The organism is Gilliamella sp. B2785 (assembly GCF_026537005.1).
Lineage (GTDB): Bacteria > Pseudomonadota > Gammaproteobacteria > Enterobacterales > Orbaceae > Gilliamella > Gilliamella apicola_E.
The window spans coordinates 173,014-230,684 of record NZ_JAFNNC010000003.1; the positions used below are offsets into that span (position 1 = coordinate 173,014).

A 57,671-nucleotide genomic window follows, 5' to 3' on the forward strand; every position below is an offset into this window, starting at 1 on the left:
AGAAGATGGCAAACAAAAACATCCAAATAGTTCAATGGCATTGGCTAAATTATCAAAACCTGAATTGCTTATTATTACCGGATTATTTCATGATATTGGCAAAGGACGGCATGGCGATCATTCGGAAATTGGCGCAAAATTAGTGGAATCTTTCTGTCAATTACATGAATTAGATGCGAAAGATACTGATTTGATTGTCTGGTTAGTTCGTTATCATTTATTGATGTCAGTAACAGCCCAAAACCGTGATCTGCAAGATCCGGAAGTTATTCGTGAATTTGTTCAACTGGTTAAAAGCAAACGACGATTACAGTATTTGCTTTGTTTAACGGTTGCCGATGTTTGTGCAACCAATGAAACCTTGTGGAATAGCTGGAAACAGAGCTTAATGCGTGAGCTTTATCTAACAGCCAAGCGCTCGCTTGATTCTGGCATTCATCAAATACCAGAACAACGCAGTATTGCACGCCAACATAAACAGCAAGCACTAGCTCAATTGCTTGCACAAAATTACGATGAACAATCCATTAAACATTTTTGGCAAAGCTATCGTGTTGACTACTTTTTGCGATATACCGCTGAACAGATTGCTTGGCATGTACAGCTTCTTTTGAACCATGAATTGAATCAAACACTCGTTTCAATTAATCCAAATCCTTATCATGGTGGTACGGAAATAATTATCTACTCATCAGATAGACCTTTCCTATTTGCAGCGGCATGTAATGCTTTAAGTATGCTAAATTTAAGTATTCATGATGCTTTAATTATTACCAATAAAAATGGATTTGCGCTTGATACTTTTATTGTACTTGAACCTAATGGGCAAGTGGTGCCTGAAAATCGTCACCAAGATATCATTCAAACTTTAAATAAAGTTCTTCATCAATCAGTTTATAAAGGTGTGACGATTAAGCCGACTAAACAAAGATTACGATCATTTTCTGTTCCGACTCAAGTTAACTTTGTCTCTTCAATTAACGATACTTATATGGAATTAATCGCACTTGATAAACCGGGATTACTTGCTTGTGTTGGTGAAGTCTTTGCAAAGTTAGACTTATCGTTGAGTAGTGCTAAAATAGCGACAATTGGTGAGCATATTGAAGATCTGTTTATTCTAACAGATAAACACAATAAAGCCCTTGATGATAACACCTGTCAAAAACTACGCGAATCGATAGTATTGGCTATAGATTCAATAAACTAATTATCGAAAAGTTAACACAATGCAATTTTTTATTATTTTATTTCCTATTTTTTCTATTTTTATTGTAGGATTTATTGCCCAAAAAGTTCTGAAGTTTGATGTCGCCAATCTTTCCAAAATGTCGCTGTATGTGCTTTCACCTTTTTTGGCTTTTAAAACGTTTTACACACATACCTTAACCAGTGACTATTTTATCTATATTGCCTATATCTTTGGACTCTGCTTTTCTTTGGTATTTATTGTCAGCATGTGGTCAATTGCTATGCGCTATTCGGTAAAAGAGCGTTGTGCGTTGATTTTAAGTTCATGCTTTATGAACAATGGTAATTATGGCACCCCAGTATTACTGGTGTTTTTTGGATCGCTTGGATTCGATTTAGGTGTCATTATGATGGTGTTACAACAATTTGTTATGAGCACCGTTGGTATTTATTATGCGGCTAAAGGCAGTACACATAGTGATATTGTGAGTCAAAAAGATGTAATAAAAAAAGTGATTAGAATGCCAGTTGCCTATGGTGCTTTTGCCGGAATTATTTTCCAGCTTTGTCACATTCCACTTTCAAAATCTATTATGACTTCAATTGGAATGATCGGTGACTCATCTATTGTCATCATTATGATTATTCTCGGAATGCAGCTGGCTAAAATAAAAATTACCCAACTTGATTACCCAAAGCTCTCATTTGCTTTAACTGCAAGAATGGTTATATCACCAATAGTGGCTTTTGCGATGGTTTATTTTATGCCACTGTCACCCATGTATAAACAAATTCTTATCGTTTTAGCCGCAATGCCAAGTGCAGCCAATACGACCTTAATGTCAGTACAATTTGATACTCATCCTGAACTGGTATCTAGTGCAACTTTGGTGAGTACTTTGTTGAGTTTAATTACATTACCTATTGTTCTTTCAATAATTGGTGCGCCAATACCTATCTAAATAAAAATAATAGATGGATAAAATCAATCAATGCCAAGCCATTCTTGTTCAAATTGATTGACAAATTTAACCAATATTTCATGGCGCTGTTCGGCCATTTGTTTAGCGGTGTCAGTATTCATCATATCTTTAAGTAAAAATAATTTTTCATAGAAGTGATTAATTACGGTATTGGTCTGTTTATAATTTTTTTCATCAAGTTTGATTCGAGGCGGGACATTGGGATCATGCATGATATTGTGTTTATTACCACCATAATAAAAAGTGCGCCCAATGCCAATAGCGCCAATTGCATCAAGGCGATCCGCGTCTTGAACAATTTGCCCTTCGAGCGATAATGTGGCTTTTTGTGAAAGATTTTTTCGATAGGACATATTTTCAATAATATCGAAAATAGCATTAATTTCGGCTGATGTTAATTTCAAACTGCGTAAATACTCTTTTAATTCAATTATGGCACTATCAACATCTTCCGTAACTTTTTCATCAATAACATCATGTAAATAAGCACTCATCAACACAATAAAAGCATTTGCTTGTGGCTGGTGGTTAAGAATTTTTTGGGCTAATTTAACCACTCGCTCAATATGCGCCATATCATGACCAGAAAAATCATGGGAGAGCTTTTGCTTTACATACATTTTAACGTTATTAAGAGTGGTTTGGGGTGATATAGTCATTTTATTATGCTTATTAAAATTTAGTGTAAGATTTTATTAAAACCTGAATATTGTTTATATTACCGCAGTTAAAACTCAACCGCTATTTATCCTTTTAATTAATAATTTTTACAAAGAAATTAATTATAAAAAATGAATAAAATCAATTAAAAAAAATCATTAATCCTAAATTGGTATCATAATTAATGACTGTTTGGCCTCATTTACTAAAAAATGCCTAGTATTTAATGTTTTTTTTATATTTTTTTTAATTTCTTTCGATTGTTTTCACTAATTCCGAGAGGTAGAATGCGCTAATCAAAATTCATAATCAGTGCAACTAACTGGAGTTGATTAAGTGAAAATATCAACACGTAAAGTTTTGCCATGGCAACTTATAGAATGCTTCACTCGATATCGTCAATTCATCGCTCTACTATTTGGACTATCTATTTTTTGTATTGCACTGGTAGTGTGTTGGCATTTATTAAAAACCATCAATATTAACGATTTAAAGTCAGCTCTACACCAACTTCCTTACCATGCAATTTTACTTTCGTGTTTATCAGCAATAGCTAGTTATATTATGCTTATCTGCTATGAATGGTCAGCTGCACGTTATGCAGGTGTTGAACTAAAATTATCAACAATTGCGGTCGGCGGTATTTGTGCTTCGGCGATTGGTAATGCTGTCGGATTATCAGCATTATCAGGTGGCGCCATTCGTTGTCGGCTCTATTTCAAATATGGATTAACCACTATAGATGTAGCAAGGATGTCAATTTTTGTTACTCTTTCATTAGGCTTTACCTTACCTTTATTAGCATCAATCGCGGCACTAATTCATATTGAAAAGACCACAATAGCACTACATACTTCAGTAATCAGTATCGAGTTAATATGTAGTGCAGTATTTATCATTTATGCCAGTGTATTATTATTTTTACATGCTCATCGATTGTCTGAAAAACCTAATAAAGATACGCATTTATACCAATTTTTTCATTGGAAAATTCGTTTACCTAACTGGCGTTTAGCTAGTAGTCAATTTTTAATTACCTTACTAGATGCTATTTTAGCTGGTGCGATCCTCTATTTCTTATTACCAAATAAGCCAAATTTTATTGTTTTTATCATGATTTATATTCTTGCTTTAGTAGCAGGGGTGCTTAGTCATGTTCCGGGTGGTGTTGGTATATTTGAAGCAATTATATTAGCCGCTTTTTCATCTCAAATTGGTGCGGCATCATTAACTATTGCTTTAGTTATTTATCGATTAATATATATTATATTACCACTCATTCCCGCAGGAATTTTGCTGTTAATTAATGAAGGTAAAAACTTTCTTTCTGTTCCACAAGTAAAAGAAACCGATACTGGCATTGCTGCAACAATTATGGCCGCCTCGGTATTCTTTGCTGGAGTGGTGATGATGTTTTCAAGTGTCATCCCTGGATTCAATCATCATTTTGTCAACACCTTCATTCCTAACAAAATCGTCAATTTTGCCCATTTAACTGCCAGCTTAATTGGTGTTTTATGTTTATTACTAGCGATGGGATTACGTCGCCGACTTTATTCTGCTTGGGGATTGTCCGTTATATTGTTGATATTAGGTAGTATCTGCTCATTGCTAAGAGGTTTACATTGGATTGAAGCCTTTACTTTATTATCGATAGCAATATCATTGTTCTATTTTAGACACGCCTTTTATCGTAAAAGCCGACTAAGTATTTTGCCCTTTTCGTTAAAATCCTTTGTGATCACTTTTGGCTTACTTATCCTATTTGTTTGGCTAATCTTATTTATTTATCAAGATATTCCTTATAGTCACAATTTATGGTGGCAATTTGAATTAGATAGCCGTGTTCCTCGAGCCTTGCGTGCAGCATTAGGGAGTTTTATATTATTAAGTGGTGTGATGTTATTTTGGTCTTTCAAACCGGCATTACCCATCTTAACCATTCCCACTAAAGAAGAATTGAGCGAAGCCCATCAAATCATCCTCAACTCGAAGCAACCTGAAGGCGGATTAGTGATGAGTGGTGATAAATCATTACTTTTCAATCAATCAAAAACCGCTTTTATCATGTATGCAAGGCGAGGAAGAAGTATGGTTGCGCTTTATGATCCGATTGGTAATGATAGTGCGCGCGCAGATTTAATATGGGAATTTAGGGATCTTTGTGATCAACACCATTTACGCCCAGTTTTTTACCAAGTTAGAGCAAACAATTTACCATTCTATATGGATATAGGGCTTAGAGTGGTCAAACTTGGTGAAGAAGCGTTAGTTAATTTAAATGAATTTGATTTAACATCAAAAGGTTATAAAGATCTTCGATATACTTGGAATCGCGGGCAACGTGATGGACTTAGTTTAAAATTTTATCCACCAGGTACTGCACCGCTTGATGAGCTAAAAATAGTCTCGGATGCATGGTTAAAAAACAAACACTCAAAAGAAAAGAAATTTTCGTTAGGCGCTTTTTCCAAATCTTATTTAGATAATTTCACCATTGCAGTTATTGAATACCAAGGCAAAATTATTGCTTTTGTGAATTTACTTGAAACCAATCAAAACTACAGTGCAACCATTGATTTAATGCGAGTTTTACAAGATATTCCTAAATCCACTATGGAATTTTTGATGGTAGGATTGATTCTACATTATCAGGAAAAAGGCTATCAGTACTTTAGTTTAGGGATGGTCCCGCTTGCGGGTATGCAAAGGCGACGTGGTGCGCCAATGATCCAACGCTTAGGGGCGTTAGTTTTTCGACGTGGTGGACGTTTTTATAACTTCCAAGGTTTACGTCGCTTTAAAGAAAAATTTGCTACTCATTGGGAACCACGTTATATGGCGGTTCCCAATGGACTTGATCCTTTGGTCGCCTTGATTGACACCACTATGTTAATTTCTGGCGGTAAAACGAATTTAACTCACAATAAGAACAAATAAGATGAAAAATATCATACGTTATATTTTATTCTTTATGATTTTAGTATTCATTGCAGTTTGCATAGTCGTAGGTTGGTATTTTTATAAAAACCAACGAACCGCTTCTGTAAATACCATAGCCATTAATCAAAACTTTTCTATCTTATCGGCTACCCCAAAACAATCAGCTGAGGCTGCTGCTATAATTGTTGCCACTAAAGATAATCATTTTACGGCTGATCAATTATTAAGTTTATCTGAATCAACAGGTGCTAAATTAGTACAGTTTGAATTAGAACCGCAAGGAAGTTGTGCAAAGCAGCAAACTCGTTTTGAGCAAGCACAGAAAGTCTTAAATGAAGATAAGTTTGTTGTTGCTGGTATGCAAGAAGGTGCCGCCTTTGCTTATCGGTGGTTAACCCAACAAAATGATGATGCCAAAGCTTTATCGATTGAATTTACATTAGATCATAAAGATTGTGATGCACCTTTACCCGCTCAGGCAAACCATGGAGAATGGCAAGTAATTTGGAATAATCCACCAGATGAACAAGTTGCCATTTTTCCTCGACAACAAAAGCAGATTAAAGTAACCACCAAAATTGGCGAATATCAAGCATCACCAATTGAACTGTTAAGTTTACATTTACCATCTATTTTATTTGGTGAGCATGAATCATTACCAGTAATAGAATTACCCGCTAAAGGTAAACAATCGCATCCCAATAGTGTTACTTTTTATTATTCAGGTGATGGCGGTTGGCGAGATTTAGACAAGGTTTCGGCAGAGTATATGGCTTCTCATGGTTATTCTGTCGTTGGTGTTGATGCACTAAAACTATTTTGGCAACATCGTTCCGTTGAACGTAGTGCTAAAGATCTTACTCATTTAATGCAAGAATATCGGGATAAATGGGGCGTTAATAAATTTATTTTAGCTGGCTATTCATTTGGTGGTGATATCTTACCTGCACTATACAATCGATTATCCAAAAACGATCAAGAAAGTGTACAAGCTTTAATTATGATTGCCTTTTCAAAAGACGCTAATTTCGAAATAGAAGTAAGTGGCTGGCTTGGTCAATCTGGCGATGAAATGAAAACCGCGCCGGAAGTAAATCAGATTCCAGCAAATAAATTATTTTGCATCTATGGTGAAGAAGAAAAAGAAGATACCGGTTGTCTACAGCCAGAGATGAAAGGAGAGGCTTATAAATTACCTGGTGGTCACCATTTTGATGAAAACTATACGCATCTCGGTCAAATCATTATGGAAGCGATCGATAAACGCATAACACCTTAAAATAAGCAAAAAAGGGGCAATAGCCCCTTTTAGTGATTCACCTGATTTATAAGATCAATGCTTGCTGATTCTGATTTTTCCTTCTGATAACAATACCCCAATGAGGGTTGATAACGTACCGATAGCCGCGATCCAAGTAAAAGGCTCATTTAAAATAACGACTGCAGCAATAATGGTTAAAATTGGAACTAAATACAGATAGATACTAATTTTTACTGCACCAACTAATTTCACCGCATAATTCCAGGAAGCAAAACAGATAGCCGAAGCCCCTACGCCTAAGAATAGAATATTAAAAAGATTAGCCGTGTGCGTGAAGCGCTCCAGTCCCCATTTGAAATCAAACAGATACAACGCTGGTAACATCATCACTAAACCATAAAAAAAGAAGCGTCGTGTTAATAAAATCGTATTGTATCCATAATGACTGCATTTTTTAGTCAAAATTGAATAACATGCCCAAAACAAGCAGGCACCTACCGCAAGCAGATCACCCAACGGATTAAGTGACAGTACAAATTTACCATTTAAACTTATTAATCCAACGCCGAAGATTGCAAATAAACACCCGATATAAAATCGCTTAGCTGGCCGTTCAGTTTTTAAAAAGAAGATCGATAAAAGTGCGGTAAACACGGGCGATAATGTGGTAATCACCCCTACGTTTGAGGCAGTGGTATAAGTTAAGGCAATATTCTCACATAAAAAATAGCAGGTTACACCACAAAACCCGGCACACAAAAACATCAACTCTTGTTTTAAACCTTGCCAAGCAAAGATCCGTGGCGCTAAAATCCAAAGCGTTAAATAACCCAACCCAAACCGGTAAAATAAGATTTCAATAGGTTTAAAATCGATTAACAATACTTTAGTGGCAATGAAAGTGGTTCCCCATAGAAACACTGTCATCAAAGCAATCAGATGCCCTCTTGTCCTCAATGAAAATAACATTTAAGTTCTTACTCTCCATCTACTATTTATATGTTAATCATTTCCCTATCATTTGGTTGTCAGATTGGACATACAAAAAATAAAAATATAGAAAAAAGGCTTGGTCATGATAAAAATATCACTATTTTAATAGAAATTTAAGATCGGCTAGATTAACTTGCTGCTAATCTTTTTTCAATATGTTTCCATACATCAATTATTTATGCAGATTATTTGAATATTAGAAAAGCGTGCAATTGAATTAGTAAAAGCAGTAGATAAAAAAAATCCACTCAAAAATTGAGTGGAAGGCAAAAAATGAATTAACGTAATCTGATTATATAGACAGACTAAATCATAAAAAGTTCCAAATAATTTCAAAAAAATTTAAAGTTTTTATATAAATTATTGTATGCGATTGATTTATAAATATTTATTTGTTGAATTTTTTTATATATAAAATCACTTAAAATGAATTATCATAACCTTGATACAAGCTAATTGGTAAATTAGTTATGCTTTGATAGGGTTCACCATTAATCATTGCTAACAGTATCGATACTGCATTTTGGGCAATTTGTAGAATTGGTTGACGGATTGTAGTTAAAAACGGCATATGTTGTAGAGTTAATTCAGCACCATCAAATCCAACTACTTGTAATTGCGAAGGTAAAGATAATCCACAATCTCGCGCAGCATTAATTGTTGCAATCGCTGATGAATCATCAGCTAATACTCCATCAATAGTTTGGGACTGTAACCGTTTTTTAATTAACTGATATTTTTCTTCATAACTAATTGAAAAATCCATATCAAGTGTAATTGACTTAATACCTGCAACTTGAATGCTATCTTTGTAAGCTTGATACCGTTTATTAGCATCCATATCAACTTGTTTATCATTTGTAATCGAACCAATATAAAGAATTTTCTTACAACCATTTTTTATTAAATGTTGGCTAGCTAGAAGTCCTCCAGCATAGTTGTCACATGAAATAACAGGTATTTTTTCATTTATTTTTCGATCTATCGAGACGATATTCAGATCGGGTATTAGGTAATCAGCTAAATTTTCATTCATAGAGTTAACTATGACTCCTTCAACCTGATGACGCCTTAGCATCGATAAAAAATTTTTTTCCTCTTCTTGATTATGATGACTGTTGCAAATTAATATTTTATAACCTTGGCGAGATAATATTCTTTCTAAATAACTGATTAATTCCATTTGGAATGGATTAGTTAAACTTGGAAAAATCAAGCCTATTAAATTACTTTTATTATTTGATAATGAACGTGCTAATTCATTAGGATAGTATCCTAACGTTTCCATTGCTTCTTGCACACGTTGACGAGTTGTTGCACTAATATATCCACGATTATTTAATACCCGTGAAACAGTAGTAGCGGAAACACCCGCTAGTTTAGCAACATCATCTCTGCTTAATTTCATAATCATCCTTTAACTATCATTAATATTATAACGAGATAATTATAATGCTTTTTATAATGACGTAAATCATTCAGTTGATTTGTAATTTTAAGATCAAATTTTTTAGTGATATTCATCACAAAATCACTTCGGAATAAGTGATATCCCTCACAAATTTTACATTCTAATTGTGGACGCGGTTGACATATGAACGCGGTTGACATGAAATGAAATAAATTATTTCAAAAGTGAATGACAAAGAAATGTCATTTATTCACATATAAATAAAAGGAGTAAAAAATGCAAAAATTACATTATCAACCAAAAGGCTACTGGGTTGGCGATATTATGCCATTTGGAAAAGACGGGGTTTTTTATCTTTATGATCAACGCGACAATCGCAACCCTTGCCCTTTTGGTGAACCGTTTGGATGGTCACTTGCCACTACGACTGATTTTGTTAATTACCAAAATTTGGGAGATTCTATTAAAAAAGGTGGTGAACAAGATGTCGATCAGTTTATCTATGCTGGATGTGTCTTCGAAGCAGAAGGTAAAGGACATGCTTTTTATACAGGTTACAACCGTAATTGGGAGAAAGAGGGAAAAACATCACAAGTATTATTACATGCTTGGAGCGACGATTTTAAAACATGGCATAAATCCTCGCAACTTATAACACTAACACCACAACCTGGTTATGACATTAGTGATTGGCGAGATCCCTGGGTAATTTGGAATGATGAAAAGCAAGAATATTTATTGATTCTAGGCGCAAGATTAAAAGGACCAAAAACAGAACAATCGGGTCGAGTTGTTGCTTTTACATCAAAAGATTTAAAAAATTGGCAATTCCAAGGTGATTTTTGGGTAGCGGGTAAATATACCATGATTGAAATGCCTGACTTATTCAAAATTGGAAATTGGTGGTATTTGATTTATACCGAATATAGCGATCAAAGTAAAACTCGCTACGTCATGAGCCAATCTTTAGAAGGTCCATGGATCACCCCTGACGACGATGCTTTTGATGGGCGAGCTTACTATGCAGCAAGAACCGCTTTTGACGGTAAACGTCGTATTCTTTTTGGTTGGGTACCAACAAAAGAAGATAATGATGATTTAAAAAATTTCCAATGGGCAGGAACTTTTGTACCTCATGAAGTTTATCAAAAAGCTGATCATACACTTGGTGTAAAAGTAGTGGATAGTTTATGGAATGCTTTTATTCATCCAAAAAAAATTGATGATTTTTCAATTAATTCTCCTTACGCACGTCAAGAACAATTATTAATTGAAAATACAGGCAAAACATTCCGTTTTTCAACAACAGTTAAATTCAGTAAAGGTACTCGAGATTTTTCCATCCGTTTGATGAAAGATAAACATACTGGCGAATCATATGATTTTATTTTTTCGCTTGTTGATAACCGATTAACTTTCGATAAAACCCCTTGTTATCCTTGGTATCGTGTGATGAATAAAGGTTTAGAGCGCCCTATTCATCTTGAAGCGGATCGTGAATATGAGTTACAGATTATCGCTGATGATACGCTATTTACTTTATACATAGATGGTACTGCGCTAAATGTTCGTGGTTATGATCAATTAGGAAATAGCTTGGCAATCGCCGTCAGTGATGGAACTTTAAGCTGTAAAAATAATACTTTTTCAAATGAAGGATGTTTTCCAGAAAAATGGTAATCGTGCCTATCAGGTCATTTAACTATCAGGTTAGATGATCATCATGATCAAGGCTTTCATCAACTATTTATGATCAAAGCCTTAATTTAGATAGGCGATTATCTTCAGTAATTTAAATATGGAAAATTCATTGGAGATATCATAATGAATACAACAGTAATTGATAACAATGGTCATATGGCTGACCATGACATCTCATTTAAAGAAAAACTCGCTTATGGACTAGGTGATTTTGCAACAGGCTTTTCGGGTGTTACCGTTGGAACCTTTGCGCTTTACTATTATACCGATATTGTGGGAGTTTCAGCTACTTTACTAGGAGCTGTACTACTATTTTCACGTGTTTTTGATGCTGTGATTAATGTCGTTATGGGTTTTATTGTTGATAGAACAAAAAGCAAACATGGCAAAGCTAGAGCATGGATTTTATGGTCGACAATTCCATTTGGTTTATCTTTGATAATGGTATTTAGTGCACCAGAAAATTGGAGTGAATTTGCATTATTAATTTTTGCTGCCATTACGCTCAATATACATTGGATTATTTACACTTCAAGCAATATCCCTTATGGCACGCTAGCAGCATTAATGACCCAAAACTCTTACCAACGCAGTCGATTAAATACTTATCGTATGCTTTGCTATTTTGCAAGCATGTTAATCATTCCGTATATTACACTACCTTTAGTCGAATTTTTTGGTGGAGGTGAACGCGGTTGGCAGTTTACCATGATAATTTATGCCGCAATTTTAATTTTTACCTTTTTCTATACTTTTTTTAATACTAAAGAGCGGATTAAACCAATTAACCAATTTAAGTACAATGCACCATCACTTGGTGTTTCATTAAAAACTCTTTTAGCAAATAAGTATTGGGTCACAATGTTCTTCACCATGTTAGTAAGTTTTAGTATTTTAGGACTAATCAATGGTGTAGGTGTTTACTATGCAAAATATCTTTTGGCCGATAGCCAACTTATCGGTTTAATCAATATGGCTTTTGCACTACCGTTAGTTGTAGTATTAATGTGCTCAGCTTATATTTTAAAAATAATGAGCCGTTTAACATTTATAATTGTTGGTATGGCAACCATTATATTAGGTAGTATTATCATGGCAATTGCACCTCATGATACCTATATTGCAATAATTGGAACTATCTTACGAGGAGCAGGTTTTGCACCTATTATGGGAAATGCATATTCTATGCTAGCCAATACCATCGATTATGGCGAATGGAAATTTGGCATTAGAAATGATGGCCTAGTCTATAGTGGAGGAAGCTTTAGCGCGATATTAGGCAGTGGTATTGCTTCCGGAGGAATTGGTTGGATATTAGGAATGGCAGGATATATTGCGACAGATATTGCTAATCAACCTGAAAGTGTATTAACTACTTTACAAGTATTATTTATTTATGCACCCTTAGTATTAAGCGCAATCACCATTATATTATTACGGTTTTATACCTTAGAAAAAATTTATCCTGATATCATCAAAGAACTAGCTCAAAGAACACATAATGTCTATTAACCAGCTAAACGGAGGGATTGATAAATCTGTTATTATTCCCTCTACTTCATCGATTGGCTAAATATTTAAAAACAATCCTAAATCAAAATAATATACAGTTTTCACTATTTGATATTAACTATTCAATTCAGAGAAAACAAAAAAAGCATACCATTAATATCGCTATTTTAAAACCTGCAAGACCAATGGAAAGATAGATAAATCCAGAAATAGGTTAACTTGTATTACTACTTGAATTCACCTATAATGCCCTAATATTACTTATACCACAATTGGGGCTGATTCTGGATTCGACGGGATTTGCGAAACCCAAGGTGCATGCCGAGGTGCGGTAGGCCTCGTAAATAAACCGCAAAAAAATAGTCGCAAACGACGAAAACTACGCACTAGCAGCTTAATAACCTGCATAGAGCCTTCTCTCCCTAGCCTCCGCTCGTAGGACGGGGATAAAGAGGAGTCAAACCCAAACGAGATCGTGTGGAAGCCTTGCTTGGGGTGTAAGCATTAAACTTAATCAAGCTAGTCTATCGGTAGCGTGTTTGTCCGCAGCAGGTAGGCGAAATTCAAAGACAAACTACGCATGTAGTACCAAGGATGTAGAGATTTCGGACGCGGGTTCAACTCCCGCCAGCTCCACCAATTTAATTTTAATCAATATTAAATCCCTAAAATCATTTTATCACTTCATAAATGCTCTATTATCTGAGTAAAACTTTTAATCATATGACTAAATCTACATATGTTAATGTCAAACTTCACATATGCCTGCATTCAAATAAGTAAAACTAATTTAAATTATATAGATTGCTTACCGTAAGAAATATCTAAAGAAGAAAATAAGAAATGAATTTATATATTATGTGAATGATAGGGAAGTAGATGTCGCAAATACTTTATCGATTTCTGATAATACTTAAAGGGCTAAACTAACTTAATTATGGTGTTCAAAATGTCAGTAAAGCCCATTGACTTAATATCTATTAGAGCAGAAAAAGTTTTATTTAATCAACAATAACCCGTCCATGTAATGGCTGAATTGGGCGATTATTATCATGGTGCATGATCGAGTGGAATTTTTCGATTTGTTCTGCTGAAGCTTGGGATTGTTGCTGTAACACGATCCATCTTACCCCTTCTGTACATGGAGGTGTTGTTAACGATCCGCTAAAACGGTAATAATTCAATTCCTTTGGGAATAACGCCTTAATATCAACGGCGTTTGCTAAAATGGCGCTTTTTCCTGATTCTGTCGGCATTTGTTGCCATGCTTTTGCTAATTCTGAATTAGCCTCACCTTTATTAAACATTAATGCGATTACGGCCAATTCATTATCTTTGTTTTTATAAACAAAGTGTGCTGCCATTGGGAAATATTTGCCTTTAATGGTGTTTTCACTCGGTGTATGGAAATGAAATTGTTGTAATGTGAATATTTCATCGTCTATTTCTAATTGGTTATTTCCGGAAACATCGATCTCAATAGTATGGCCGTTGTTAATAATATTTTGCTGACCGGCTTCAAAAGTAAGTTTAAGCTTGCTATGTTCTGTTTTTAATACATGATCAATATTGATTGGCGATTGATTTTTACCATTTTCACAAGTTGAATATTCCGGTGAAAGTTTTCCCCAGTTTTCTGGTTTTTCCTGTCCTTCATACCCCCAATGTGGGTGATGTTCTGCTGCGGCGCAAGATAAGCTTGCTAGCATAAACATTGCGATAATTGCGTTACGTTTCATGTTTGCCTTCAATGAGAATTAAATTTCAGTGTATAAATTTTATACCTCATTTATAAAGATGTCTCAATAAAATATATTTTTTTGCCTCGAAATCTAAATAAAAAGCCTTGAACATACTTCTTGTATTATTCCCGCTAATTTTCAATAAATTAAGTGTGATTGATAGTGCAGATATTCTTATTTTATTTCATCAAAATGAGCAAGTCTTATCAAAATATCAAAATTATAGATGAAAATAATACTGGAAAAATGTATGGCTAAACCCAAAAGGTAAATAGTTTTAGCTTGATGCATGTATTTATGAAGTAAAGATTCAATTAAAAATGAAATACCGAGTTAATAATCACCCTAGCTCTTCTATTACGGATGAAACCACCGATCATTTTATTGTAATAGTGAGAATGAGGAATGATTCAGCTAGAAAATATTTATTATTTTATGATAATGCTATTGGAAATAAAAACGTAGGTACCTTCAATGAAAATAAATTGTATTTTATATGCAAAAAATATAAAGTTGAAGGTGTAGCTAATAAAAGAAATACTTATTTTTCACCAACCGGATATAAAAAAATATATAGTATCCCAAATAAGAAAATCTAAAAGAAAATGAAAATAATAGCTCTCTGTTTACTTGTTCCCTTTATCGCTAATTGCAGCAAAGGAAATGTGTCTAACGCCATTAAAAAAAATATAGAATCAGAAGAAGTAAACTTCATTCTTAGTAATTCCCTCACCCTAATAAATGGTGAAAAAATCTCATTATCAAATATATATGCTATACCTAACAATATAGATTCTATACAAGTGGATAATGTGCAATTTGAAGCAACATTATCTGATTATTGTGGGAAAGGAAACTATATATATGATGAAGAAAAAATGGATGGTTTTTTACCTAAAAAACTCAAATTTATCCTTTATTATCAATATAAAAAAAATAATACAGAACCCACTGCATTTAACTTTAAACAAGATAATGCAAATCTTTACTTAACCGTTACTAACCATGAAATAATTACAAAATATTGTAGTAAAACAAATATACGAACACGAAATAACGCATTTTTATTAAAGGTTTATTCAAACGGAGCTAGATATAATTTACTGGCGATTAATGATATAAAAAGTATCGATGAAATATGATACTTAATAAGATGGATAACGTGATGAAAAATAAAATAAGTTACTTTTTTATTATAGTATTACTATGTAGTTGTAGTAATAAACAATCAAATAACGAAAATTCGGAAGTTGGTTTCTTTAATGAAAAAAAGAATATAAATGAAACAGCTAATACAAAGTCACCCATTATTAAAGATAATTTCGGAAATACTTATATTTTAGATATTTTCAATGTTTTTTCACAGAAATTAATTTTGCAATCCGAAGTTTTTCTTATAGATTATCTAAATACCTATGATCAAGTATTTGAAATTTCTTTGATAAATAAATTGGATTATGTCATTGTCGAAATACAAAACAGAATTGGTGTTAGCGCCTATGAGCTATTTATTCGAGAAAGAAATAATAAGTTGGAAATTTTCAAACAAACTGGTTGGGATCGTATATCTTATAAATTTGAAATAGCAAAAGATGATTATGATAATACAAATGCAAATTTGATCTGCTTAAGTCAAGAGATAAAACCAATAAATGGCATCATAAAAATCCCTGATGATTTAAATTTTACCAATGAAAATACAAAAGACTGCTTTGCCTGCCCACAACAATATACTACTGAAGAGTGTTTACAAAAAAAACAGTCGGGTGAAAAATTTAATTGGAAAGAATAAGAGGAAAGAGATATCACATATTTCTAATCCATGTAATGAATTAAATGAGAAACACATCATCAAAACAACCACAAAAATGTTTACTGGATAATGTTGTTCTTATTCATTGCTATGCTTTTAAGTCTGAAAATATTTTACTTAAAAGCTGAACTAGCAAAAAATAATAGTCACGTTTTTCTTTTTGGCATAGTCTAATACTTTTTGGAAAACTCCTTTCATATTTTGAACTTGAAGGAAAATTTCTTCTGAAAGTTCTGCTCCGTTTAGTTTTGCGTTGGAATATTTTGCAGTATTATCAATATAATTTTTCACGGTTTTCTCCATTACTTTCCCTAACGGTGGAATTTTCGGTTTATTACTTCTTTATTGGGTAATAATCTAGTCCTTTTATATTATTATTTTTTAAAAGTTGATATAGCTTTTGCGATACAAAGACTTCTTTATAATTTGCATGACCGGAACCAAAATTTTCTTGAGATACAAAAAAATCAAAATTTCCAGGATGATTTTCAAAAGACGGAAAAAATCCTTTATTGTTTAAATGAAACCTAGTAATTTCCCACTCTGGGATATGTGTTTTCTCATCTATATTATTATCATTTATATTTAATTTAGATGAGGATATTCCTTGTGGTAACAATTGAACTACTGTAACTAGAGGTTTTTGATTACCATACCCAATTACACTTTTGCTTTGTATATTTAGTGGTTTAAATATATTTTCATAAATTGAAGGTGTAGTAAAAAATGTATCTTCAAGCCAATATATTGTTCCTATACCTTTTTTATTCCATTTAGGTTCGCTTAATAATGAGATACTTCCAATTTGCTTTCCTCTAATAATTCCAAAATTTTCACTTTTTTTGTTATTTCAAATACGTTATTTAAATAAGGAAAAACATTAAAAGGAAATTTTTCCAATTCATCATTTCCATCTAAGTCTTCTGGTTGAGGATATCCCAATATTTTACTAGATTTAATTGATAAATAATCGGCATTAATTCTTTCGTTTTCTGAAAATTCTGTTTTGGCAACAGTAACATAGTTTTTATAATTGCTTCCGAATATGGATTGAAGTTGCTCGTTCATTTCGTCATTTTCATAGAATGTAAAAGCATCACATCCCACATCGACATAAATATTTATATTTTTTAATTTACGAACTTCTTTTAAGGAAAAATTTTTAAAAAATCGATATTTTATTTTCATATTGATTAAATCCATGTATCAATTTCATCCTGTAATTTTTTGTCTAATACTGCCATAATTTTTATCTCTTTTTTATTTTAGCGGAGGTTTGTAGGTATATTTGTTACTACTTCTTGTATTCTAAATAAAACTCTTGATAAATTTTATCTTCTTGTCCAAAACAATGACCTTCTGATTTTGTAAAAGCAATAGAAAAAGATTCAAAAGCTTCATCATATTTTTTTTCCTCATATTCAATTTTACCTTTCATTAAAAAAAATTCACCTGGATGTTGTTTTTGGATATCATCTAGTTTTTTTAACGTCATTAACCATTTTTTAGCTTCTGAAAAATTAATATTATATTTTATGAAAAATGTAATCATTATTTTTGCTATTCTATAACTTTCTTCCCATTGACTTTTAGGTTCAGGTAATAGATCCCACTTTTCATATTGAAATTTGATAAATTCTGAATAGTGTTTCTTTTGTATGCTATCTCTTGCTTTTAAAACTAATGTATTAATTTTACTTTGTAGTTCTTCCGGTAATTCTATACTTGCCATATTTTATCTCTGTTTTTATTTTAGCGGAGGTTTATACGTTTCGTTTAGCTTTCCACCCCTGCTGCGGTTAATTTTATAATATTCTAATTCATAATTATTACTATCAAGCATCCATTCGCGTACTTCTTTGCTTTTGGGGCCAAATTTTCGTCCTTCTCTGTTCCACCAACTTACGGCATCTTCTATATGGGACATTTCCGCATCTTTTATATTTCTCCACTTATTAGAATGTTTATCCCAAAATTCTTTAATTCGCTGATTTCCTGCCTTTCTAATCCTTGCATAATCCTTTCAAATACCTCCCTGCCGATTTTGCTGTTTTTACCGGGTAAGCGAGTTTGCCGACAAAGTAGGTATGCCAATCTTCAACTTCAAAATTATAGACTTTTTTCTTAGTATAAAGAAAATTTTGTCCTTTTACACAATACCATTTTTTATTTTTGGTTTGTATGTGGTATTGTTTGGTAAGGTCGGCGGCGTCTTTCCAGCCTTCTTTGGTGTAAAAAGGGGGGACGGCGGTGGTTTCAATGGTTTCGTGCTGCGACCAAACCAGATCGCCCTCGCGAATTTGTTCCATTTTTCTAATACCTTACTGCGTGTGAATAGGCGTTTCGACAAGTTTGGTAGAGTTTTCCGGTGTAAACTCAGGTGTTCAAAATCATTATGATCATGAACATTGGGGATTTAATATAGATTTTATACATACTACTATTTAATTAGGAAAATAATGAAAACGATAGCTATACTTTTACTCATTAGCTTTTTGACTTCTTGTGCTTATGCGCATAAAGAGGAAAAAACAAGCATAAACTCTAGCAAAGTCATTGTGTTAGACCATGATCCTGTTTTAATTCAGTTAGGCAGTAAAAAATTAGCATTAAAAGGATTAAACCCTGAAGACTTTTCACTGGTACAAAAAGGTAAGACGCTTTTTATCATTAAAAAGCTGTATCTGGGTATAGATGATCTCCAAATAGAATTTATAGATAACAAGGATCAAGATTTCCTATTAACTGGTGAAATAGAATATGCGGTTTCTCAAAACTTAATTGATGATATTGATAGGGGAAATGTATTTTTACCATTTTCTTTTAAAGAAGATATACTGCTACATAACAATAAAGGTAAATTTATTTTATCAACAGCGATTAAAACTACACCACAGCTAGAAGCCATTTGCCATGAAAGATATTTTGATGAGATCCGAAAAGAGTCTTATTTGGTTCAAAAACAGTTCTATCAGAATGAAATAATCGATAACCCAGAAAAATATAAGGATTGTTGCCCTGAGTATATTGAATATGCAAAAAAGTTTTTATCTAAAAAAGAGCGTGATTTTCACTCATTACAAAGCCTGTTTGTTGAATTTACCTATAAAAAAATAAAGTTAAACATGGGTGATGGTTATCATATCGTCTTTAATAATATTAGTGATTTTGTTCCTGAATAAAAATGAGTGATTATGCGGATTGTATTAGTTTAACTAAATAGAAATAAAATACATACCGTATATAATATTCATTTATCTATTTATAACTTTCGAGAAATCCCTAATATCTATGCATAAAATAATTATTTTACTTACATTGACTCTATGGTTGGGTTGTTCGTATGGGCAACCGATAATAACTTATACACCTGCCACTCCCGACACAGCAAAAGATTTGTCAGGTGCACTTATATCACCACCATTAGGGCAGCGGGCAATACTCCATAAAGCAAAAAACGAAGATTCAATTGCAGAGTTGTACAATAATTTTGTTCATAGATATGGAAGTAGGGATAGCTTTTGTTCCTTACTTGGTTGTGAGGAAACCGTAAATTATAATCCTAAACTTTTTAAAATAGAATATTCAGATTCTGATGAGGTTTTTAGCAGATATAATTTATATAAAGAAGAAGCGATACCTTTTATTATTTCATTCAAATACCTCAAAAAAGGCGATAAAATCTTAAAATTAGCAATACAAAAATCAGAATCTAACAGTTATCTAAATCTATCTATATATCTGTTATCCTTAAAAAATGGAGTACAGGTTGATTCTAGAAGAATTTATTATAATCGCTCAGGAGAAATGGGTTTTACAGATGGTAAAATTTTTTATATAGATGAAAACCTGATCATTTCCACCCGAGACTATTCCTTTACTGAGGACGGAATAACACAAACACCGTTTTATCAATATCAACTAAATGACGAAGGCAAATTTATTCGTTACTATCCTAAAAATGGTAACTATAAAGATAATCAAGAGCAAGGTTTAGTTAAAAACCATACTCGCGAAGGTTTATGGATTGAGAAGAAAGTAAACCATTTAATTGGTACTTCATATTTTGAAGCCGAATATAAAAATGGGTTAATACAGGGTGAAGGCAAGTTTTATAAATTAGAATATAAGTTAAAAGACGGCTCTATTCCCTATTATGTTCCCTATTCTTCTGCTAAAAAAGGCAAACTTTTGTACACAGAAACCTATAAAGACGGTGAGCTTGTCGAACGCAAATTTGTGGATAAACAAATTGATGAATTGAATTAAAGGTTGTGTAGTAAACAAACGATTATTATGCTTATCACTCTCATAATTATGAACGGTGGTAAGTAAACCGATATAAATGAGTAAATTAAAAAGAATAATCATTCAAAACTAATCATTATAATGGCGTTAGTTTTTTTGAAATTTAATAACAAGAGTCCGATAACAAAAGATATGTAACTAGAGTGTTTTTTATGATGATATCCCTAAATAATAAATTGATTATCACTACTCTATTAAGCCTTTTTTTATTCAGCTGTAATCCCGATAAACAAGGAAATATGAAATGGATAGCCAAATACGATTTTAATCAATTATACCAATTAACCGACCAAGCAACTGTCTTAGATCCGATGTCTGCTTTTCGTTTTGAAGATTTTATAGCCCCCAATGAAAACACCATTATTTTGATTGGAAATAAAGATCTTAATGCCTTTGATTCAAGCCAAAGAGGGTATCAAGCAGTAATACATGTATCGAAAGATCGGGGCAAAAGTTATCAAGAGTTATCGCTTCCCGAACAAGAGATGAGATGGATTTATCCCAGCAATGATTATTCATTAATAAAAGCTCAAAGTAGATTACCAGACAACAGTAAAAAAAATTCCATGTATCTTTTAGATAACAACAGTTTAAAAATCGTTAAAATAGATGAATATGATTCTGAAGCTGATATCTCCTATTATAATTTTAATGGAAAATATGCCGTGTATTCCCATAACAAGGCATTAAAACTGGTTAATTTATTGAATCGAGAGGAACAGTATCCTTTACCCTACGAATTAAACAACCGTTCTTTTTGGGTTACTGCTGATGATACATTACTTATTCTAGATGCCAAACAAGTCATTCGCTACGACCCGAAAAATAATACAAAAACCGTCATACAGCAATTACATAATAATTATGATGTGCTGACTTATAAGGATGGTGAATATTTTTTTACTAAATTCAATGAAAATAAGTCTAAAGGTGGAGGTTCTTATTATAATAATAAAGAAGAGCTTTTATATACTTTCGAAAAAGGGGATAGAAGCCGATATTATCGCTATAAAAATTTTGTATGCGACTATAAACTTATTTCATCCCTTTATCCTATTTTCCGATATTCTTATGACTATGGACAAACTTGGTTTGAACAAAAGTTTACAGGCTTTTTTTCAGCCTCTTATCCAATTGGATTTTATGAAGATAAATTCATCATTTATCATGCATCATTCCATGATAAACCAGATCCTGAAGATCGAGGGGGACGAATTTTAATCGGTGAGTTTGAAAAATAGGACAATGTTAAACACGCTTAGTATAATATAATTATTTTTGATTTAATTTATCTATTAATCATATATTTTATTGGTATCATGAGCAATTAATGAAATGTAAAAGTCCCCAATGGTTTAGAAGAAAGAAAGAAGTTTACAGAAATATTAAAAGGTATAATGAAATATAATGAGTGTATTAATAAAAAATAAAGGAATCTTTTTTATTCTAATAATGATATTAACTTTTTATTGTCAAGGACAAGTTAAAAATGTTTATAGTAAACAAAAGATTCAAGATGAGAGCGAAGCTGATATTATTAAAAATAATATTTTTCATATTCAATTTGATAATGCAGGGGAACTCCATAAAAATTTAGCATCGGATCAACAGTATGATCATTTTATAATTCAAATAGAACAAGGAAATATAAAATTTAAAGAAAACTATAAATTATTAATTAGTAACTATGGTGATAGAAATGATCTAACATTTACTTTGACAAAAGTAAGTAAAAAAGAATATACCTTAGAAATTATACAAGAAACCAGACATTTAACGGTTGATAAATTCATCTTTGAAAAGGATAAAAACAACTTATTAGAATTAATATCCATGGAACAAATCCAATCAGGAAATACTATTCAAATCTGTAAATATAGTATGTCAAGAAAGAAAGGAAATGAAATTAATTTAATCATAAATTCAATTGATGATCCTAAATGTTTCAACGTCAAAAATAAATAATATTAAAAGTTAGATACATAAACAAAAAATAAGTCTACAACCCAAAATGGAAAAAAGAGCAACCTAGCCGGACAATAAACAATCATAACCCAATCAACCCGACAACAAGGTATTACAACCTCAAACCGATTCCTATTCAGCCAACCCCAATCAAATTGTCTATGATTTGTTACATTAATCTGATTTTCATATTAATGTAGCGGATGCCTATTTTGCAAAAAAATAAATGCCGCGAATAAACCTAATGAATATACCTATTTAAAATTAAATCAAGCCTCTTGGGGTGACAAAATTTATCTGGTTGCCAAATGTTACGGTACTCCCCGAAAAGGTAAATTAGTGCTCAGTCTTAGGGAAATTGAAAATACCGATACTACCCAAAACCTGTATTCAAATAACCCGGTTCCTTTTTAGTCAATGGAGAAGAAAAAACAAAAATAGAATACACAGTAGAGGGCTCCATTACCTATACCAAGGAAATAGTAAAAACGTTGTTAAAGTTGCCAATAATAAAGAAGCGATCTATTTTCGCTGTGATATAGCTAATAACAACAAAGCGGATTATTTTATTTCTATTCATGCAGATGGCTTAACCAATTTTACTTCCGGCGCGCATGTTATCTATTATGAAGGAGATAAAAAAGGGCTAGAATTAGCTAATGATATTTTTAGTTGTTATACTGTTGTCAGTATAGGAAAGAAACACCCTGATGCTAGAAATAATGTAGGAGTTCTTGGGGGAAAAATCAAACGAAAGATAAAGTTTTAATCGAGCTTGGTTATATTACACACCCTAAAGATGCAAAAAGTATTTAGGACAATATGGACTTAATAGCAGAGCAACTTGCTCAAGGGTTAGAAATCAACATTGATAAACATTTTTAAGAATAAAATGAAAAAATTACTAATAGTGTCTATTTTTTTTGTTGGCATTTTGGCATGTGTTCAACGCATTGAAGAAAAAAAGATTTCCGAAGCTCCCCCTTCAAATTCAGTACGAATTAAAGAATCCAATACACCGGAGGGTTTTCTACGGTATGAATATTATATCAATGGCAATAAAGCAGCGGATTATATAAAAACTTACTATACTCAAGGCGGTCAATTAGAATCTGTGTATTATATGTCATCATATCAACGAGACGGCATTTCTGCTCAAGGATTTTACCCAAATGGAAAACTAAAATTCATCCGTTATGTAAGAGATGAAGTTAAAAAAGGAGATGTATTATATGTTAGATATTATCCTAATGGACAAATAAATCATATAGAAACAATAGTTACTGACTCTTTAGAATTACCCAAACTCACTACTATTTACTTTGAAAATGGCGTTAAGCAATATGAAGGGGTTATGGATATGTATAATGCTACCACAATACCTGTAGGATTATGGAAAACATACGATGAAAAAGGCGATTTAATCGAAACCACCTATTATCATCCTGATAAATTCGGCAAAGACTATAAAATCGTAACTCAATATAAGAATGGAAAAGTTGTTTCAAAGAAAATTTACAATTTTGATGATTTATATGAGACTGAGTTAAAAGAGCTTTTCACCATACCGTAATAATAAATAATTAAAAAATGAAAAAATAAAAATCCAATGGCGTCCGCACCAGCCTATCAACCCAGAACAACAATTTTACCGCTTTTTATAAGAAGATTAAATAACTGGGCTGACTATAGATTAAAAGGAGGTAGAAATGCTCTACCATTAGGATTATTCTCATATAAATAAAAAAATAATAATGAAAAAAAATGTTTCAATTTGGATTGGTAATTTTCAAGATAATGAACAATTAGAAAATTATCTTTTAATGGAATATCTAGACAATGAAGATTTGCCAAGATCTCAATTCACTAAAGACTTTAAAATAGACTATTATGATCAAGATTTTCAAGAAGCTTATTGTGCTGGAGATTTTCTTTCAGTTGAAAATCTTATTGAACCTATCTCTTATTCAGAAACATTTATAAACCAAATAAAAAGTGAAGATAAAAATTATAATTCCTTAATTGCTGTTTATAAATATAAATATGACGGAGAAGTTAAACAGAATAGTAATATATTTTTTCTTGGAGTATATGAATATGAAGAGTAATATCAAAAAACAATAAAAATAAATCATAAAGCCAACCCTTAAGTTAGCTTGACCCTATCCTATATTTTGTTTATTTTCCAGTTTTGGATAGGCATTGCCATTTTTTAGAAGCTTGTTGTATCGCTAAATAGATGACCTTTTTAACTGAGTCATCGGTCGGGAAAACCTTACGTTTCTTGATAGCATGACGAATAACACTATTTAAAGATTCTATTGCATTAGTGATATAAATCGCTTTGCGAATATTCTTAGAATAAATAAAGAAGGGGCTGATATTTTCCAATGTCTGCGCCATTTCTTCATTTGACACCGTTTTCAATCACCAGTTTATTCATAAAGCCCGTTAATTTGCCTAAATCTTCCTGAGTCTTTATGACTTTGGCAAGCTCTACGGCCATTTCTCTTAATCTTTTTTCGTCTATTTTTTATCTACCTATTTTTTATCATTAGAGTAGTTCAAAAATAGGCAAATACACAAATTTATTTATAGGATCGTATATTTAAAAGCCCAGTTTTTAATATTGTTTTTTCGAACAATAAGAACTAAACCATTTCCGTCTCTTAGATACAAATTTTTATCCTTTACTCGGCTATTTTTGATTTGATTATCAGTCAATCTTTTTATTATTTTTGGCATAAATTTCTTTCCCTTTGGGAAAAAATGAGTATTTTTGTTTACCCTCATTTGAACCCGAAAAAATATTAAATTGATAGATCTATATGGATAAGAGGAATACTAAAAAAAATACAAGATATTGATTTATAAACAAATAGAGATGTATAGATATGAGATGAAGTGGAAAGTTGGCTCCTCCAACTGGACTTGAACCAGTGACATACGGATTAACAGTCCGCCGTTCTACCGACTGAACTATGGAGGAACACTTGACGGACAGAATATTAACTATCTATGACGATTATGTCAATCTATAAAACACTAATTAAGTTTAACTGCTCAGCTTGTAAGCAAATAGCGTGAATACTATGCTAAAATAGTACAGATTAACAAGTAGAGTAAAATTTATGAAAAAGAATATTTGTGTTTTTTGTGGTGCTAGTGAAGGGAATCGTCCAGAGTATCGTACAGCGGCTATGCAATTAGGCAAGGTTATTGCCAATCAAAATAGACGATTAATCTATGGCGGAGGCAATAAAGGATTAATGGGCATAATTGCTAATTCCGTTTTAGATCATGGTGGTGAGGTTATTGGCATCATTCCAGAAAAATTAGTCAAAGCCGAAACTGCACACCTTGGTATTACTCGATTAGAAGTTGTTGAAAATATGCATCAACGTAAAGCAAGACTAACTGAACTTGCCGATGGATTTATTGCAATGCCAGGGGGAACGGGCACGTTAGAAGAGCTTTTTGAAGTTTGGACAGGGATGCAAATTGGTTATCATGAAAAACCCGTCGCACTATTTAATAGCCAATTTTGGCAACCTTTACTGAACTTTTTAAAGCACGCAGTACAAGAAGGTTTTATTCGAGAAAGTTTTTATCAAACATTAATTATCTCAGATACTGCTGATTCAATGTTAGAAAAAATGGACAACTTTATACCAAAAGACTTACAACGCTGGGTAAAAAAATAATTTAATATAAAAAAACGCCATCAACTGATGGCGTTTTTAGTTGCATAATTATTATGCGATAGCTGTTGTTTGTGATTCAGGTTTCTTAATCAATGCGTAAGCAACACCTGCAATTACAGAGCCTGCAACGATTGATAATATATATCCACCAACAGGTTTAACTACGCCAGGGATTGCTAATGCAAATAAACCACCATGAGGCGTCATTAACGTTGAACCAAATGCTAATGCCATACCACCAGTGATTGCACCACCAACAATACAACAAGGGATAACACGTAACGGATCACGCGCTGCAAAAGGAATTGCCCCTTCAGAGATAAAGCATAAGCCTAAAACTAAAGACGCTTTACCACTCTCTTGTTCTGCTTTAGCAAATTTTTTACGAGCGATTAAAGTAGCTAATCCCATCGCTAATGGAGGAACCATTCCCCCCGCCATAACTGCAGCCATAGGCGCATAAACTTGTGAAGAAATCATACCAGTACCAAAAGCATAAGCAACTTTATTAATTGGTCCACCCATATCAGTACACATCATACCACCTAATAATGCACCTAACATAACAGCATTAGCACCATTCATGGTATTTAGCCATACAGTAATAATTTTCATTAACCATGCGATTGGCGTACCAACAACAAATTGCATAACAAGACCAGTAATTAAAGTTGCAAGTAAAGGCACAATTAATATTGGTTTCAATGCTTCCATACTTTTTGGTAATGGTAAGTATTTTGTAATAGCTAATGCGACATAACCTGCAAAATAACCAATGATAATACCACCTAAGAATCCTGCACCAGTTGAAACTGCAAGTAAACCACCAACTAGGCCAGGAGCAAGCCCTGGTCTATCAGCAATTGAGTAAGCAATATAACCAGCAAGTAATGGAACCATTAACGAGAAGGCTAAACCACCAATTTGAGCTAAATGAGGTTCACCAACAAGCTCATTTACAAGAGTTTGTTTAACAACTTGTACGCCATTTTCAAGTACAGTAACTGTTTTTAATACTTCTTGGAACTGACCAAAAGCAAAAGAAAGCGCAATGATCAAACCACCTGCAACCACCATTGGCAACATGTAAGACACACCTGTTAGTAGATGTTGATAAAAGCCTTTCTTTTCATTGCTTGATGTTGCAACAGAAGTAGAACCAGACGGTTGATAAATTGTTGCTTCTTCAAATGCTTTATCTAATTCCTGAGCGGTCTTTTTAAGCGCTGGACCAGTTTTGGTACGATAAAGTTTTTTACCAGCAAATTTGCTTAAATCAACATCAATATCACATGCAGCTATAACTACATCAGCAGAAGCAATCTCTTCTGGTGTTAATTCATTTCCAACACCAACAGAACCACGGGTTTCTACTTTACACCACCAACCACGTTTTTTCGCTTCTTCTTCAATCGCTTCAGCTGCCATAAATGTATGAGCAACACCTGTTGGGCAAGCAGTTACCGCAACAATACGTTTTTGTCCACTGTTTGCCACAGAAGTGCTAGTATCACCAGTCGATTGTTCATAAACAGTTGCTTTACTTTGTGCATCATTTAAGATTTTTTTAGGATCAGCAAAAACATCATTTATATCATTAACAACATAAACTTTTTTGCCAATAACTGATTTGTCACTAATATTACCGCTACCAACCGAAATGATAGTATCGGCTGATGTTGCATTATCAACAATTTTAAAATTTAAAGAATTAGCAGCTAACGCTAATTCCGCTTTAGCTAATCGCCCATTAACTGGGCCTGAATTGCTACCTTCAACAATGTATATATTCATGAATACTCCTATCCAGCGATTATTTCAATTTTTTCCGACATGTTGGTAACCGCTTGACGGTCTGACACACCAACACCAGCTTGTTCAACAGATAAAGCGGCAACACTTGATGCAAATACTAGGGTGTCTTTGATTGATTTATTATTTAATAAACCATACATTAACCCACCGACCATTGAATCACCAGCACCAACAGTGCTAACCACTTTACATTTAGGTGGTTTGGCTAACCATGCTTCACGTTTAGTTACCCACAAAGCACCTTTGCTGCCAAGTGAAATTACTACGTTTTCTACCCCACCATCGATAATTTCCATGGCTGCTGTTTTAATTTCTGATAATGTAGATAGTTTTCTGCCTACCCACATTTCCAGTTCTTTATCATTTGGTTTAATTAACCAAGGGTTGGCCTTAAGCCCTGCTACTAAAGCATCACGGCTACTATCAAAGACCACTTTAGGACAAATTGTTTTAACTTGTTTCATCCATTCTGTGAATTTTTCCAGTGATACTCCAGCAGGTAAACTACCACTAATGGCAACCATATCTATCTCTTTCAACCATTCTAAAGAATTGGAAACGAAAGTTCGCCAATCTTGATCGTTAATCGTGAAACCTGAAAAATTTAGGTCAGTGACTTCACTATTTTCTTCAGTGAGTTTAACGTTAATTCGGGTACGACCATCAACGGTCTGGAATTTATCATCAACATTCAGAGATTTAAAAAGTAAATTAAAACCATCACGATTCTCTTTACCTAAAAAACCACCCACGGTTAATTTAATACCAAGATCAGATAATACTTTGGCAACATTGATACCTTTACCCGCAGCAAGCAAAGCGTTAGTTTGAACTAAGTTAACATCACCAAGCTCAACTTTTGGACAAAAACCTAATAAATCATAAGCAGGATTTAAAGTGATCGTTGCAACACGATAAGTCATGATTAAGCACCCTCTCCTAAACCACTTTCAATTGCTTTACCGATTGCATCTAATACTTGTTCTGCATCATTACCAACAGCAGTAAATTGTAAACGGCTACCTTTTTTCGCACCTAGCGCAACAATTTTCATTAAACTAGTTGCACTAACTGGCTCGTTTTTACCATCTAGATTAGCTACCGTCACTTTGCTATTGAACTCTTTAACTAATTTGACAAGAACTGATGATGGACGAGTGTGTAAGCCATTTTCATTTGGAATAACAAATACTCGGCTTAATTCTTCACCATTAGCACCACTGTTTGATGAATCATTAACATTTTCTGATGTTTCAGATGATACAGGATGATCCCCTGAAAGGAGTAGATTATTAAAATCATCACTTTTTGCAGAAATTAATAATGCTAATTTTTGGTTATAAGCTAATGATGCAATGTTATTCACGATAGCTGTAACTGAATCATCAACAGCTGAAATAGTAATAAGAAGCTTAACTGGTTTGCCATCTTGATTAAGATCATTCACCGTACGGCTAATAGCAATCGCATTTTTTAAATTGCCTTCGCGGCTGTCACTTAACCATACCCCATTACCTAAATAACTTGGTTTATTATCAAGTACGTTCGTAATAAAGCTGACATTAACCGCATCGTGTTGTTTTAAACGTGAAGCATTTAAAGCTTGTAATGTAGTTAAGCTATCAGCTTGTATATCCAATAATAATGAGGATTCATCAATTACAAATTGACTATCTTCTACACTTTCTTTGCCAGTTAAAATAGCTAAAGCTTCATCGGCAGTTTGGATTTTTTTGATTCGCTCTTCAACGCCATCAGCACCAAGGACATGAGTTAATTGACGAAGTAATTCTAAATGCTCATCAGAACTCGCAGCGATACCAATAGCTAGATAAGCTTTTTCGCCATCATCACCCCACTCTACGCCTTGAGGAAAACAAAAAACTTGAACCCCAGTTTTTTTAACTAAGTGGCGAGTTTTAGGTGTGCCATGAGGTATAGCAATACCAATACCTAAATAAGTTGCAGCTTGACTTTCACGTTCAAGCATACCATCAACGTAGCCTTCTTCAACATAACCAGCGCTAGTTAATGCGGCTGCAATCTTTTTAATTGCCTCACTTTTGTTGGTTGCTTGTTCATTTAAATGGATATCTTCTTTAACTAAATGAAACATATAATAAATACCTCTGGGTTATAATATTGGATGTACTAAAAACAACTCAGCAATCCCATAATCGTTATTGAATCATGATTGAATCGTTTCAGCGATAATGAATATAAACGTCCTAATTATCAAATAAATTATATCTATTAATTCCTAAAATGTGATCTAGATCAGCTTTTTGAGTAAATCTTTTTAGCTCTATGACGATTTAATTTGACTTTTTAGCAATTTTTCTCGACTCAGGCTACCTCGATAAATTAAACGTCGCGGTATGACTGTTGTTCCTGGTTGATAGTTCTTTTTATGCAAACTATTTAATAATAATTCAATGGTTACTTCTGATACTGATTTATGATCTTGAGATAACGCAATCAATTTACACGGTAAAAAATCGAGTAACTCATTATCACCAAAGGTGGCAATTGTTAGATTATCCGGTAAACGACCAAACTTTTTCAGAATTGCATCAATGGTGCCTTGTAATAAAGAAAAAGAAGTGGAAAAAATGCCGTTTGGTAAATCATTATTTGCCAACCATTGACTAAAAGTAACCTCTGCATCGCGACGACTATAATTATTTGCACACAAAAAATCAACTTTATTGCTATGATTTAGAGCAACTTCCTTAAAACCCTCCATTCGTAGCTGGCTAACAGACAAGTTAGGTAATGCACCAATATAAGCAACTGTTCCATCAACAAATTGATTAAAAGCTTGAGCTAGCATTTTAGAATCTTCTTTGTCAGATCCAACAACATTCCTAAATTCAGATGTTGAGAGTGTTCTGTCTAGTGCAAACAAAGGAGTATCACTATTTTGCCAACCGTTGTAAAACGCATAATCAGAATCATTAACAAACGATGAAGAAATGACTAAAGCATCTACACGGCGTTGTTTTAAATGTTTTACACACTCTTTTTCAATTTCCGGATTATCTTCAGAACAAGAAAGCAATAATTGATAGCCTTCTTTTCTTAACAACTGCTCTAAGTAACTTGCAATTCGGGTATAACTTATATTTTCAAAGTCTGGAATGATGATACCAATAGTACGTGTTTTCCCCGCTCTTAGACCTGCTGCTACAGCATTGGGTTGGTAATTATATTCTTTCACTACTGCCATCACTTTAGCAATGGTTTTATCACTAACTCGGTAGTGTTTAGCCTTACCATTTATTACATAGCTGGCTGTCGTTCTTGAAACGCCAGCTAACAGTGCAATTTGTTCTAATTTCATGAATATATCTCAATAAAAAAATTCATCAGTTATTTAAACTGAACACAAATTAAATGTAAACAGAACTTATCATTTAAACTTAACGAATTATAAGAAAAAAAGGATTTAGTGTGAATCTAAACCCTTTTAGTTAAAAAATCTTTTATTAATAATAAATAGCAATGTTTTGGTTATGGATCGTTTCTATTTTTACTGGCGTATCAAATATATCTTCTAAAATAGTTGAATTCATAATTTCTTTTGGACTACCTTGATAAACAAGTTGGCCATCTTTCATGGCTAAAATATAATCAGAATAAACTGAGGCAAAATTGATATCATGGATAACAATAACAATCGTTTTACCGAGCTCATCGGCCGCTCGGCGTAACTGTTTCATCATCGAAACTGCGTGTTTCATATCAAGATTGTTTAGCGGTTCATCAAGCAAAACATACTCAGTATCTTGACAAAGCACCATAGCAACATAAGCACGTTGTCGTTGCCCGCCAGAAAGTTCATCTAAAAACCGATCTTTATACTCAGTTAAATTTAAGAATTCCAGTGCTCGATGGATATGTGCTAAGTCATCTTTATTTAATCGCCCTTTTGAATAAGGATAACGTCCAAATCCTACTAATTCAAAAACAGTTAATCTGCTAGTAAAACGGTTTTCTTGCCTCAATACCGATAAGTAGGTGGCAAGTTTGTCACTTGGCGTATTAACCACGTCCATACTTTGTATTTTTACTTGTCCTTCATCAGCCAGTAATAGACGACTAATAATTGATAATAATGTCGATTTACCTGCACCATTAGGACCTATGATAGCTGTCACTCCACCTTGTGATATGGTCGCATTCACATTTTTTAATACAGATATGGTTTGATATTTTTTACTAATATTATCAATTTCTATCACATTGGAACCTTTTTCAATAATAAGAAGATAAACAGCGAACCACCAATAAACTCAATTACAATAGATAATGCACCAACCATGTTTAAAACATGCTCTAAAAACATTTGCCCACCAACAAGGAAAATAATTCCTAATAAAAATGCGGTTGGCAATAAAAAGCGATGTTGGCTGGAACCACTAATACTGTAAGCTAAATTTGCAATAAGTAAGCCTAAAAACGTAAATGGGCCAACTAATGCGGTCGATATTGAAACTAATACCGAAACTAATAATAAAATAATGGTGACACTTTTTTGATAATCGATACCAAGATTAATCGCATTATCACGACCTAATGCTAGTACATCAAACCGAAAACGCATTCGCCATAAAAATAGACCAATTATGCTAGAAATAACTAATGAAAAGACAATTAGTACGGGTTCAGCTCGAGTAAATGTTGCAAAAATTCGACTTTGTAATACAGCAAATTCAGTTGGTGTCATTAGACGTTGTAATAAATTGGAAAAACTACGGAACAGCGTTCCTAGAATAATCCCAATTAATAAAACTAAATGAAGATTTTGTTTAAGTTTGTTAAATAATCCTCGATACAAAAATAGAGAAAATAAAATTAATAGTAATGACTCAAAGATAAATTTACCGACAATACCAATATAAGGGATACCTTGGGCATCAATAAAAAATATTACCACTGTTTGAATCAACACAAACAGTGATTCAAACCCCATTATTGAAGGTGTTAAAATTCGATTATTTGTAACAGTTTGGAAAAGTAATGTTGACGTTGCCGCCGAAAAGGCGACTAAAATCATTGTTAATACAATCCAAGTCCGGTGTGTCAAAATGTAGCTGATATTGCCTTTTAAATTAAATGTCATGAAAAAAACAACACAAAGCACGGCAATACCAAGTAATAACCATACTGTTTTTCGGCTAGAAATATGGCGTTTTTGATTAACTAGCATGACATTTTTTACTCAACAATACTAAAAAAATAATAGCCCCTACTACACCAAGAATGACACTGGCTGGTATTTCAAATGGATAACGGATAACGCGTCCAATAATATCACATAGCAAAACAAGCCCACTGCCTAATAAACAGATCCAAGGAATCGTTTTTCTAACATTATCACCAAATAATAAACTGACAATATTGGGAACAATCAGTCCTAAAAATGGCAATACACCAACCACCACAACGACTATTCCACCTATCAAAGCAATCACAACAAGACCAATTAACATGACTCGATTATAATTAAGCCCAACATTAACCGAAAAGTCTCTACCTAAACCAGCAACAGTGAACCGATCTGCACTCCAACAAGCGAGTAGAGTAATACCTCCAACTAACCATAATAACTCATAACGACCTTGCAAGATTCCGGAAAAGTCTCCTGACTCCCAACCACCAAGTGATTGTAATAGGTCAAAATACATCGCAAAAAAAGTACAAATGGCACTAATTACCGCACCAAGCATAATTCCAATAAGAGGCACCATCAGGGCAGATTTATAAATAATTTTGCGAGAAATGAACATAAATAACATTGTGCCCGCCATAGCAAATAAGCTGGCAACCACCATTTTCATCATCACACTTGCACCAGGCGCAAGCACCATCATCACTAATAAACCAAGACTAGCCGACTGAGTTGTACCTACTAACGACGGTTCCACAAAACGATTTTGGGTAAGGAGTTGCATAATTAAACCAGCAACACTCATCGCGCTGCCAGCTAATAATAATGCCACTGTTCTAGGTACTCGACTAACAAAAAAGATTTGTCGCATATTACTGTCAGACCATAAATCAGCTAACGTAACATGCCCAGCACCAATAAAAAGGCTTAATGCAGCCATTGCGAATAAAAAAACAATGCCTGCAATAAAGTAAACCGTTTTAGACATGATTTATATTAATTTGCTGATGATTTTTGTAAAACATCACTTATTTGATCCATCAAACGACTATAAGTTTGAATACCACCAGAGATATACATAGAAGTAGAATCTAAATAAACAATATGGTTTTGTTGCCATGCATCGGTTTTTTGAATTAATTCGTTATTTAAAACCTGTTGTGCTGATTGTGCTTCTTTATTACCAATTGCGTTATCTCTATCAAGCACAAATATCCATTGTGGATTAACACTTAATACAAATTCAGAAGTTACTGCATTACCATGACGTCCTGCTTCTTGGAATGTTGTTGCAGGTTGAAAACCTAATACATCAAAAATAAAACCAAAACGTGATTTAGGACCATAAGCAGACATTTTTCCGCCATTAACCATAATCACTAAAGCCGTTCCAGCAGTGCTAGTTTTTGATTTTAAGCTATCAATTTTCTGATTAAAATCAGCAATTAGTTTTTTAGCTTCTGCTTGTTTACCAAAAATATTACCTAACTGCTCAGTACGCTGCGTCAAACTAGCCACAAAATTATTAGGATCAATATCAAGCGAAATTGTCGGCGCAATATTACTTAATTTTTTATATACATCATTGGCCCGACCACCTGCAATAATCACATCAGGTTGTAATGAACTTAATACTTCATAATTTGGTTCAAATAATGTACCGACATTGGTATAAGTTTTATCAGCATATTTAGACAAGAACTCGGGAAAATGCACATCAGATTGAGGAACTGCTGTAACGGGAATATTTAATGCATCAATAATATCAAGTGTTGCAGTATTAAATACGACTACTTTTTTCGGATTTTCAGGAACCTCTGTTTTACCTTGAGCATGTTCAACAACAATTGATGTTTTATTAGCGGCAGGTGCTTCTTTTTTATCATCACAACCAACCAAAGCAAATAAAGCGGTTAGTAATACTAAAAATTTAAATTTGATAGATGAAAACATTGTAACTCCTAATTATTAGCTTAGTTCAAAAGCGCGTAAATGATAAATAGAATGATTATCATTTAGACTGAATTGTAACTAAAAATAAATAAGTGTTCAATGAACTTTGATAAACAAAAAAATCAATAATTAATAAGCTTATAAAAACATCAGCCAATAATATTAAATTAAAGGCTGATTATTGATCAATTCTACGTCAATTAATAATTGGAATCTTCGGATAATTCTTTAAGCTTTCTGGTTAACGTATTTCGTCCCCAACCTAAAAGGTTGGCAGCATCTTGTTTGTGACCACGAGTAAAATTAAGTGCGCATTTCAATAAAATCCGTTCAACTTCACTAACGGTTTGTGTCAATATCCCTGTTTGGCCCGCTAATAATGCTTGCTTAGCCCACTGTTCGAGCATCGTTTTCCAATCTGTTAACGGCTGAGGATTGGTATTAATGTCATAATTAACAGATGTAGCAGGCACCGATAACTGTAAAAGTTCTGGAGGTAAATCTTGAACAAAAATTTCATTATTTGACGACATTACAGTCACCCAACGACAAACATTTTCCAATTGCCTAACATTGCCCGGCCAATTAAACATACATAATAAATTAAGCGCTTCAGGACTCAGCACTTTACTTTCGACGCCTAACTCTTTGGCAGTAGTACGTAAAAAATGTTCAGCCAGTTTTGGAATATCTTGTGCTCTATCTCGTAATGGCGGTAATAAAATACGAATAACATTTAAGCGATGGAATAAATCTTCTCTAAACTTACCTTCTCTTACTCTCGCTTGAAGATCTTGATGGGTTGCGGCAATAATACGAACATCAACTTTAACCGGTGAATAACCACCGATTCGATAAAATTGACCATCGGCAAGCACTCTTAATAATCGCGTCTGCACATCTAACGGCATATCGCCAATTTCATCTAAAAATAGCGTACCACCGTTGGCTTGCTCAAAACGACCATGCCTTATTTGGGCTGCACCAGTAAATGCGCCTTTTTCATGACCAAACAATTCAGATTCAATTAAATCTTTTGGAATGGCAGCCATATTCAGTGCAATAAAAGGTGACTGCGAACGTGGACTATGGGTATGCAATGCTTTAGCAACTAACTCTTTACCCGTTCCTGATTCGCCGTTAATCAGCACACTAATAGATGATTTTGAAAGTCGCCCAATAATACGAAACACTTCCTGCATTGATGGAGCTTCACCGATAATACCAGTAGAAGCTTTACTGCTAGAAGGACTGCTCGGTTTATTGCTTTGAGTTTGTAAAATAGCTCGTTCCACCAGTTGAATAACTTCATCAACATCAAAAGGCTTAGGAATATAATCATAAGCACCTTTTTGGTAAGCATTAACAGCGGCATCAAGATCGGAATGCGCCGTCATAATAATCACAGGCAAATTGGGCATTTGCTCTTTAATATAATTAAGTAAAGATAAGCCATCAATCCCAGGCATTTTTATGTCAGATAATATAACGGCTGGTTTTTGTGGGTGATTCACTAAAGCATCAATCACTTCTTGACCACTTGAAAAACTGATGCAATTAAAATGAGCATTAGTAAGTGCTTTTTCTAACACCCATCTAATCGAACTATCATCATCAACAATCCAAACATTCATTTCAATTAACCTCATTGTTTGATGGGCAGATAGATAGAAAACTCTGTGTGGCCTGGCCAACTATTAAACTCAATTTTTCCATGGTGCTGATCGATAATATTATGAGCAATCGACAAACCGATACCATTACCACCTTCATAACCACTTACCATTGGATAAAACAACGTATCTTGAATATGCACTGGAACGCCAGGTCCATTATCTTCAATATCGATGCGAGCACAAAGTCGGTAACGCTGACCATGCAAAGTAACCTGAAATGCCGTTCGCGTTCTTATTGTGATAGAGCCTGTTTTCGAACCAATCGCTTGTATCGCATTACGAATGATATTTAAAACTACCTGTTCAATCTGCTCAGAGTCATGTACTAATTCAGGCAAGCTAGGATCATAATCACGTATAATCGTTACGTTTGACGGCTTTTCTAAACTTAAAAGCGCATAAATTCGCTCAATAGCTTGGTGAATATTCTGCTGTTTTTGTTGTAAACGTTGTTGTGGACCTAATAACCTATCAACAAGATTCCTTAATCTATCTGCTTGTTCAATAATAATTTGTGTATAGTCTTGCAACTCATTTTTAGGCAGTTCACGTGATAATAGCTGCGCTGCACCTCTAAGCCCACCTAATGGGTTTTTAATTTCATGGGCAAGTCCGCGGACTAGCTCACGTGCTGCATTTTGTTGAGCTTGTTGTAATTGTTCTTGGCTTAGTTTTTTATGGCTATTAAGTGGTGCCATTTCTATTAAAATATGACCATTAGCAAGCAGTTGTGCCGTCAATGATAAAATATGTAGTTCATTATTTATCACTAAATTTACTTCACTATCGGTAAAACCTTGGTTTTGATCTAAGGCATTTTGCATTAAATCAAGGTCTAACGAAAAATACCCTAACAAATCAGGAAGACAACTTTCTAATATTTTTTTAGAACTTTGGGCTAGTAATTGTTGTGCCGCAGTATTGGCATAAAGAATATTGAGCTTTTTATCAAGTAATAAAATATTGGTTATCATAGAGTCGAGAACAAGATTCGCATCAGATTCATTATCAAATGTCATCGTAAGCACTCCGTTCTCATTAGATACCACCGCCAAACAGCGGTGGTTAAAACTTCAAATAATAAAATAATGACTTATAGGCTGTAATACAATTCAAATTCAACCGGATGCGGAGTCATACGGACACGATCAACATCTTGGCGTTTTAAATCGATATAAGCATCGATAGTGTCATTAGTAAACACATTACCACGAGTTAAGAATTCACGATCCGCATCTAAAGCATTTAACGCTTCTTCAAGTGAACCTGCAACTTGTGGAATTAATTTAGACTCTTCTGGTGGTAAGTCATATAAGTTTTTATCCATCGCATCGCCCGGATGAATCTTATTGATAATACCATCTAAACCAGCCATTAACTGTGCAGCAAATGATAAGTATGGGTTACCAGCTGGATCTGGGAAACGAACTTCGATACGACGAGCCTTAGGACTAGTAACAACAGGGATACGAATTGATGCAGAACGGTTACGAGCAGAATATGCAAGCATAACGGGTGCTTCATAACCCGGTACTAAACGTTTATAAGAGTTAGTTGCTGGATTAGCAAAAGCATTAATTGCTTTAGCGTGTTTGATAATACCACCGATATAGAATAAAGCCATTTCAGAAAGGCCAGCATATTTATCACCAGCAAAAAGGTTCACACCATCTTTAGCAAGTGATTGATGGCAGTGCATACCAGAACCGTTATCACCAAACATTGGTTTTGGCATAAATGTCGCGGTTTTACCATAAGCATGTGCAACATTTTGTACTACATATTTATAGATTTGCACTTCGTCAGCTTTTTTAGTTAATGTATTGAAACGGCAAGCAATCTCATTTTGACCAGCAGTTGCAACTTCATGGTGATGAGCTTCAACAACTAAACCTAGTTGCTCCATAATTAAACACATTTCAGAACGAATATCTTGTGAAGAATCAACAGGAGGAAGCGGGAAGTAACCACCTTTAACACCTGGACGGTGACCTTTGTTACCTTCTTCGTATTTAGTACCTGAGTTCCAAGCTGCTTCAATATCATCAATATGAACAAAACTACCTGACATCGGCGTTCCAAAACGCACATCATCAAATAGGAAGAATTCTGGTTCTGGTCCAAAAATAACAGTATCAGCAATGCCTGATGATTTTAAAAACTCTTCAGCGCGTTTAGCAATTGAGCGCGGGTCACGATCATAGCCTTGTAATGTTGCTGGCTCTAAAACGTCACAACGAATATTCAATGTCACATCTTCAAAAAATGGGTCAATCACGGCACTTGATGCATCTGGCATTAACACCATATCTGATTCGTTAATCCCCTTCCAACCTGCAATTGAAGAGCCATCAAACATCTTACCATCTTCAAAAAAATCTGCGTCAATTTGACTAACTGGAATGGTAACGTGTTGTTCTTTACCTTTAGTATCAGTAAAACGTAAATCAACAAATTTAACATCGTTTTCTTTTATTAGTGTAAAAACTTTTTGTGTAGACATGTAGCTTCTCCATTGAGGACATATAAAATAAATGTTCAGTTCAAAGGCATATTTGCCTATTTATTAAATTATATGCAAATTTGATGCCAATTTTTTAACCACTATTTTTGAACGGTTTTTATTGGTTAGATAATAGCAAAAATTAACATTAATGCACCAAAATAATGCACAAAGCACCAAAATAATGCACCAAAATGTAACATACTACTACTTGCGTTACATTTTGGTGCCATTAATGAAAAGTGAATTTGCTAGCTCTTTTGAATGAGCTACGATTCTTTTCGATAACCTTTTATTATTAAATAAAAGGTTGTTTTATCCCAATCCTTTTTTAGGGTTTCTTCCGAAATAAATGTAGCCTCATATAATACATTATCTTTTGGATTGACAATTGCTACTGGTTTTAGTTGTTCCCAATAACAACATACGAATTTCAAATCGCCCATTCCCATAGTCTTAATTAAATATTCATGAGCTTGCTTAGCATATTTACCTTCAACTTTATAAATAACCTCAATAGGCCATGTTTGCCCATAGTCGGTTGTCCTACACTTTTCATATTGAAAAAAATCAGGGGCATTTGGATCAATTTCATGGAAAAAGTCTCGACAAGTTAGATTCGGATCAAACCCTAATGAACTAGATTGACTATCTTCCTTTAGTTCCTCTAGGCTTAGTATTTCGTCAGTATTAAGATTATTTGATTCTGCTAATGCTGACGAAATTAAAGTAACGAAAATGAATGACAACAAAATAAATCTTTTAAATAACATAGTTTCAATCCTTAAAACTTTTAAATCTTATTAGCTTAAAATAAGATTTCTCCCTTTAGGTCTATATTTCAGTAGACAATATCGTTATAATCTTAACCTATTTTTAATAATAATAGGTAATCATAAAAGTATGGACTTTGTTACACTCGAAATTATACCTTTTATCCAAAATCACCTTTTACTTTCATTAGGTTGGATTGTCTTATTCGTTGCAATCATTGTAATGACCGTGAAAAGTAAATTATCAAAAGTGAAAATAATTAATAACGCGCAAGCAATTAGTATGATCAACAAAGAAAACGCAGTTATTGTCGATATTCGCTCAGCAGATAGTTTCAAAAAAGGGCATATTACTGAATCTCACAACATTTTACCCGTTGACATTAAAAATGCTTGCGCAAAAACCATTGAAAAATTTAAAGAAGATATTATCATCGTGGTTGATGATAATGGTTTAACATCAGCAAGCATTGGTGAAGTATTAGTCAAACAGGGCTTTTTGCATGTATTTACATTAAAAGATGGTATTGCTGGATGGAACGGCGAAAACTTACCATTAGTTAGAAAATAATATAATATTAAAATAAGGTTTTATCATGACAGAACAAAACAATACACCTGAAACACAATTTGCTATTCAACGCATTTATACCAAAGATGTTTCATTTGAAACAAACAACGTTCCAGAAATTTTCACAAAACAATGGCAACCAGAAATGAATTTAGAACTAAATTCATCATCACAAGCGTTGAGTGAAGGTGTGCATGAAGTTTCTTTACGTGTCACAGTAACCGTAAAACAACAAGAAGAAGTTGTATATATTTGTGAAGTGACTCAGTCAGGTATTTTCTCGCTTATCGGATTTGACGATGCTCAAATTCAACATTGTGTAGGTGCTTATTGTCCTAATATTTTATTCCCTTATGCGCGTGAAGTTATTTCAAGCTTAGTAAATAAAGGAACTTTCCCACAACTTAATTTAGAACCTGTAAATTTTGAAGCTTTATTCATTAGCTATTTGCAACAGCAAGAAGCTAAAACCGAATCGACTGAAACTTTACAGTAATTACTAGTTAATAAAGTCTATGTTTATGAATAAAAATGCAGCAGTGACAGTGATTGGCGCAGGTTCTTATGGAACCTCGCTGGCAATATTACTGGCACGAAATGGTCACTCAACCTTATTATGGGGACATAACCCAGATAAGATGGCTATTTTGCAACATGATAGACAAAATAGACAATTTTTACCGGATATTTCTTTTCCTGACCAACTTCAAGTTGAAGCGGATCTTAAAACTGCCGTTTCAGCTTCACCAATTTTATTAATTGTTGTTCCAAGCCACGCATTTGGTAGCATTCTTAAACAAATCAAACCATTTTTAAGAAAAGATAGCAAAATTGTTTGGGCAACCAAAGGACTTGAAGTCGATACCGGTCGACTATTACAAGATGTTGCCAGAGAAGTATTGGGTGATAAAATCCCATTAGCGGTTATTTCAGGCCCTACTTTCGCTAAAGAAGTTGCATCAGGCTTACCAACAGCAGTAACCGTTGCCTCAACCGATGATCAATTTTTAACTGAACTCCAAAATTTATTTCACTGTAGTAAATCATTCCGTGTTTATAGCAGTAAAGACTTTATTGGCGTTCAACTTGGTGGCGCGGTAAAAAATGTTATTGCAATTGGTGCTGGTTTGTCCGATGGGCTGGGTTTTGGTGCTAATGCGAGAACAGCTTTAATAACCCGCGGACTTGCCGAAATGATGCGATTAGGCGAAGCTCTTGGGGCCGATCCTGCCACGTTTATGGGGATGGCTGGTTTAGGCGATTTGGTACTTACTTGTACAGATAATCAGTCCCGAAATCGTCGATTTGGTATTTTATTAGGTCAAAACAAATCCATTCAAGAAGCACAAGATATTATTGCTCAAGTGGTTGAGGGTTGCCGAAATACTAAAGAAGTTTGGGCATTAGCTCAAAAATATCATGTTGATATGCCTATCACAGAACAAATCTATAAAGTGCTTTACGAACATAAAGATCCAAAACTTGCAGCCATGTCATTATTGGGTCGCTCACAAAAACAAGAATTAAAAAGCGAGTCTTAGATCTTTAAAAACCCCGCTCCTCAACTTTTTTTGATTTAGTGATTAACTCGATTTAATAAAAACATGATTAACATCGATTTAAGATCTCAAAAACCCCGTTCCTCAACTTTTTTTAATGATTAACCTGTTACTAAGTTTAATAAAAACACGACTAACACCAATTTAAGATCTCAAAAACCCCGTTCCTCAACTTTTTTTAATGATTAACCTGCTACTAAGTTCAATAAAAACAAGGCTAACACTAATTTAAGATCTCAAAAACCCCGCTCCTCAACTTTTTTTAATGATTAACCTGCTACTAAGTTCAATAAAAACAAGGCTAACACTAATTTAAGATCTCAAAAACCCCGTTCCTCAACTTTTTTTGATATGTCGTGGTTTTTGGGAGGCGTTTTAAACACTCATTCCTAGGCCCTTTTCCTTGGCTTTCTGGTAAATATCATAACCAACATAGACATCTAATACTGCCGTTCCCACACTTTTAAATAACGTGATTTGCTGATCGTTTTGGCGACATTTTTGTGAATCAATAACTAAATCACCTAATTCATAAAAATCTTGTTTTGTAACTAAATGTTGATTGATTGGATCGATAATATCACCCGCCTCAGCAAATACACCATCTTTGGTATCAAGTACGCGAATATCAGCATTTTTAACAATATTACTTGGTATTTCGTGCATTTCTGGCGTGTAAGCACCTACTCCATTGATATGTGTTCCTGGTTTAACCAAATCGCCATTGAATGTCACAACTTTTGATGTGGTGACAGAGGTAATGATATCTGCTTGGCGAATATCTTCATCCAAATCGTTCGAAAAATAGAGGTTAGCGGAAAAATGAGCGAATCGTTTTTTCATCTCTTCAGTAAATTGCTTGCCTTTATTGACATCAAGCCCAAAGATCGCCACATCAGTCAATTGACGGACGGTTAACATCGCTTCTAACTGTGAAGCAGCTTGTCCACCAGTACCAATTAATACAGCACGTTTAGCATCTTTTCTGGCTAATAAATCGGTAGCTGCACCTTGTACCGCGCCTGTGCGTAATTGGGTCACAAATGTGCCATCTAACATCGCACAAACTTCGCCTGTTAACGGATCGATCATAAACACTTGCGCGGGAACAGATGGCTTACCAAGTTTCGGGTTATCAGGAAAAACCGAGACAATTTTCAAGCCAACCACATCATTTTCTTTTATATGAGCAGGCATAATCAAACATTGCCCTTTTTGCATGTCAAAGTTGATGCGTAATGGAACTTCACTATTACCTTGAGTATAGATTTTCAGTGCTTGTTTATCCGCTGCAACGGCATCTTTCATAGTATAGAATTGTTGAATATCTTGGGCAGTTAAAATTAACATTTCGATTCCTTATTTAATATTTATTTTCATATTATTTATTATCCATTATTTAATCTTACCAACAAAAAATTAAATACTCTTGTTTAATATCAATATAAATTGATAATTTTCGCTTTCTTGTATATTTAATTTATTTTCATTATTATTACAAAGTACAATTTTGTACGGAAATTGAGAAATCAGATGTTATTTAAAATATTAAAGTTTTTTCTAAAAATTTTATTTCATGTAAAGATTCAAGGGAATCTCAATAATTTAAAACAAGACAGATTACTTATCACACCTAATCATGTTTCCTTCCTAGACGGCATTTTAATCGGCGTATTTTTACCAGTTAAACCAGTATTTGCTATCTACGCAGGCTACATTGATCATTGGCTAGTCCGTTTAGCCAAACGTTACGTTGATTTTGTGCCAATGGATCCATTAAGTCCAATGGCGATTAAAAGGTTAGTTCGTGAAATTGAAAAAGGACGACCAATTGTTATTTTTCCGGAAGGTCGAATTACCATAACCGGCTCATTAATGAAGATTTATGACGGTGCAGCATTTGTTGCTGCTCGTTCTCAAGCAACGATTGTACCAGTCTGGATTGAAGGTGCAGAGTTTACGTTAACTAGCCGTTTAAAAGGCTTATTTAAACGTCATCTATTTCCTAAAATTACAATTCATGTATTGGAACCAACATCAATCCCAATGCCTGATGCACCAAAAGCAAGTGAACGACGATATATTGCTGGTGAAAAATTACATCAAATTATGATGAATGCCAGAATGGCAAGCCGACCAAAATTGACACTTTTTGAAGCATTGCTCGAAGCTCAAGTTCGTTATGGGGTAAAATCGCGAATGGTTCAAGATCCTACCACTCACGAAGCTTCCTATCGAAACTTGCTTAAGCAAATTATCGGTGTTAGTTGCATAATTTCTAAGATTACCAAACAAAAAGAAAGAGTTGGTTTATTGCTCCCTAATGCAACGATTACTGTTGCAACTATTTTTGGTCTATCAGTCAAAAATCGTATTCCCGCCATGCTTAACTACACAGCAGGAACTAAAGGGTTAACCTGCGCAATTACTGCGGCTGAAATAAAAACGATCATTACTTCACGCAAATTTATTCAAAAAGGTAAGCTTGATTATCTATTAGAAGAAATTAAGGACGTAAATTGGTATTTCCTTGAGGACTTGCGTAGTAGTTTGACTTTTGTTGATAAACTTTATGTTGCACTTCACCAATACATTCCACGTTTAGTGAAACGACAACAATCAAGTGATGACGAAGCTTTAGTGTTATTTACTTCAGGCTCAGAAGGCAATCCTAAAGGTGTAGTGCACAGCCATGGTAGTTTATTGGCAAATGTTGAACAGATTCGTACCGTTATCGATCCGACACCGGCTGACCGTTTTATGTCCGCATTGCCATTATTCCATGCTTTTGGTATTACTGCCGGCTTATTTTTACCGTTGTTTTCTGGAAGTCGTACCTTCTTATATCCAAACCCATTACATTATCGTATGGTGCCAGAAATCATTTATGACCAAAACTGTACCGTGCTATTTGGCACACCAACATTTTTAGCCAATTATGCTCGCTACGCTCATCCTTATGATTTTATGCGATTACGTTATGTGGTTGCCGGTGCTGAAAAACTTTCCGATGCGGTGCGTGAACAATGGAAAGATAAATATGGCATTCGAATCTTAGAAGGTTATGGCGTAACCGAATGTGCACCAGTTGTTGCCCTTAATGTGCCAATGGCATTTAAAGCAGGAACTGTTGGTCGGCTATTGCCAGGTATGCAATCAAGATTAATACCTATCCCAGGGATTACCAATGGCGGGGAATTACAGCTTAAAGGACCTAACGTAATGAAAGGTTATTTACGAGTTGAAAAACCCGGTGTACTTGAAGAGCCCGTTGCCATTGACCAAAACGGTAATGCAGAAAAAGGCTGGTATGATACTGGCGATATCGTAGATATTGATAAAGATGAGTTTTTAACAATTAAAGGAAGATTAAAACGCTTTGCTAAAATTGCGGGTGAAATGGTTTCACTGGAAAGTGTTGAAGCGCTAGCTAGAAAAGTCGATCCTGATGCCATGCATGGCGCTACAGTAAAAGCTGATGCCGCTAAAGGTGAAGCGCTTGTGCTATTTACTACTTCAACTACATTAACTCGAGAACAGCTTAATCAGGCAGCACAAGATTTAGGTATTCCTGCATTAGCCATTCCTAGAGATATTCGTGTGGTTAAAGAATTACCATTGCTTGGTACTGGCAAAATCGATTTTATTACGCTACGCAAAATGGCTGATGAAAATGAATAATAGCAAGGATTCACTATGAATAAACAGCCTTTATTAACCGTTGGCATGGCTGCAACCATGCTAGCCCAGTTTTTTTCAGCCTTTGCTGATAATGCTATTTTCTTTGCAATATTAGCCTTTATTAAACAACTCAATTATCCAGAGTGGAGCCAATCGGCATTACAAATCGGTTTTGTCATCCCTTTCATCCTTCTTTCGCCATTTGTTGGTCAATTTGCTGACAGCATGTCTAAAGGCAGAGCGATGATGATCTCAAATGGTATTAAATTATTAGGTGCTGCTGTTATTTGCCTAAATATCAATCCATTTTTAGGTTATTTTCTAGTCGGTGTGGGAGCAGCCGGTTATTCACCAGCAAAATATGGTATTTTAGGTGAGCTAACCTCTGGCGATAATTTAGTGAAAGCAAATGGTTTAATTGAAGCATCAACAATTGCAGCTATTTTACTAGGCTCACTTGCTGGAGGCCATATTGCTGACTTAAACATCACATTAGCATTACTTACTTGTGTAATAATGTATGGCCTAGCTGTTATAGCAAATATTTTTATTCCAAAACTTCCTGTCGCACGAAAAGACATTGAGTGGAAGTTTATGAGTATGATAAAGGATTTTGCTAAAACCTTTAAAATCATTTTCAATAATAAACAAGCACTTTATACTTTACTCGGCACTAGCCTATTTTGGGGAGCGGGTATTACCTTGCGCTTTTTATTAATTAGCTGGGTGCCAATTGTGCTAGGTATTACTGACAACTCAACCCCAACAAATCTAAATGCCGTTGTGGCAATAGGTATTGTTGTTGGTGCTGGCCTTGCTAGTGCTATGGTTTCAATATCCAATACATTACGGTGTATTCCAGCAGGAATATTAATGGGGTTTGCCGTCATTGCATTTACCTTACAAAGCAATATGACGAGTTCTTATATTCTATTAGTGATTATTGGTGCTTTAGGTGGTTATTTTTTAGTCCCACTAAATGCGTTAATTCAAAAAATGGGGAAAGAGCTTATTGGTGCTGGTAGTGTAATTTCGATACAAAACTTAAGCGAATATAGTGCAATGATGATTATGCTCAGCGCTTATACGTTAGCTATTGCTTGTGGATTATCTGTTATTACTATCGGTGTAGGTTTTGGTATGCTATTTGCCATTCTTATCGGGTTTGTATGGTTAGGTTTAAAATCACATGTCAAACATTAATTTATCAGCAATGATCACCGAAAATCGCAATAGTGCGAGCGAGAACATCGACTGCGCATCCACCCTTGAAATACTTCAAATTATCAATAATGAAGATAAAAAAGTGGCAATCGCAGTCGAAAAACAATTAGCTAATATAGCCAATGCGGTAGATGCAATTAGCGATGCTTTCTTAAATCATGGCCGTTTAATTTACCTTGGTGCCGGCACTTCTGGACGATTAGGTATTTTAGATGCGAGCGAGTGCCCACCTACTTACGGAACGCCTCCAGAACAAGTCGTTGGATTAATTGCTGGCGGGCACCCTGCCATATTTAAAGCGGTTGAAAATGCAGAAGATTCACCCGAGCTAGCAGTTAATGATCTAAAAAATATCAATTTTAGCAAAAAAGATATTTTAGTAGGTATCGCAGCAAGTGGCCGCACACCTTATGTTATCGGCGGTATGCAATATGCTCAATCACTGGGTTCAACAGTAATTAGCTTATGTTGCAACCCCAATGCACCGATGATTAACTTGGCCAATATTGCCATTACCCCAATTGTTGGCGCAGAAGTAGTTAGCGGTTCATCAAGAATGAAAGCCGGTACAGCACAAAAATTAGTACTTAATATGTTAACCACAGCCAGCATGATTAAAATGGGTAAGGTTTACGGTAATTTAATGGTTGATGTTGAGGCCACTAATGCTAAACTCGTAGAACGTCAAATATCAATTGTCATGCAAGCGACCGATTGTAGTCGGGAGAGGGCTATCTCCACGCTAAGTCAATGTAACAAAAATTGTAAAACAGCTATTTTAATGATTCTTGCAGGTTTAACAGCTCAGCAAGCAAAAACAGCATTACAACAAAATAACGGTTTTATCCGTAAAGCATTAGAACAAAGCAATAAATAGTCTTTCTTAGCATCGTACAAATATTACTGTTCTGATAAAGAAAGATTATTCTAAAATTTAGCAATATATTTTATCAAACCTTGATGAAGATCGAATTTATAAATCATATTGTTAATTAAAATAAGTAAATAGATTCATTTTATTAACTTTATATTAGCAATAATATAAAAAACTGGGAGGTACGTTATGGTTGGAATAATCTTGGCAACTCATGGTGAGTTTGCTGAAGGTATTTTACAATCAGGGACGATGATATTTGGAGAGCAAGAAAACGTTAAAGCCGTTACTTTGCATCCAAGTGATAGTCCTGAAAGCTTAAAGGAACGGATGCTGGCAGCAATTGCTACTTTCGATGATCAAAATGAAGTACTTTTTTTAGTCGACTTATGGGGTGGAACACCATTTAACCAAGCCAATACACTCTGTGGTGAACATCCAAATTGGGCTATCGTTGCAGGTTTAAATCTTCCAATGTTGATTGAGGCATACTCATCACGTTTATCGATGGAGACCGCCAAAGAAGTGGCTGCCGCCATTATTGAATCAGCCCAAGATGGTATTAGAACAACGGTTGAAGTGGCAACTAAACCAACGCAAAACAATCAACAAACAAGCACTATCCCTGAAGGTACTGTTTTAGGTGATGGTAAATTGAAAATTGTATTAGCTCGCGTTGATTCACGCTTGTTACACGGACAAGTGGCAACATCTTGGACTAAAACGACTAACCCTAATCGTATTATTGTGGTTTCAGACTCAGTTGCCAAAGATGAATTAAGGAAAAAACTGATTGAAGAGGCCGCACCTCCTGGTGTTAAAGCCAATGTTGTGCCAATTAAAAAAATTATTGAAGTTGCGCATGATCCCCGTTTTGGTAACACCAAAGCCTTATTACTTTTCGAAAACCCTGAAGATGTACTTCGCGCTATAGATGGCGGTGTTGATATTCAAACATTAAATGTTGGTTCAATGGCGCATTCTGTCGGCAAGGTAATGGTCAACAAAGTGCTATCAATGAGCGCTGAAGATGTTGATACATTCGAGAAATTAAAAGCGAAAAATGTGAAATTCGATATTCGCAAAGTACCTAATGATTCTGAGGATAATATGGATGAATTATTAAAGAAAGCGAAACAAGAATTAGCTGAACAAAAGAATTAGTTTAATTAAGGGGTTATTATTATGACTTTATCAATTATTGCTATCATTTTAGTGATAGTTATTGCGTTCTTAGCTGGAATGGAAGGTATTTTAGACCAATTCCAATTCCATCAACCACTAGTTGCTTGTTCACTAATTGGTTTAGTAACAGGAAATCTAGAAGCTGGCGTAATGTTAGGTGGTTCATTACAGATGATAGCATTAGGCTGGGCAAATATTGGCGCAGCGGTTGCACCTGATGCCGCGCTTGCTGCTGTTGCTTCATCTATTATTTTAGTTCTTGGTGGACAAGGTGAGGCTGGAGTATCGACAGCTATCGCTATTGCCATCCCACTAGCAGTTGCTGGCTTATTTTTAACGATGATTGTGCGAACTATTGCCGTCCCATTAGTGCATTTAATGGATGCTGCAGCAGAGCAAGGTAATATCCGTAGAATCGAATGGTTACAAATATTAGGGGTTTGTTTACAAGGTTTACGTATTGCAATACCAGCAGCAGCGCTGTTATTTATTCCTGCTGAAGTGGTAAAAGACGCATTAAATTCAATGCCTAAATGGCTATCAGAAGGTATGGGTATTGGTGGAGGCTTGGTAGTGGCTGTTGGTTACGCGATGGTAATTAATATGATGGCAAGTCGTGAAGTTTGGCCATTTTTCATTATTGGTTTTGTTGTTGCCGCGATATCACAATTAACCTTGATTGCAATTGGTGCTCTAGGTATTGCTCTAGCACTAATTTATCTAAATCTTTCTGAACGTGGCAATTCATCAAATAGTGGTAGTAAAGGCGATCCACTTGATGATATTTTAAATGATTACTAAGAACTTGGAGAAGAACATGACAGATCGAATTCATTTATCGAAAAAAGACCGTTTATCGGTAGCTTGGCGTTCAACTTTCCTTCAAGGTTCTTGGAACTACGAACGTATGCAAAATGGTGGCTTGGTTTATTCAATGATTCCTGCTATCAAAAAATTATATACCACAAAAGAAGATCGTTCGGCTGCACTTAAACGCCATTTAGAATTTTTCAATACACATCCTTATTTAGCATCGCCTGTACTTGGTGTGACTTTAGCCCTAGAAGAAGAACGTGCTAATGGTGCACCTGTAGATGATGTCACTATTCAAGGGGTAAAAGTGGGAATGATGGGACCTTTAGCTGGGGTTGGTGATCCAGTTTTCTGGTTTACACTTCGTCCTATGCTTGGTGGACTAGGTGCCTCACTTGCCTTAAGTGGTAATATTCTAGGTCCAATTCTATTCTTCCTACTTTGGAACATTATTCGCATGTGCTTCATGTGGTTTACCCAAGAATTAGGTTACCGTACTGGTTCTAAAATTACCGATAACTTAAGTGGTGGTGTACTCCAAAAAATCACTAAAGGTGCGTCTATCCTGGGGATGTTTGTACTGGCGGCTTTAGTACAAAGGTGGGTATCAATAAAATTCCAACCAGTCGTATCCACAGTAAAATTAGATAATGGTGCATTTATTGATTGGAATTCCCTACCTGCTGGTGCCGAAGGTATACAAAAAGCATTGATGCAAATGCAAGATGGGCTCGCACTTAGTCAAAACCAAGTAACGACTTTACAAAATAACTTAGATCAGCTAATTCCTGGACTTGTGCCATTACTATTAACGTTCTTCTGTATGTGGTTACTTCGTAAAAAAGTATCACCTATTATAATTATTCTTGCACTATTCTTAGTCGGTGTTACTGGTCATGTTATTGGTCTTTTATAAAGCCAACAATGTTGACTAAAAAAGTTGAGGAGCGCACTTTTTAAGCAAAATTGCTGTTTTTCCTCAAACATAAATCACCCTTTTCTCCATAAATAATGAGAAAAGGGTGCCTTAGCAACTCAGATTAAAATAATGGATATAAGTAGCTAAATGGTTCAATCATTAAATACCAAAGTAGATTTAACAGTAAAAGCGACTGCTTTTTCAGGTTTTTCAGAATATGGCCAGATTATGATTGGTGATAAGGCGTTCGAATTCTATCATCAACGCGATCCTCGGAAATATATTCAAATTCCTTGGGAAGAGGTCGATTATGTTATCGCATCGGTATTTTTTAAAGGTAAGTGGATATCTCGTTACTCCATACAAACCAAAAAAGACGGTACGTTCGCTTTTGCGTCCAAAGAGCCGAAAAAAGTATTAAGAGCAATGCGTGTCTATGTTGATAGCAAAAAAATGGTCAAAGCGTTAGGATTTTTTGACGTGTTAAAACGAGCTTTGTTCCGGAAAAGGTCTTAAAGATCAACCATCACTTTTAAAATATATCATTATATAGCAAGCAAGCTCACCATTATCAATGAAGCTAATTATTTATAATATAACCAGTTAAAAAGATGAATTTATGTTCATTTATAACTAAGCTTGTCGATAACTGATGCTACCTAACTTTTTCACACACAATCAACCATTGCACTTTTTGCTAGAAAGAGTATAATTTTGGGGCTTTGATTTTGTCCGTGTTGGGCAAAAGAAAGATTATTTTTTAATTTAAGAGGATGTTATGGTAACTATTCGTTTAGCTCGTGGTGGCTCTAAAAAGCGCCCTTTTTATCAAGTAGTTGTCACTGATAGCCGTAACCCACGTGATGGTCGTTTTATTGAGCGCGTTGGCTTTTTTAATCCAATTGCACAAGGTAAAGCAGAAGAATTACGTTTAGATCTTGATCGCGTAAATTATTGGGTTGGTTTAGGTGCTACTATTTCTGATCGTGTTAATACATTGATCAAACAAGCACAAAAAGCTGCTTAATTAAGTAATAGTGTAAAGATGAATACTGAGAATCTAATCGTTGTTGGTAAACTTGGTTCAAGCTACGGCATTCGTGGATGGCTCAGGATTTTTTCGTTTACAGAATTTCCAGATAGTATTTTTGATTACAAACCTTGGTATATCCAGCGTGCTGGAAAATGGCAGGAAGTAATCGTTGAGAGCTTTAAACCTCATAATCAAGATATGATTATCAAACTCAAAGGCGTTGATGATCGAGATCAAGCCAATGCGTTAACTAATGCTGAAGTATTCGTTGATGCACAAGAATTGCCTGAGCTTAATCAAGGCGATTTCTATTGGAAGGATTTGATTGGCTGTAGAGTGAAAACAATTAACGGTTATGATTTAGGTCAAGTAACTGATTTAATGGAAACCGGTTCTAATGATGTGTTGGTTGTTAAAGCAAATCTAAAAGATGCATTTGGAGCAACAGAACGTTTAATTCCTTTTGTTGAAGAACAATTTATTAAACAAGTTGATTTAACAACAAAAATGATTGTGGTCGATTGGGATCCCGCATTTTAATCGGTAAGGTAAGAATATGTGGATTGGCGTAATTAGCCTTTTTCCCGAAATGTTCCAAGCTATTACCTGTTATGGTGTAACTGGTCGAGCAGTAAAAAACGGACTGTTAACAGTAGAATATTGGAACCCGCGCGATTTTGCGCATGATAAGCATAAGACTGTCGATGATAGGCCTTATGGTGGTGGTCCCGGCATGTTAATGATGGTACAACCACTTAGAGATGCGATTCATGCTGCGAAAGCAGTAGCAGGTGAAAATACAAAAGTAATCTATCTTTCCCCACAAGGGCGCAAATTAAACCAACAAGGTGTTTGCGAGTTGTCACAATATCAAAAATTGATTTTGATTTGTGGTCGATATGAAGGTATTGATGAACGCGTTATCCAAACCGAAATTGATGAAGAATGGTCAATTGGGGATTACGTGTTAAGTGGCGGTGAATTACCGGCGATGACAATGATTGATGCATTAGCAAGGTTTATTCCAGGCGTATTGAATCATGAATCATCAGCAGAAGAAGACTCTTTTGCAAACGGTTTACTTGATTGTCCACACTATACCAGACCTGAGGTGTTAGATGGAATGGCGGTGCCTGATGTGTTAATGTCTGGTCACCATGAAGCGATTCGTCGCTGGCGATTGAAACAATCACTAGGACGAACTTGGTTGAGAAGAGAAGATCTTCTTGAAAATCTAGCTCTGACTGATGAAGAGCAACGTTTACTCACTGAATTCCAATGTGAATATCGTGATAAACCGAGCCATTAATATTTCAGTATAACTAGTAAGAGACAAAATTATGAAAAATGCAATTATTCAGCAATTAGAACAAGAACAAATGAAAAAAGACATCCCGTCTTTTCGTCCGGGTGATACGGTAGAAGTTAAAGTATGGGTTGTTGAAGGTAACAAAAAACGTCTTCAAGCATATGAAGGTGTGGTTATTGCAATTCGCAATCGTGGTTTACATTCTGCATTTACAGTACGTAAAATTTCGAATGGCGAAGGTGTTGAACGAGTATTCCAAACTCACTCACCAACTGTTGATTCAATTACTGTGAAACGTCGTGGTCAAGTACGTCAAGCTAAACTTTACTACTTACGCGAACTTCGTGGTAAAGCGGCTCGTATTAAAGAGCGCCTTAACTAATTCAAATTGGTTAATATTTAATAAACTATTAAAATTATATCCAATTAAATATGGTCACCTTTATGGTGACCGTTTTTATGTGTATAGTTGATTCCCGCCAACAATTGTTGACAGATTTCAAGCAATATCTAAAGCTATAAAGGGTAATACTATGGATAACTATCTTGTTGAAATTCTCGCCACCACAACCAAGTTATTCGCTTTAATGACACCACCAGCAGTGCTAAGTGCATTCTTAAGTGGTACTAAACAATATGATGAACAACAACGCCGAAAGACTGCACTTAAAACATCGTGTGCCGTTTTTATTATTGGTATTGTGTTATTCTTTTTTGGTAATGCCATGTTTAGTGTGTTTGGTTTTACACTCGATGCTTTTAGAATTGGGTCGGGAGCATTACTATTTATTACCGCTGTTTCATTGATGAATGATTCACCTGAAAAAAATAAAATTCATACTGATGATGATGATATTAGTGTGGTTCCTCTTGCAATACCTTTATGTATGGGACCAGCCTCCATTGGTACGATTATTGTTATGGGGACAAGTTCGGTAGGTATGCAAAACCTGATTGGCGCCCTTTCGCTATTGATTGCCTCAAGCGGTATTTATGCCATGTTACTATGCGCAAAAAGCATTGCTAACGTTTTAAAAAATACTGGTATTGCAATTTTGTCAAAACTTACTGGGTTATTAATATCAGCTATTGCCGCTCAAGTGGTATTTACTGGCGTCTCTGCATTTTTAAAATAAGTTTTATAATTCAGATAATTAAAATTTCAATTCTAACAGTAAGTAATCACCTACAATTGATAGTTAAGGTGATTACATAAACTGATAATAAAGTTAATCGGATTTACGTTTTTTGAAAAAGTAATATGAAGCTAAAATTACGAAAATTAAGATTACCTCAGATAATAAAATAAAATGCCCTGATTCACCAAACCATACCCCAACAATAATAATAATGTTAACAGTAATAGAAATCATCGCTAACCAAGGAAATAGCGGAGATTTAAATTTGATCATATCTTTAGAGTATTTGCCTTCATTCACTCCCTTACGAAATTGATATTGGCACCAAGCAATAATAATCCAAGCAAAACACCCAACTTGTCCAGTACTTGCTACCAAATAGAGATATAATTTTTCAGCAGCAATATATTTAGAAAACAGCGAAACTAACGCAATAATTGCGATAAATAATATTCCTTTAGTTGGCACGCCTCGTTTATTGACTTCTGAAAAGTATTTTGGTGCTAAATCATCTTGAGCCATCGACCATAGCATTCTCGAGCTGGCATAAACAGCCGAATTAGCGGCCGATATTGCAGCACAAAAGATAACAAATAGCATCACATATGAAGCAAAGGTAATCCCGGCTTTATTGAATACCCAAACAAATGGGCTAATTTCATTATGGGTTGCTCCATAAGGGTAAACTAGTGCTAACACCGCAATCGCTAACACATAAAACAAGATGATACGAAAAGCCACACCAGTGATAATTTTTGGCAATACGCTTTGAGGTGATTGCGCTTCACCCGCTGCACTACCAATTAATTCGACGCCCTGAAATGAATAAGTAACAATTGTCATACAAACAAAAATTGATAAAAATCCACTAGGAAACCAACCTTGGTCGGTTTTAAGTGTTGGTAATACATGTGTTTGATTATATTGATGATAGAGTAAATAAATGCCAACAGCTATAAATGCAATAATGGCCAATACTTTTATCGTTGAAAACCAGTATTCACTTTCGCCAAAAGCTCTAACAGACGTTAAATGGACACAAGTAATAACGGTTAAAATAATTAGACTAAGAATATAGATGGGAATAGAGGAAAAAACTTGGTGAGCGATCATCGAAGCTGCAGTTAAGTCAGCAGCCATAGACAGTACCCAGCTTAACCAATATAACCAGCCAATGGTATAACTCCAAATAGGATGTGGAATAAACATTAGTGCATAATGCTGAAAAGAACCCGCATGTGGGAATGCACAAGAAAGTTCACCTAAGCAAAGCATGGTCGACAGCATAATACTACCCGCAAGTAGATATGCGATAATCGTGCCTAACGGTCCAACCGTGCTAAGTGGTGCTGCAATACCAATAAATAATCCAGTTCCTATTGAGCCACCTAACGAAATCATCAATAAATGACGATTTTTTAAGTTTTTCTTTAAGGTACTGGGATAAGGACTTTCTTGAGATTCTGATGTTGCCATGTAAACCGCCTAGTAATCAATAATAGCTGCTGGTTGCCCAGCAGCTGATAGATATTAATAAACAAACCGTTTTTCTACACCATTGGTTTGGCAAGCCATAAGTAGGGCTGTATAATCAAGCTCAAACCCAATCATATCGCCAACACGTAATGTTTCAGAAACATCTTCAATATCAACAATAGTATGATCGCTGGTTTGACCTAAGACCGTAATGTTGTCATTAATCGGTATACAGCTTTCTGCTGGAACATCTTGACGGCCAAAAGCGAGAAGCGCACGTTTACGAGTACCATGATCAACAAAAGTTTTGCTGTTCAAAAAGGCATCAACACCTAATTCTCCAACAGGAACGGTTGGTTTACTATTAAGCTCGATGATTTGTGCATACAACTTATACATGTCACTACAAGCTTTTTCTACAGGTTTGTTTGAGTGATGAAACTCATCAAGATATTTCATATCCACATACTCAATACCAAACTCATGTAAACCACCAATTCGAATGTGATTAAGCCCTTCTGGCCAGATCCCTTTATCAAGCAGATGGTAACTTGTACAATTACCAGCTGATAGATACTTGATCTTGATATTACAAGCTTCTTCTACTTTACGCGCTATGTGTAAAAAATCCACACCATTTTTAACAGTTGGTAGAACAGTACCATAGCAGTTGAAGTTGGTCCCAAGCCCATAAAGCTCAACACCCGGTAAAGATAAGATTAGTTTGACTGTTTCGATGATATCATCGACATGTTCAAACCAAATACCTTCACGTAAATCGCCCATATCAACCATTAAAAGTACTTGATGGACTTTTTGTTGTTTTACCGCTTCATCAGAAAGTGCTTGAATAACTTGTTTTTCACTGTTTAAGCTAATATCTGCGTATTTCACTACTTCACTGATCTCACTTAAACAAGGACTGCGTAATAAACAAGTTTTACAATTTAAAGCATCTTTAAGTTTCTTCAAATTGTAGGTTCTTGATTCAGCAATCACATCAATACCACCATCAAGCACCGCTTTGGCGGTTTCAACACAGCCATCAAAGACTTTATTTACCGCCATCACTTCAATGCCGTGTTTAGCAAGAAGCTCTTTTTCAACACGGGCATTGTCTTTTAATTTACCTAAATCAATTTCCAATATAGGTTTGTACATAAATTTACTCCTCTATATCTTATTGCAAGCGGTTACGTCTTTGTGCGCGATGGTATATCCATTCAGCTAACACAATTGCAAGCACTGCACCACCAACAATTTTAGCGATGTACTCAACATATCCACCCATATCAATTTGTGCTGGTGGAATAAAGACTAAGATCACCGCAAATAGCGTAGATAAGAAACCTAAACCAGGTAAAATAATTGGTAAAACTTTACCAGGAATCTTGAAGCTACGTGGTACATCTGGTTGAGTAATACGTAAGCGATAGTACGCAATAAACATCACTAAATAAGGAATAAAGTAACAAATGGTTGTTAATGCAGTTAACATCCAATATGCAGCAGCAATACTTGGTGATACGAATGTTGAGAAACAAAGTACCGTTACAATTATTGCTTGGATAACTAAAGCAAATGCTGGTGTTTGATATACAGGATGTAATCGACCAATACGTTCACCAAGTAAGTTATCTTCTTTTGATGCTTCTTGTAACATATAGATAGGACCAACTAACCATGAGTTAATTTGACCTAATGCACCAAAGAACAAACAAATTGCCATTACTGGTAATAACCAAGGCATGTGTAGCTCTTTAGCAGCAGCTTCCATCGCTTGCATTACACCGGCAACAATATCAGTA

General features: G+C 34.6%; 56 protein-coding genes, 1 tRNA gene, 1 other RNA gene and 3 pseudogenes (2 of these 61 only partly in view). 34 read left to right on the forward strand and 27 right to left on the reverse strand.

Annotation, left to right across the window (positions count from 1 at the left end; all coding sequences use genetic code 11):
* A protein-coding gene (glnD, locus tag J3U24_RS05065; RefSeq protein ID WP_267337103.1) for a bifunctional uridylyltransferase/uridylyl-removing protein GlnD crosses the window boundary here: on the forward strand, nt 1-1,210 show its 3' end. The gene continues 1,475 nt to the left of window position 1, outside the view; 1,210 of the gene's 2,685 nt are visible here — the last part of the coding sequence; the start codon falls outside the window, past its left edge; the stop codon is at nt 1,208-1,210.
* Nucleotides 1,211-1,229: 19 nt separating this feature from the next.
* Nucleotides 1,230-2,153, forward strand: coding sequence for an AEC family transporter (locus tag J3U24_RS05070; RefSeq protein ID WP_220225658.1), 924 nt, complete (start codon nt 1,230-1,232; stop codon nt 2,151-2,153).
* Nucleotides 2,154-2,176: 23 nt separating this feature from the next.
* Here J3U24_RS05070 and J3U24_RS05075 read toward each other — a convergent pair whose 3' ends face one another.
* Nucleotides 2,177-2,833: an HD domain-containing protein gene (locus tag J3U24_RS05075; protein ID WP_267337104.1), complete on the reverse strand. Its 657-nt coding sequence runs from the start codon at nt 2,831-2,833 to the stop codon at nt 2,177-2,179.
* 337 nt (nt 2,834-3,170) lie between these two features.
* On the opposite strand from J3U24_RS05075, the gene mprF reads away from it, so the two are divergent.
* Both mprF and J3U24_RS05085 read left to right on the forward strand, forming a co-directional pair.
* Nucleotides 3,171-5,774 carry a bifunctional lysylphosphatidylglycerol flippase/synthetase MprF gene (mprF, locus tag J3U24_RS05080; RefSeq protein ID WP_267337106.1) on the forward strand — a complete coding sequence of 868 codons (2,604 nt, stop codon included), beginning with the start codon at nt 3,171-3,173 and terminating at the stop codon, nt 5,772-5,774.
* 1 nt (nt 5,775) lies between these two features.
* Complete coding sequence (locus J3U24_RS05085; protein ID WP_267337108.1) at nt 5,776-7,056, forward strand: virulence factor family protein; 1,281 nt, start codon at nt 5,776-5,778, stop codon at nt 7,054-7,056.
* A gap of 54 nt (nt 7,057-7,110) precedes the next feature.
* Here J3U24_RS05085 and J3U24_RS05090 read toward each other — a convergent pair whose 3' ends face one another.
* Both J3U24_RS05090 and J3U24_RS05095 read right to left on the reverse strand, forming a co-directional pair.
* On the reverse strand, nt 7,111-8,007 hold the full coding sequence (locus J3U24_RS05090; protein WP_267337110.1) for a DMT family transporter: 897 nt from the start codon (nt 8,005-8,007) through the stop codon (nt 7,111-7,113).
* A 445-nt stretch (nt 8,008-8,452) separates the two neighbouring features.
* The gene (locus tag J3U24_RS05095; protein WP_267337111.1) at nt 8,453-9,439 is read right to left on the reverse strand and encodes a LacI family DNA-binding transcriptional regulator; all 987 of its coding nucleotides are present in this window, start codon (nt 9,437-9,439) and stop codon (nt 8,453-8,455) included.
* Nucleotides 9,440-9,718: 279 nt separating this feature from the next.
* Here J3U24_RS05095 and J3U24_RS05100 point away from each other — a divergent pair, with 279 nt between their 5' ends.
* From J3U24_RS05100 to ssrA, 3 genes are all read left to right on the forward strand, one after another.
* Nucleotides 9,719-11,122 (forward strand): hypothetical protein, encoded by a 1,404-nt coding sequence (locus J3U24_RS05100; RefSeq protein ID WP_267337113.1) that lies wholly within the window; start codon nt 9,719-9,721, stop codon nt 11,120-11,122.
* A 144-nt stretch (nt 11,123-11,266) separates the two neighbouring features.
* Nucleotides 11,267-12,655, forward strand: coding sequence for an MFS transporter (locus tag J3U24_RS05105; RefSeq protein WP_081303387.1), 1,389 nt, complete (start codon nt 11,267-11,269; stop codon nt 12,653-12,655).
* A gap of 274 nt (nt 12,656-12,929) precedes the next feature.
* Nucleotides 12,930-13,294: a transfer-messenger RNA gene (gene ssrA, locus J3U24_RS05110) on the forward strand.
* A gap of 362 nt (nt 13,295-13,656) precedes the next feature.
* Here ssrA and J3U24_RS05115 read toward each other — a convergent pair.
* On the reverse strand, nt 13,657-14,394 hold the full coding sequence (locus J3U24_RS05115; protein WP_267337114.1) for a carbonic anhydrase: 738 nt from the start codon (nt 14,392-14,394) through the stop codon (nt 13,657-13,659).
* Between the two features lie 323 nt (nt 14,395-14,717).
* Between J3U24_RS05115 and J3U24_RS05120 the strand changes: the two genes are divergently transcribed.
* From J3U24_RS05120 to J3U24_RS05130, 3 genes are read left to right on the forward strand one after another with little or no spacing between them, the layout of a single operon-like run.
* Nucleotides 14,718-14,996 (forward strand): hypothetical protein, encoded by a 279-nt coding sequence (locus J3U24_RS05120; RefSeq protein WP_267337115.1) that lies wholly within the window; start codon nt 14,718-14,720, stop codon nt 14,994-14,996.
* Between the two features lie 6 nt (nt 14,997-15,002).
* Nucleotides 15,003-15,539: a hypothetical protein gene (locus J3U24_RS05125; protein WP_267330414.1), complete on the forward strand. Its 537-nt coding sequence runs from the start codon at nt 15,003-15,005 to the stop codon at nt 15,537-15,539.
* A 23-nt stretch (nt 15,540-15,562) separates the two neighbouring features.
* Nucleotides 15,563-16,189 (forward strand): hypothetical protein, encoded by a 627-nt coding sequence (locus J3U24_RS05130; RefSeq protein WP_267337117.1) that lies wholly within the window; start codon nt 15,563-15,565, stop codon nt 16,187-16,189.
* A 150-nt stretch (nt 16,190-16,339) separates the two neighbouring features.
* On the opposite strand, the gene J3U24_RS05135 is transcribed toward J3U24_RS05130, so the two are convergent.
* The 5 genes from J3U24_RS05135 to J3U24_RS05155 all read right to left on the reverse strand — a co-directional run bounded on the left by J3U24_RS05135 (nt 16,340) and on the right by J3U24_RS05155 (nt 18,519).
* Nucleotides 16,340-16,513, reverse strand: coding sequence for a hypothetical protein (locus J3U24_RS05135; protein ID WP_267337119.1), 174 nt, complete (start codon nt 16,511-16,513; stop codon nt 16,340-16,342).
* 31 nt (nt 16,514-16,544) lie between these two features.
* Entirely contained in the window at nt 16,545-16,829 is a 285-nt protein-coding gene (locus J3U24_RS05140; RefSeq protein ID WP_267330411.1) for a hypothetical protein, read from the reverse strand.
* A 164-nt stretch (nt 16,830-16,993) separates the two neighbouring features.
* On the reverse strand, nt 16,994-17,398 hold the full coding sequence (locus J3U24_RS05145) for a hypothetical protein (RefSeq protein ID WP_267337120.1): 405 nt from the start codon (nt 17,396-17,398) through the stop codon (nt 16,994-16,996).
* Nucleotides 17,399-17,504: 106 nt separating this feature from the next.
* The gene (locus tag J3U24_RS05150) at nt 17,505-17,942 is read right to left on the reverse strand and encodes a hypothetical protein (RefSeq protein WP_267337121.1); all 438 of its coding nucleotides are present in this window, start codon (nt 17,940-17,942) and stop codon (nt 17,505-17,507) included.
* 271 nt (nt 17,943-18,213) lie between these two features.
* Nucleotides 18,214-18,519 (reverse strand): polymorphic toxin-type HINT domain-containing protein, encoded by a 306-nt coding sequence (locus J3U24_RS05155; protein WP_267337122.1) that lies wholly within the window; start codon nt 18,517-18,519, stop codon nt 18,214-18,216.
* 150 nt (nt 18,520-18,669) lie between these two features.
* On the opposite strand from J3U24_RS05155, the gene J3U24_RS05160 reads away from it, so the two are divergent.
* From J3U24_RS05160 to J3U24_RS05190, 7 genes are all read left to right on the forward strand, one after another.
* On the forward strand, nt 18,670-19,392 hold the full coding sequence (locus tag J3U24_RS05160) for a hypothetical protein (protein WP_267337123.1): 723 nt from the start codon (nt 18,670-18,672) through the stop codon (nt 19,390-19,392).
* A 109-nt stretch (nt 19,393-19,501) separates the two neighbouring features.
* The gene (locus J3U24_RS05165; RefSeq protein ID WP_267337124.1) at nt 19,502-20,479 is read left to right on the forward strand and encodes a hypothetical protein; all 978 of its coding nucleotides are present in this window, start codon (nt 19,502-19,504) and stop codon (nt 20,477-20,479) included.
* Between the two features lie 278 nt (nt 20,480-20,757).
* Nucleotides 20,758-21,759, forward strand: coding sequence for a hypothetical protein (locus J3U24_RS05170; RefSeq protein WP_267337125.1), 1,002 nt, complete (start codon nt 20,758-20,760; stop codon nt 21,757-21,759).
* A gap of 166 nt (nt 21,760-21,925) precedes the next feature.
* On the forward strand, nt 21,926-22,483 hold the full coding sequence (locus tag J3U24_RS05175) for a hypothetical protein (RefSeq protein WP_267337126.1): 558 nt from the start codon (nt 21,926-21,928) through the stop codon (nt 22,481-22,483).
* A gap of 358 nt (nt 22,484-22,841) precedes the next feature.
* The gene (locus J3U24_RS05180) at nt 22,842-23,252 is read left to right on the forward strand and encodes an N-acetylmuramoyl-L-alanine amidase (RefSeq protein WP_267337128.1); all 411 of its coding nucleotides are present in this window, start codon (nt 22,842-22,844) and stop codon (nt 23,250-23,252) included.
* Nucleotides 23,253-23,375: 123 nt separating this feature from the next.
* Complete coding sequence (locus J3U24_RS05185) at nt 23,376-24,056, forward strand: toxin-antitoxin system YwqK family antitoxin (RefSeq protein WP_267337130.1); 681 nt, start codon at nt 23,376-23,378, stop codon at nt 24,054-24,056.
* Between the two features lie 181 nt (nt 24,057-24,237).
* Complete coding sequence (locus J3U24_RS05190; RefSeq protein ID WP_267330401.1) at nt 24,238-24,591, forward strand: immunity 22 family protein; 354 nt, start codon at nt 24,238-24,240, stop codon at nt 24,589-24,591.
* A 59-nt stretch (nt 24,592-24,650) separates the two neighbouring features.
* Here the strand turns inward: J3U24_RS05190 and J3U24_RS05195 are convergent.
* Nucleotides 24,651-24,891 (reverse strand): annotated as a pseudogene (locus tag J3U24_RS05195) (transposase); the annotation flags it as partial.
* Nucleotides 24,892-25,396: 505 nt separating this feature from the next.
* A tRNA-Asn gene (locus J3U24_RS05200) sits at nt 25,397-25,472 on the reverse strand.
* A gap of 142 nt (nt 25,473-25,614) precedes the next feature.
* On the opposite strand from J3U24_RS05200, the gene J3U24_RS05205 reads away from it, so the two are divergent.
* Entirely contained in the window at nt 25,615-26,187 is a 573-nt protein-coding gene (locus tag J3U24_RS05205) for a TIGR00730 family Rossman fold protein (RefSeq protein ID WP_267337131.1), read from the forward strand.
* Nucleotides 26,188-26,238: 51 nt separating this feature from the next.
* On the opposite strand, the gene fruA is transcribed toward J3U24_RS05205, so the two are convergent.
* From fruA to J3U24_RS05265, 12 genes are all read right to left on the reverse strand, one after another.
* Complete coding sequence (gene fruA / locus J3U24_RS05210) at nt 26,239-27,981, reverse strand: PTS fructose transporter subunit IIBC (RefSeq protein ID WP_267337132.1); 1,743 nt, start codon at nt 27,979-27,981, stop codon at nt 26,239-26,241.
* A gap of 8 nt (nt 27,982-27,989) precedes the next feature.
* Nucleotides 27,990-28,925, reverse strand: a complete 936-nt coding sequence (gene fruK, locus J3U24_RS05215) for a 1-phosphofructokinase (RefSeq protein ID WP_267337133.1) — start codon at nt 28,923-28,925, stop codon at nt 27,990-27,992.
* Nucleotides 28,926-28,927: 2 nt separating this feature from the next.
* Nucleotides 28,928-30,118, reverse strand: a complete 1,191-nt coding sequence (gene fruB / locus J3U24_RS05220) for a fused PTS fructose transporter subunit IIA/HPr protein (RefSeq protein ID WP_267337134.1) — start codon at nt 30,116-30,118, stop codon at nt 28,928-28,930.
* Nucleotides 30,119-30,307: 189 nt separating this feature from the next.
* Nucleotides 30,308-31,345, reverse strand: a complete 1,038-nt coding sequence (gene cra, locus J3U24_RS05225) for a catabolite repressor/activator (protein ID WP_220225632.1) — start codon at nt 31,343-31,345, stop codon at nt 30,308-30,310.
* Between the two features lie 145 nt (nt 31,346-31,490).
* Nucleotides 31,491-32,246, reverse strand: a complete 756-nt coding sequence (locus tag J3U24_RS05230; RefSeq protein ID WP_220225631.1) for an ABC transporter ATP-binding protein — start codon at nt 32,244-32,246, stop codon at nt 31,491-31,493.
* Nucleotides 32,243-33,214 carry an iron chelate uptake ABC transporter family permease subunit gene (locus tag J3U24_RS05235; RefSeq protein WP_065735126.1) on the reverse strand — a complete coding sequence of 324 codons (972 nt, stop codon included), beginning with the start codon at nt 33,212-33,214 and terminating at the stop codon, nt 32,243-32,245. Before J3U24_RS05235 ends, J3U24_RS05230 begins: the two co-directional genes overlap by 4 nt.
* A complete protein-coding gene (locus J3U24_RS05240) occupies nt 33,204-34,163 on the reverse strand; it encodes an ABC transporter permease (protein WP_267337135.1) in 960 nt (319 codons plus the stop codon). The genes J3U24_RS05235 and J3U24_RS05240 overlap by 11 nt, the downstream gene beginning before the upstream one ends.
* An 8-nt stretch (nt 34,164-34,171) precedes the next feature.
* Nucleotides 34,172-35,128, reverse strand: coding sequence for a siderophore ABC transporter substrate-binding protein (locus J3U24_RS05245; RefSeq protein WP_267337136.1), 957 nt, complete (start codon nt 35,126-35,128; stop codon nt 34,172-34,174).
* Between the two features lie 200 nt (nt 35,129-35,328).
* Complete coding sequence (gene glnG / locus J3U24_RS05250) at nt 35,329-36,762, reverse strand: nitrogen regulation protein NR(I) (protein ID WP_267337137.1); 1,434 nt, start codon at nt 36,760-36,762, stop codon at nt 35,329-35,331.
* Nucleotides 36,763-36,773: 11 nt separating this feature from the next.
* Nucleotides 36,774-37,823: a nitrogen regulation protein NR(II) gene (gene glnL, locus J3U24_RS05255; protein ID WP_267332421.1), complete on the reverse strand. Its 1,050-nt coding sequence runs from the start codon at nt 37,821-37,823 to the stop codon at nt 36,774-36,776.
* 74 nt (nt 37,824-37,897) lie between these two features.
* Nucleotides 37,898-39,307, reverse strand: a complete 1,410-nt coding sequence (gene glnA, locus J3U24_RS05260; protein ID WP_065563711.1) for a glutamate--ammonia ligase — start codon at nt 39,305-39,307, stop codon at nt 37,898-37,900.
* A gap of 269 nt (nt 39,308-39,576) precedes the next feature.
* Entirely contained in the window at nt 39,577-40,080 is a 504-nt protein-coding gene (locus tag J3U24_RS05265) for a DUF4952 domain-containing protein (RefSeq protein WP_267337139.1), read from the reverse strand.
* Nucleotides 40,081-40,210: 130 nt separating this feature from the next.
* On the opposite strand from J3U24_RS05265, the gene J3U24_RS05270 reads away from it, so the two are divergent.
* Genes J3U24_RS05270 through gpsA form a run of 3 tightly spaced genes read left to right on the forward strand, consistent with a single transcriptional unit; the run spans nt 40,211 to nt 42,192 of the window.
* On the forward strand, nt 40,211-40,651 hold the full coding sequence (locus J3U24_RS05270) for a rhodanese-like domain-containing protein (protein WP_267337140.1): 441 nt from the start codon (nt 40,211-40,213) through the stop codon (nt 40,649-40,651).
* A gap of 25 nt (nt 40,652-40,676) precedes the next feature.
* A complete protein-coding gene (gene secB / locus J3U24_RS05275; RefSeq protein WP_065563714.1) occupies nt 40,677-41,147 on the forward strand; it encodes a protein-export chaperone SecB in 471 nt (156 codons plus the stop codon).
* Between the two features lie 25 nt (nt 41,148-41,172).
* Entirely contained in the window at nt 41,173-42,192 is a 1,020-nt protein-coding gene (gene gpsA, locus J3U24_RS05280) for an NAD(P)H-dependent glycerol-3-phosphate dehydrogenase (protein WP_065735117.1), read from the forward strand.
* Nucleotides 42,193-42,585: 393 nt separating this feature from the next.
* Here gpsA and J3U24_RS05285 read toward each other — a convergent pair whose 3' ends face one another.
* Nucleotides 42,586-43,560, reverse strand: coding sequence for a hypothetical protein (locus J3U24_RS05285; RefSeq protein ID WP_267337141.1), 975 nt, complete (start codon nt 43,558-43,560; stop codon nt 42,586-42,588).
* A 183-nt stretch (nt 43,561-43,743) separates the two neighbouring features.
* Between J3U24_RS05285 and aas the strand changes: the two genes are divergently transcribed.
* The 13 genes and pseudogenes from aas to J3U24_RS05345 all read left to right on the forward strand — a co-directional run bounded on the left by aas (nt 43,744) and on the right by J3U24_RS05345 (nt 54,384).
* The gene (gene aas / locus J3U24_RS05290; protein WP_267337142.1) at nt 43,744-45,891 is read left to right on the forward strand and encodes a bifunctional acyl-ACP--phospholipid O-acyltransferase/long-chain-fatty-acid--ACP ligase; all 2,148 of its coding nucleotides are present in this window, start codon (nt 43,744-43,746) and stop codon (nt 45,889-45,891) included.
* 15 nt (nt 45,892-45,906) lie between these two features.
* Nucleotides 45,907-47,094, forward strand: coding sequence for a lysophospholipid transporter LplT (gene lplT, locus J3U24_RS05295; RefSeq protein WP_220225625.1), 1,188 nt, complete (start codon nt 45,907-45,909; stop codon nt 47,092-47,094).
* Nucleotides 47,081-47,992, forward strand: coding sequence for an N-acetylmuramic acid 6-phosphate etherase (murQ, locus tag J3U24_RS05300; protein ID WP_267337143.1), 912 nt, complete (start codon nt 47,081-47,083; stop codon nt 47,990-47,992). Before lplT ends, murQ begins: the two co-directional genes overlap by 14 nt.
* Nucleotides 47,993-48,178: 186 nt before the next feature.
* A pseudogene (locus J3U24_RS11565) lies at nt 48,179-48,551 on the forward strand (PTS sugar transporter subunit IIA); the annotation flags it as partial.
* A gap of 59 nt (nt 48,552-48,610) precedes the next feature.
* Nucleotides 48,611-49,153 (forward strand): annotated as a pseudogene (locus J3U24_RS11570) (PTS system mannose/fructose/N-acetylgalactosamine-transporter subunit IIB); the annotation flags it as partial.
* A 21-nt stretch (nt 49,154-49,174) separates the two neighbouring features.
* Nucleotides 49,175-49,975 (forward strand): PTS mannose/fructose/sorbose transporter subunit IIC, encoded by an 801-nt coding sequence (locus J3U24_RS05310; protein ID WP_267337144.1) that lies wholly within the window; start codon nt 49,175-49,177, stop codon nt 49,973-49,975.
* Nucleotides 49,976-49,991: 16 nt separating this feature from the next.
* Nucleotides 49,992-50,903, forward strand: a complete 912-nt coding sequence (locus J3U24_RS05315; protein WP_065735103.1) for a PTS system mannose/fructose/sorbose family transporter subunit IID — start codon at nt 49,992-49,994, stop codon at nt 50,901-50,903.
* A 150-nt stretch (nt 50,904-51,053) separates the two neighbouring features.
* A complete protein-coding gene (locus J3U24_RS05320; protein WP_267337145.1) occupies nt 51,054-51,422 on the forward strand; it encodes a DUF956 family protein in 369 nt (122 codons plus the stop codon).
* A gap of 262 nt (nt 51,423-51,684) precedes the next feature.
* The gene (gene rpsP / locus J3U24_RS05325) at nt 51,685-51,933 is read left to right on the forward strand and encodes a 30S ribosomal protein S16 (RefSeq protein WP_065563724.1); all 249 of its coding nucleotides are present in this window, start codon (nt 51,685-51,687) and stop codon (nt 51,931-51,933) included.
* An 18-nt stretch (nt 51,934-51,951) separates the two neighbouring features.
* Entirely contained in the window at nt 51,952-52,479 is a 528-nt protein-coding gene (gene rimM, locus J3U24_RS05330) for a ribosome maturation factor RimM (RefSeq protein ID WP_267337146.1), read from the forward strand.
* Nucleotides 52,480-52,495: 16 nt separating this feature from the next.
* Nucleotides 52,496-53,248, forward strand: coding sequence for a tRNA (guanosine(37)-N1)-methyltransferase TrmD (trmD, locus tag J3U24_RS05335; protein WP_065563726.1), 753 nt, complete (start codon nt 52,496-52,498; stop codon nt 53,246-53,248).
* A 31-nt stretch (nt 53,249-53,279) separates the two neighbouring features.
* Nucleotides 53,280-53,630: a 50S ribosomal protein L19 gene (gene rplS / locus J3U24_RS05340; RefSeq protein ID WP_065563727.1), complete on the forward strand. Its 351-nt coding sequence runs from the start codon at nt 53,280-53,282 to the stop codon at nt 53,628-53,630.
* Between the two features lie 151 nt (nt 53,631-53,781).
* The gene (locus tag J3U24_RS05345) at nt 53,782-54,384 is read left to right on the forward strand and encodes a MarC family protein (RefSeq protein WP_065735090.1); all 603 of its coding nucleotides are present in this window, start codon (nt 53,782-53,784) and stop codon (nt 54,382-54,384) included.
* A 93-nt stretch (nt 54,385-54,477) separates the two neighbouring features.
* Here J3U24_RS05345 and J3U24_RS05350 read toward each other — a convergent pair whose 3' ends face one another.
* The 3 genes in view from J3U24_RS05350 to J3U24_RS05360 are tightly spaced (at most 54 nt apart) and all read right to left on the reverse strand, a layout consistent with a single transcriptional unit that may run on beyond the window.
* Nucleotides 54,478-55,863: an amino acid permease gene (locus J3U24_RS05350; protein WP_065735088.1), complete on the reverse strand. Its 1,386-nt coding sequence runs from the start codon at nt 55,861-55,863 to the stop codon at nt 54,478-54,480.
* A 54-nt stretch (nt 55,864-55,917) separates the two neighbouring features.
* Entirely contained in the window at nt 55,918-57,024 is a 1,107-nt protein-coding gene (locus J3U24_RS05355) for an alanine/ornithine racemase family PLP-dependent enzyme (RefSeq protein WP_065735086.1), read from the reverse strand.
* A 19-nt stretch (nt 57,025-57,043) separates the two neighbouring features.
* A protein-coding gene (locus J3U24_RS05360; RefSeq protein WP_065563731.1) for an APC family permease crosses the window boundary here: on the reverse strand, nt 57,044-57,671 show its 3' end. It continues 779 nt past the right edge of the window; 628 of the gene's 1,407 nt are visible here — the last part of the coding sequence; its start codon lies off the right edge, out of view — the gene reads right to left on this strand; its stop codon occupies nt 57,044-57,046.

What these genes read in the sequence shown, in the direction of transcription:
- J3U24_RS05070 (WP_220225658.1), top strand. Translation starts at nt 1,230, where the DNA reads ATGCAATTTTTTATTATTTTATTTCCTATTTTTTCTATTTTTATTGTA.
- J3U24_RS05075 (WP_267337104.1), bottom strand. Translation starts at nt 2,833, where the DNA reads ATGACTATATCACCCCAAACCACTCTTAATAACGTTAAAATGTATGTA.
- J3U24_RS05085 (WP_267337108.1), top strand. Translation starts at nt 5,776, where the DNA reads ATGAAAAATATCATACGTTATATTTTATTCTTTATGATTTTAGTATTC.
- J3U24_RS05090 (WP_267337110.1), bottom strand. Translation starts at nt 8,007, where the DNA reads ATGTTATTTTCATTGAGGACAAGAGGGCATCTGATTGCTTTGATGACA.
- J3U24_RS05095 (WP_267337111.1), bottom strand. Translation starts at nt 9,439, where the DNA reads ATGAAATTAAGCAGAGATGATGTTGCTAAACTAGCGGGTGTTTCCGCT.
- J3U24_RS05100 (WP_267337113.1), top strand. Translation starts at nt 9,719, where the DNA reads ATGCAAAAATTACATTATCAACCAAAAGGCTACTGGGTTGGCGATATT.
- J3U24_RS05105 (WP_081303387.1), top strand. Translation starts at nt 11,267, where the DNA reads ATGAATACAACAGTAATTGATAACAATGGTCATATGGCTGACCATGAC.
- J3U24_RS05115 (WP_267337114.1), bottom strand. Translation starts at nt 14,394, where the DNA reads ATGAAACGTAACGCAATTATCGCAATGTTTATGCTAGCAAGCTTATCT.
- J3U24_RS05120 (WP_267337115.1), top strand. Translation starts at nt 14,718, where the DNA reads ATGAAATACCGAGTTAATAATCACCCTAGCTCTTCTATTACGGATGAA.
- J3U24_RS05125 (WP_267330414.1), top strand. Translation starts at nt 15,003, where the DNA reads ATGAAAATAATAGCTCTCTGTTTACTTGTTCCCTTTATCGCTAATTGC.
- J3U24_RS05130 (WP_267337117.1), top strand. Translation starts at nt 15,563, where the DNA reads ATGAAAAATAAAATAAGTTACTTTTTTATTATAGTATTACTATGTAGT.
- J3U24_RS05135 (WP_267337119.1), bottom strand. Translation starts at nt 16,513, where the DNA reads ATGGAGAAAACCGTGAAAAATTATATTGATAATACTGCAAAATATTCC.
- J3U24_RS05145 (WP_267337120.1), bottom strand. Translation starts at nt 17,398, where the DNA reads ATGAAAATAAAATATCGATTTTTTAAAAATTTTTCCTTAAAAGAAGTT.
- J3U24_RS05150 (WP_267337121.1), bottom strand. Translation starts at nt 17,942, where the DNA reads ATGGCAAGTATAGAATTACCGGAAGAACTACAAAGTAAAATTAATACA.
- J3U24_RS05155 (WP_267337122.1), bottom strand. Translation starts at nt 18,519, where the DNA reads ATGGAACAAATTCGCGAGGGCGATCTGGTTTGGTCGCAGCACGAAACC.
- J3U24_RS05160 (WP_267337123.1), top strand. Translation starts at nt 18,670, where the DNA reads ATGAAAACGATAGCTATACTTTTACTCATTAGCTTTTTGACTTCTTGT.
- J3U24_RS05165 (WP_267337124.1), top strand. Translation starts at nt 19,502, where the DNA reads ATGCATAAAATAATTATTTTACTTACATTGACTCTATGGTTGGGTTGT.
- J3U24_RS05170 (WP_267337125.1), top strand. Translation starts at nt 20,758, where the DNA reads ATGAAATGGATAGCCAAATACGATTTTAATCAATTATACCAATTAACC.
- J3U24_RS05175 (WP_267337126.1), top strand. Translation starts at nt 21,926, where the DNA reads ATGAGTGTATTAATAAAAAATAAAGGAATCTTTTTTATTCTAATAATG.
- J3U24_RS05185 (WP_267337130.1), top strand. Translation starts at nt 23,376, where the DNA reads ATGAAAAAATTACTAATAGTGTCTATTTTTTTTGTTGGCATTTTGGCA.
- J3U24_RS05190 (WP_267330401.1), top strand. Translation starts at nt 24,238, where the DNA reads ATGAAAAAAAATGTTTCAATTTGGATTGGTAATTTTCAAGATAATGAA.
- J3U24_RS05205 (WP_267337131.1), top strand. Translation starts at nt 25,615, where the DNA reads ATGAAAAAGAATATTTGTGTTTTTTGTGGTGCTAGTGAAGGGAATCGT.
- fruA (WP_267337132.1), bottom strand. Translation starts at nt 27,981, where the DNA reads ATGAATATATACATTGTTGAAGGTAGCAATTCAGGCCCAGTTAATGGG.
- fruK (WP_267337133.1), bottom strand. Translation starts at nt 28,925, where the DNA reads ATGACTTATCGTGTTGCAACGATCACTTTAAATCCTGCTTATGATTTA.
- fruB (WP_267337134.1), bottom strand. Translation starts at nt 30,118, where the DNA reads ATGTTTCATTTAGTTAAAGAAGATATCCATTTAAATGAACAAGCAACC.
- cra (WP_220225632.1), bottom strand. Translation starts at nt 31,345, where the DNA reads ATGAAATTAGAACAAATTGCACTGTTAGCTGGCGTTTCAAGAACGACA.
- J3U24_RS05235 (WP_065735126.1), bottom strand. Translation starts at nt 33,214, where the DNA reads ATGCTAGTTAATCAAAAACGCCATATTTCTAGCCGAAAAACAGTATGG.
- J3U24_RS05240 (WP_267337135.1), bottom strand. Translation starts at nt 34,163, where the DNA reads ATGTCTAAAACGGTTTACTTTATTGCAGGCATTGTTTTTTTATTCGCA.
- J3U24_RS05245 (WP_267337136.1), bottom strand. Translation starts at nt 35,128, where the DNA reads ATGTTTTCATCTATCAAATTTAAATTTTTAGTATTACTAACCGCTTTA.
- glnG (WP_267337137.1), bottom strand. Translation starts at nt 36,762, where the DNA reads ATGAATGTTTGGATTGTTGATGATGATAGTTCGATTAGATGGGTGTTA.
- glnL (WP_267332421.1), bottom strand. Translation starts at nt 37,823, where the DNA reads ATGACATTTGATAATGAATCTGATGCGAATCTTGTTCTCGACTCTATG.
- glnA (WP_065563711.1), bottom strand. Translation starts at nt 39,307, where the DNA reads ATGTCTACACAAAAAGTTTTTACACTAATAAAAGAAAACGATGTTAAA.
- J3U24_RS05265 (WP_267337139.1), bottom strand. Translation starts at nt 40,080, where the DNA reads ATGTTATTTAAAAGATTTATTTTGTTGTCATTCATTTTCGTTACTTTA.
- J3U24_RS05270 (WP_267337140.1), top strand. Translation starts at nt 40,211, where the DNA reads ATGGACTTTGTTACACTCGAAATTATACCTTTTATCCAAAATCACCTT.
- secB (WP_065563714.1), top strand. Translation starts at nt 40,677, where the DNA reads ATGACAGAACAAAACAATACACCTGAAACACAATTTGCTATTCAACGC.
- gpsA (WP_065735117.1), top strand. Translation starts at nt 41,173, where the DNA reads ATGAATAAAAATGCAGCAGTGACAGTGATTGGCGCAGGTTCTTATGGA.
- J3U24_RS05285 (WP_267337141.1), bottom strand. Translation starts at nt 43,560, where the DNA reads ATGTTAATTTTAACTGCCCAAGATATTCAACAATTCTATACTATGAAA.
- aas (WP_267337142.1), top strand. Translation starts at nt 43,744, where the DNA reads ATGTTATTTAAAATATTAAAGTTTTTTCTAAAAATTTTATTTCATGTA.
- lplT (WP_220225625.1), top strand. Translation starts at nt 45,907, where the DNA reads ATGAATAAACAGCCTTTATTAACCGTTGGCATGGCTGCAACCATGCTA.
- murQ (WP_267337143.1), top strand. Translation starts at nt 47,081, where the DNA reads ATGTCAAACATTAATTTATCAGCAATGATCACCGAAAATCGCAATAGT.
- J3U24_RS05310 (WP_267337144.1), top strand. Translation starts at nt 49,175, where the DNA reads ATGACTTTATCAATTATTGCTATCATTTTAGTGATAGTTATTGCGTTC.
- J3U24_RS05315 (WP_065735103.1), top strand. Translation starts at nt 49,992, where the DNA reads ATGACAGATCGAATTCATTTATCGAAAAAAGACCGTTTATCGGTAGCT.
- J3U24_RS05320 (WP_267337145.1), top strand. Translation starts at nt 51,054, where the DNA reads ATGGTTCAATCATTAAATACCAAAGTAGATTTAACAGTAAAAGCGACT.
- rpsP (WP_065563724.1), top strand. Translation starts at nt 51,685, where the DNA reads ATGGTAACTATTCGTTTAGCTCGTGGTGGCTCTAAAAAGCGCCCTTTT.
- rimM (WP_267337146.1), top strand. Translation starts at nt 51,952, where the DNA reads ATGAATACTGAGAATCTAATCGTTGTTGGTAAACTTGGTTCAAGCTAC.
- trmD (WP_065563726.1), top strand. Translation starts at nt 52,496, where the DNA reads ATGTGGATTGGCGTAATTAGCCTTTTTCCCGAAATGTTCCAAGCTATT.
- rplS (WP_065563727.1), top strand. Translation starts at nt 53,280, where the DNA reads ATGAAAAATGCAATTATTCAGCAATTAGAACAAGAACAAATGAAAAAA.
- J3U24_RS05345 (WP_065735090.1), top strand. Translation starts at nt 53,782, where the DNA reads ATGGATAACTATCTTGTTGAAATTCTCGCCACCACAACCAAGTTATTC.
- J3U24_RS05350 (WP_065735088.1), bottom strand. Translation starts at nt 55,863, where the DNA reads ATGGCAACATCAGAATCTCAAGAAAGTCCTTATCCCAGTACCTTAAAG.
- J3U24_RS05355 (WP_065735086.1), bottom strand. Translation starts at nt 57,024, where the DNA reads ATGTACAAACCTATATTGGAAATTGATTTAGGTAAATTAAAAGACAAT.